General features: G+C 54.7%; 51 protein-coding genes and 5 pseudogenes. 26 read left to right on the forward strand and 30 right to left on the reverse strand.

Annotated elements, in window-relative coordinates:
- The 15 genes and pseudogenes from ACT8X9_RS03075 to ACT8X9_RS03145 form a co-directional block, all read left to right on the forward strand.
- Nucleotides 1-194: pseudogene (locus ACT8X9_RS03075) on the forward strand (class I SAM-dependent methyltransferase); the annotation flags it as partial.
- Nucleotides 191-1,117 (forward strand): ketopantoate reductase family protein, encoded by a 927-nt coding sequence (locus tag ACT8X9_RS03080; RefSeq protein WP_444268089.1) that lies wholly within the window; start codon nucleotides 191-193, stop codon nucleotides 1,115-1,117. The pseudogene ACT8X9_RS03075 and the gene ACT8X9_RS03080, both read left to right, overlap by 4 nt.
- Entirely contained in the window at nucleotides 1,114-1,746 is a 633-nt protein-coding gene (locus ACT8X9_RS03085; protein WP_444268090.1) for an L-2-amino-thiazoline-4-carboxylic acid hydrolase, read from the forward strand. The genes ACT8X9_RS03080 and ACT8X9_RS03085 overlap by 4 nt, the downstream gene beginning before the upstream one ends.
- Before the next feature lie 6 nt (nucleotides 1,747-1,752).
- Nucleotides 1,753-2,355 carry an L-2-amino-thiazoline-4-carboxylic acid hydrolase gene (locus ACT8X9_RS03090; protein ID WP_444268091.1) on the forward strand — a complete coding sequence of 201 codons (603 nt, stop codon included), beginning with the start codon at nucleotides 1,753-1,755 and terminating at the stop codon, nucleotides 2,353-2,355.
- A gap of 20 nt (nucleotides 2,356-2,375) precedes the next feature.
- Nucleotides 2,376-3,158, forward strand: a complete 783-nt coding sequence (locus ACT8X9_RS03095; RefSeq protein WP_444268092.1) for an alpha/beta fold hydrolase — start codon at nucleotides 2,376-2,378, stop codon at nucleotides 3,156-3,158.
- 6 nt (nucleotides 3,159-3,164) lie between these two features.
- Nucleotides 3,165-3,608, forward strand: coding sequence for a hypothetical protein (locus ACT8X9_RS03100; RefSeq protein WP_444268093.1), 444 nt, complete (start codon nucleotides 3,165-3,167; stop codon nucleotides 3,606-3,608).
- Nucleotides 3,577-3,801 carry a hypothetical protein gene (locus ACT8X9_RS03105; RefSeq protein WP_444268094.1) on the forward strand — a complete coding sequence of 75 codons (225 nt, stop codon included), beginning with the start codon at nucleotides 3,577-3,579 and terminating at the stop codon, nucleotides 3,799-3,801. The genes ACT8X9_RS03100 and ACT8X9_RS03105 overlap by 32 nt, the downstream gene beginning before the upstream one ends.
- Nucleotides 3,798-4,289, forward strand: coding sequence for a hypothetical protein (locus ACT8X9_RS03110; RefSeq protein ID WP_156067042.1), 492 nt, complete (start codon nucleotides 3,798-3,800; stop codon nucleotides 4,287-4,289). The genes ACT8X9_RS03105 and ACT8X9_RS03110 overlap by 4 nt, the downstream gene beginning before the upstream one ends.
- A 194-nt stretch (nucleotides 4,290-4,483) precedes the next feature.
- Nucleotides 4,484-4,963 (forward strand): hypothetical protein, encoded by a 480-nt coding sequence (locus ACT8X9_RS03115; RefSeq protein ID WP_444268095.1) that lies wholly within the window; start codon nucleotides 4,484-4,486, stop codon nucleotides 4,961-4,963.
- Nucleotides 4,964-5,023: 60 nt separating this feature from the next.
- The gene (locus tag ACT8X9_RS03120) at nucleotides 5,024-5,506 is read left to right on the forward strand and encodes a DUF6796 family protein (protein WP_444268096.1); all 483 of its coding nucleotides are present in this window, start codon (nucleotides 5,024-5,026) and stop codon (nucleotides 5,504-5,506) included.
- Nucleotides 5,507-5,557: 51 nt separating this feature from the next.
- Entirely contained in the window at nucleotides 5,558-6,514 is a 957-nt protein-coding gene (locus ACT8X9_RS03125) for a helix-turn-helix domain-containing protein (protein ID WP_444268097.1), read from the forward strand.
- A gap of 106 nt (nucleotides 6,515-6,620) precedes the next feature.
- Entirely contained in the window at nucleotides 6,621-7,397 is a 777-nt protein-coding gene (locus tag ACT8X9_RS03130; RefSeq protein WP_444268098.1) for a hypothetical protein, read from the forward strand.
- Between the two features lie 74 nt (nucleotides 7,398-7,471).
- Nucleotides 7,472-9,241 carry an ABC transporter ATP-binding protein gene (locus tag ACT8X9_RS03135; RefSeq protein ID WP_444268099.1) on the forward strand — a complete coding sequence of 590 codons (1,770 nt, stop codon included), beginning with the start codon at nucleotides 7,472-7,474 and terminating at the stop codon, nucleotides 9,239-9,241.
- Between the two features lie 3 nt (nucleotides 9,242-9,244).
- Nucleotides 9,245-10,972, forward strand: coding sequence for an ABC transporter ATP-binding protein (locus ACT8X9_RS03140; RefSeq protein WP_444268100.1), 1,728 nt, complete (start codon nucleotides 9,245-9,247; stop codon nucleotides 10,970-10,972).
- Nucleotides 10,973-11,017: 45 nt separating this feature from the next.
- A pseudogene (locus ACT8X9_RS03145) lies at nucleotides 11,018-12,484 on the forward strand (recombinase family protein); the annotation flags it as partial.
- 12 nt (nucleotides 12,485-12,496) lie between these two features.
- Here ACT8X9_RS03145 and ACT8X9_RS03150 read toward each other — a convergent pair.
- From ACT8X9_RS03150 to ACT8X9_RS03225, 16 genes and pseudogenes are all read right to left on the reverse strand, one after another.
- On the reverse strand, nucleotides 12,497-12,679 hold the full coding sequence (locus ACT8X9_RS03150) for a hypothetical protein (RefSeq protein WP_444268101.1): 183 nt from the start codon (nucleotides 12,677-12,679) through the stop codon (nucleotides 12,497-12,499).
- A complete protein-coding gene (locus tag ACT8X9_RS03155; protein ID WP_444268102.1) occupies nucleotides 12,670-13,122 on the reverse strand; it encodes a hypothetical protein in 453 nt (150 codons plus the stop codon). Before ACT8X9_RS03155 ends, ACT8X9_RS03150 begins: the two co-directional genes overlap by 10 nt.
- Before the next feature lie 12 nt (nucleotides 13,123-13,134).
- Nucleotides 13,135-13,449: a helix-turn-helix domain-containing protein gene (locus ACT8X9_RS03160; protein WP_371290891.1), complete on the reverse strand. Its 315-nt coding sequence runs from the start codon at nucleotides 13,447-13,449 to the stop codon at nucleotides 13,135-13,137.
- A gap of 211 nt (nucleotides 13,450-13,660) precedes the next feature.
- Nucleotides 13,661-14,510, reverse strand: a pseudogene (locus tag ACT8X9_RS03165) (VapE domain-containing protein); the annotation flags it as partial.
- Between the two features lie 464 nt (nucleotides 14,511-14,974).
- Nucleotides 14,975-15,367, reverse strand: coding sequence for a hypothetical protein (locus ACT8X9_RS03170; protein ID WP_444268103.1), 393 nt, complete (start codon nucleotides 15,365-15,367; stop codon nucleotides 14,975-14,977).
- Between the two features lie 404 nt (nucleotides 15,368-15,771).
- On the reverse strand, nucleotides 15,772-17,046 hold the full coding sequence (locus ACT8X9_RS03175) for an SLC13 family permease (RefSeq protein ID WP_207686026.1): 1,275 nt from the start codon (nucleotides 17,044-17,046) through the stop codon (nucleotides 15,772-15,774).
- Between the two features lie 411 nt (nucleotides 17,047-17,457).
- Entirely contained in the window at nucleotides 17,458-18,084 is a 627-nt protein-coding gene (gene ttdB / locus ACT8X9_RS03180) for a L(+)-tartrate dehydratase subunit beta (protein WP_097793052.1), read from the reverse strand.
- Nucleotides 18,084-18,983, reverse strand: coding sequence for a L(+)-tartrate dehydratase subunit alpha (gene ttdA / locus ACT8X9_RS03185; RefSeq protein ID WP_444268104.1), 900 nt, complete (start codon nucleotides 18,981-18,983; stop codon nucleotides 18,084-18,086). Before ttdA ends, ttdB begins: the two co-directional genes overlap by 1 nt.
- A gap of 74 nt (nucleotides 18,984-19,057) precedes the next feature.
- The gene (locus ACT8X9_RS03190) at nucleotides 19,058-20,326 is read right to left on the reverse strand and encodes an SLC13 family permease (protein ID WP_444268105.1); all 1,269 of its coding nucleotides are present in this window, start codon (nucleotides 20,324-20,326) and stop codon (nucleotides 19,058-19,060) included.
- 426 nt (nucleotides 20,327-20,752) lie between these two features.
- A complete protein-coding gene (locus ACT8X9_RS03195; RefSeq protein ID WP_444268106.1) occupies nucleotides 20,753-21,373 on the reverse strand; it encodes a DUF1847 domain-containing protein in 621 nt (206 codons plus the stop codon).
- Nucleotides 21,374-21,392: 19 nt separating this feature from the next.
- Complete coding sequence (locus ACT8X9_RS03200) at nucleotides 21,393-21,533, reverse strand: FCD domain-containing protein (RefSeq protein ID WP_444268107.1); 141 nt, start codon at nucleotides 21,531-21,533, stop codon at nucleotides 21,393-21,395.
- A gap of 383 nt (nucleotides 21,534-21,916) precedes the next feature.
- Nucleotides 21,917-22,537, reverse strand: coding sequence for a DUF1847 domain-containing protein (locus ACT8X9_RS03205; protein WP_444268106.1), 621 nt, complete (start codon nucleotides 22,535-22,537; stop codon nucleotides 21,917-21,919).
- A 19-nt stretch (nucleotides 22,538-22,556) separates the two neighbouring features.
- A complete protein-coding gene (locus tag ACT8X9_RS03210; RefSeq protein ID WP_117553810.1) occupies nucleotides 22,557-23,201 on the reverse strand; it encodes a GntR family transcriptional regulator in 645 nt (214 codons plus the stop codon).
- A complete protein-coding gene (locus ACT8X9_RS03215) occupies nucleotides 23,179-23,757 on the reverse strand; it encodes a GntR family transcriptional regulator (protein ID WP_444268108.1) in 579 nt (192 codons plus the stop codon). Before ACT8X9_RS03215 ends, ACT8X9_RS03210 begins: the two co-directional genes overlap by 23 nt.
- Before the next feature lie 202 nt (nucleotides 23,758-23,959).
- The gene (locus ACT8X9_RS03220; RefSeq protein ID WP_444268109.1) at nucleotides 23,960-24,208 is read right to left on the reverse strand and encodes a DUF6061 family protein; all 249 of its coding nucleotides are present in this window, start codon (nucleotides 24,206-24,208) and stop codon (nucleotides 23,960-23,962) included.
- A 558-nt stretch (nucleotides 24,209-24,766) separates the two neighbouring features.
- Nucleotides 24,767-25,072, reverse strand: coding sequence for a hypothetical protein (locus ACT8X9_RS03225; RefSeq protein WP_444268130.1), 306 nt, complete (start codon nucleotides 25,070-25,072; stop codon nucleotides 24,767-24,769).
- On the opposite strand from ACT8X9_RS03225, the pseudogene ACT8X9_RS03230 reads away from it, so the two are divergent.
- Nucleotides 25,035-25,208 (forward strand): annotated as a pseudogene (locus tag ACT8X9_RS03230) (P-type ATPase); the annotation flags it as partial. The gene ACT8X9_RS03225 and the pseudogene ACT8X9_RS03230 overlap by 38 nt on opposite strands.
- Nucleotides 25,209-25,372: 164 nt before the next feature.
- Here the strand turns inward: ACT8X9_RS03230 and ACT8X9_RS03235 are convergent.
- Both ACT8X9_RS03235 and ACT8X9_RS03240 read right to left on the reverse strand, forming a co-directional pair.
- On the reverse strand, nucleotides 25,373-27,424 hold the full coding sequence (locus ACT8X9_RS03235; RefSeq protein ID WP_444268110.1) for an alkyl/aryl-sulfatase: 2,052 nt from the start codon (nucleotides 27,422-27,424) through the stop codon (nucleotides 25,373-25,375).
- The gene (locus tag ACT8X9_RS03240; RefSeq protein WP_444268111.1) at nucleotides 27,327-27,731 is read right to left on the reverse strand and encodes a twin-arginine translocation signal domain-containing protein; all 405 of its coding nucleotides are present in this window, start codon (nucleotides 27,729-27,731) and stop codon (nucleotides 27,327-27,329) included. The genes ACT8X9_RS03235 and ACT8X9_RS03240 overlap by 98 nt, the downstream gene beginning before the upstream one ends.
- Before the next feature lie 268 nt (nucleotides 27,732-27,999).
- Here ACT8X9_RS03240 and ACT8X9_RS03245 point away from each other — a divergent pair, with 268 nt between their 5' ends.
- On the forward strand, nucleotides 28,000-28,698 hold the full coding sequence (locus ACT8X9_RS03245; protein ID WP_444268112.1) for a LytTR family transcriptional regulator DNA-binding domain-containing protein: 699 nt from the start codon (nucleotides 28,000-28,002) through the stop codon (nucleotides 28,696-28,698).
- 73 nt (nucleotides 28,699-28,771) lie between these two features.
- Here the strand turns inward: ACT8X9_RS03245 and ACT8X9_RS03250 are convergent, their stop codons facing one another.
- From ACT8X9_RS03250 to ACT8X9_RS03270, 5 genes are read right to left on the reverse strand one after another with little or no spacing between them, the layout of a single operon-like run.
- Nucleotides 28,772-30,601: an amylosucrase gene (locus ACT8X9_RS03250; protein ID WP_444268113.1), complete on the reverse strand. Its 1,830-nt coding sequence runs from the start codon at nucleotides 30,599-30,601 to the stop codon at nucleotides 28,772-28,774.
- 3 nt (nucleotides 30,602-30,604) lie between these two features.
- Entirely contained in the window at nucleotides 30,605-31,537 is a 933-nt protein-coding gene (locus ACT8X9_RS03255) for a carbohydrate kinase family protein (RefSeq protein WP_444268114.1), read from the reverse strand.
- 36 nt (nucleotides 31,538-31,573) lie between these two features.
- Nucleotides 31,574-32,191 (reverse strand): hypothetical protein, encoded by a 618-nt coding sequence (locus tag ACT8X9_RS03260; protein ID WP_444268115.1) that lies wholly within the window; start codon nucleotides 32,189-32,191, stop codon nucleotides 31,574-31,576.
- Entirely contained in the window at nucleotides 32,178-32,828 is a 651-nt protein-coding gene (locus tag ACT8X9_RS03265) for a YesL family protein (protein WP_444268116.1), read from the reverse strand. The genes ACT8X9_RS03260 and ACT8X9_RS03265 overlap by 14 nt, the downstream gene beginning before the upstream one ends.
- A gap of 17 nt (nucleotides 32,829-32,845) precedes the next feature.
- Nucleotides 32,846-33,901, reverse strand: coding sequence for a LacI family DNA-binding transcriptional regulator (locus ACT8X9_RS03270; RefSeq protein WP_444268117.1), 1,056 nt, complete (start codon nucleotides 33,899-33,901; stop codon nucleotides 32,846-32,848).
- Nucleotides 33,902-34,257: 356 nt separating this feature from the next.
- On the opposite strand from ACT8X9_RS03270, the gene ACT8X9_RS03275 reads away from it, so the two are divergent.
- The 4 genes from ACT8X9_RS03275 (at nucleotide 34,258) to ACT8X9_RS03290 (ending at nucleotide 39,373) form a co-directional block, all read left to right on the forward strand.
- The gene (locus ACT8X9_RS03275; protein ID WP_112114530.1) at nucleotides 34,258-35,205 is read left to right on the forward strand and encodes an ABC transporter permease; all 948 of its coding nucleotides are present in this window, start codon (nucleotides 34,258-34,260) and stop codon (nucleotides 35,203-35,205) included.
- Entirely contained in the window at nucleotides 35,189-36,124 is a 936-nt protein-coding gene (locus ACT8X9_RS03280) for a carbohydrate ABC transporter permease (RefSeq protein ID WP_444268118.1), read from the forward strand. Before ACT8X9_RS03275 ends, ACT8X9_RS03280 begins: the two co-directional genes overlap by 17 nt.
- Before the next feature lie 75 nt (nucleotides 36,125-36,199).
- A complete protein-coding gene (locus ACT8X9_RS03285) occupies nucleotides 36,200-37,873 on the forward strand; it encodes an extracellular solute-binding protein (protein WP_444268119.1) in 1,674 nt (557 codons plus the stop codon).
- Nucleotides 37,874-37,897: 24 nt separating this feature from the next.
- Nucleotides 37,898-39,373, forward strand: a complete 1,476-nt coding sequence (locus tag ACT8X9_RS03290; protein ID WP_444268120.1) for a glycoside hydrolase family 32 protein — start codon at nucleotides 37,898-37,900, stop codon at nucleotides 39,371-39,373.
- Between the two features lie 135 nt (nucleotides 39,374-39,508).
- On the opposite strand, the gene glgP is transcribed toward ACT8X9_RS03290, so the two are convergent.
- A complete protein-coding gene (gene glgP / locus ACT8X9_RS03295; protein WP_444268121.1) occupies nucleotides 39,509-41,770 on the reverse strand; it encodes a glycogen/starch/alpha-glucan family phosphorylase in 2,262 nt (753 codons plus the stop codon).
- A gap of 129 nt (nucleotides 41,771-41,899) precedes the next feature.
- On the opposite strand from glgP, the gene ACT8X9_RS03300 reads away from it, so the two are divergent.
- On the forward strand, nucleotides 41,900-42,757 hold the full coding sequence (locus ACT8X9_RS03300; protein ID WP_444268122.1) for an AraC family transcriptional regulator: 858 nt from the start codon (nucleotides 41,900-41,902) through the stop codon (nucleotides 42,755-42,757).
- A gap of 101 nt (nucleotides 42,758-42,858) precedes the next feature.
- On the opposite strand, the gene ACT8X9_RS03305 is transcribed toward ACT8X9_RS03300, so the two are convergent.
- Nucleotides 42,859-43,884 (reverse strand): LacI family DNA-binding transcriptional regulator, encoded by a 1,026-nt coding sequence (locus ACT8X9_RS03305; protein WP_444268123.1) that lies wholly within the window; start codon nucleotides 43,882-43,884, stop codon nucleotides 42,859-42,861.
- Nucleotides 43,885-44,171: 287 nt separating this feature from the next.
- On the opposite strand from ACT8X9_RS03305, the gene ACT8X9_RS03310 reads away from it, so the two are divergent.
- Genes ACT8X9_RS03310 through malQ form a run of 3 tightly spaced genes read left to right on the forward strand, consistent with a single transcriptional unit; the run spans nucleotide 44,172 to nucleotide 48,692 of the window.
- Nucleotides 44,172-46,349: a PTS transporter subunit IIBC gene (locus ACT8X9_RS03310; RefSeq protein ID WP_444268124.1), complete on the forward strand. Its 2,178-nt coding sequence runs from the start codon at nucleotides 44,172-44,174 to the stop codon at nucleotides 46,347-46,349.
- Nucleotides 46,350-46,354: 5 nt separating this feature from the next.
- A complete protein-coding gene (locus ACT8X9_RS03315) occupies nucleotides 46,355-47,173 on the forward strand; it encodes an endonuclease/exonuclease/phosphatase family protein (RefSeq protein WP_444268125.1) in 819 nt (272 codons plus the stop codon).
- Nucleotides 47,174-47,189: 16 nt separating this feature from the next.
- Complete coding sequence (gene malQ / locus ACT8X9_RS03320; RefSeq protein WP_444268126.1) at nucleotides 47,190-48,692, forward strand: 4-alpha-glucanotransferase; 1,503 nt, start codon at nucleotides 47,190-47,192, stop codon at nucleotides 48,690-48,692.
- A 396-nt stretch (nucleotides 48,693-49,088) separates the two neighbouring features.
- On the opposite strand, the gene ACT8X9_RS03325 is transcribed toward malQ, so the two are convergent.
- The 5 genes from ACT8X9_RS03325 to ACT8X9_RS03345 form a co-directional block, all read right to left on the reverse strand.
- A complete protein-coding gene (locus ACT8X9_RS03325; protein WP_444268127.1) occupies nucleotides 49,089-50,567 on the reverse strand; it encodes a recombinase family protein in 1,479 nt (492 codons plus the stop codon).
- 13 nt (nucleotides 50,568-50,580) lie between these two features.
- A complete protein-coding gene (locus ACT8X9_RS03330; RefSeq protein WP_444268128.1) occupies nucleotides 50,581-50,901 on the reverse strand; it encodes a type II toxin-antitoxin system RelE/ParE family toxin in 321 nt (106 codons plus the stop codon).
- Nucleotides 50,898-51,191: a type II toxin-antitoxin system RelB/DinJ family antitoxin gene (locus ACT8X9_RS03335; RefSeq protein WP_120120645.1), complete on the reverse strand. Its 294-nt coding sequence runs from the start codon at nucleotides 51,189-51,191 to the stop codon at nucleotides 50,898-50,900. Before ACT8X9_RS03335 ends, ACT8X9_RS03330 begins: the two co-directional genes overlap by 4 nt.
- Nucleotides 51,192-51,314: 123 nt before the next feature.
- Nucleotides 51,315-51,746 (reverse strand): hypothetical protein, encoded by a 432-nt coding sequence (locus ACT8X9_RS03340; protein WP_444268129.1) that lies wholly within the window; start codon nucleotides 51,744-51,746, stop codon nucleotides 51,315-51,317.
- A gap of 58 nt (nucleotides 51,747-51,804) precedes the next feature.
- Complete coding sequence (locus ACT8X9_RS03345; protein ID WP_097791371.1) at nucleotides 51,805-52,053, reverse strand: hypothetical protein; 249 nt, start codon at nucleotides 52,051-52,053, stop codon at nucleotides 51,805-51,807.
- A gap of 149 nt (nucleotides 52,054-52,202) precedes the next feature.
- Here ACT8X9_RS03345 and ACT8X9_RS03350 point away from each other — a divergent pair.
- Nucleotides 52,203-52,391, forward strand: a pseudogene (locus ACT8X9_RS03350) (DUF6061 family protein); the annotation flags it as partial.
- Nucleotides 52,392-52,586 lie beyond the last annotated feature (195 nt).

Genomic DNA, 52,586 nt, shown 5'->3' on the forward strand with positions numbered 1-52,586 from the left:
TCGCGGTTTCGGATGCGAAAAGCGAGCTTTCCCCATGGGACAGCCGTTTGCAAGTATCCAGCCGGGGCTATATGCTGGGGTACAACGATTTGAAAGATCCTTCTGTCAGCGGCTTTTTCCGGTTTCTCGCCAAGGTCGGGGACAACGGGATGAAAATGCAGATCGTGAAGATCGGATTTGGAGGCAAGAAATGAAAATTCTGGTATATGGTGCAGGCGTTCTGGGGTGCAATCTGGCAAGAAATCTGCTGCGCGCCGGAAAGGATGTCACCCTGCTTGCGCGAGGAAACTGGGCAGCGGAGATCAGGCGGAACGGCCTGCGGATCAAGGATAAGTTTTCGCTTTGCACTTCGGTCAGCCGCATTCCGGTGGTGACGGAGCTTGCGCCGGATGCAAAGTACGATGTGATCTTTGTGGTCCTGCGTTATACACAGCTGGATTCCGCTCTGGACACGCTGCGGGCGAATCGGACGAAAAACATCGTAGTTGTGGGCAACAACGTACAGACAAAAGCATTGGCGGCGGCACTGCCGGAAAAGAACGTCCTGTTTGCCTTTGCGCTTTCTGCCGGGCATCGGGAGGCTGACCGGGTGGTCTCCATCGACCTGAAGAAGATCACCATCGGACAGCTGCCGGGTGCAATCTCCAATAAACAGCTGATCGGGCGCATCTTCCACGGCACAAAATATAAGGTCGTTTACGAGCCGAACATGGAGGACTATCTGCTCTGCCATGCCGCGTTTGTGATGCCTGCGGCCTTCGCCTGCTATAAGACAGACGGCGACCTGAAAAAGCTCAGGGGAGATACCGCGTACCTGAACCGTGTGCTGGATGCCAACATCGAGGGATACCGCGCCATCAGAAATGCCGGGCACGCCATTCTGCCCAAGGAGGATGCGGACTTTGAAGGGGAAAAGTACCGCAAGACATGCCTGCGCTTTTTCAAGCTGATGTGTGCCACTTCGCTGGGCAAGCTCTGCGCCTCCGACCATGCTATGAACGCCATCGACGAAATGAGCGCGCTGAACCGGGACCTCAAGAAATTTTTCGATGAACATGGCGCAGCCTACCCGGTATGGCATGCACTGGAAACGGAAGCCGGGAGGTATCTGCAATGAAGTATGCCGGAATGCCTTTCGGCATGTGGACGCTGTTTGCGCCGTCCTTCCGAAACCAGCTGACAGCGGTGTTCGGCTACGGTACGAATACGGCAAAAGCCATCACGAAAAAAGCAAAGCCGAAATACAGGGAGATCATCTCCGAGCTGCCCGAATTTGAAAAAGGCGACCGGTTCAAGATGAACCTCGTCAACTGCGCGATGATCGGTGCGTTTATTCTCTCCATGCCGGAGCGTCCGGATGTGGAGCGGCTGACGGAGTATTATGCAAAATCCATGATGACAAAGCCGATGAAATGGTTTTGCCGCAAGAGCGGAAAAAACAAGTTTACCCCCAAAGATATTTCCGGCATGAAGGCGACCGCCACCTTGAAAGCCGCCGACCGTAACCCATATTCGTGGAACATGGAGTTTTACGAATATCCCGACGGCAGCGGCTACGAGGGACGCTTCACCAAATGCGGCATCTGTGTGCTGATGAAAAAGCTGGGGCTATATGACCTCACTCCCGCGCTGTGCCGTCTGGACTACACCATGAGCGAGTCGGGCGGCGCGACTGATTTTGTGCGGCAGTACACTCTCGCCTCCGGCGGACCCTACTGCGACTGCGGGTACAAAAAGAAAGGGTAACGGACGATGAAGAGGAAGGAAACCTATCTTTCCCGTGATTTCCGGGAGACTGCGGCACTGCGCTTTCCCGCGCAGGCAAAGGAACTGAACACCGCTTTCGATATGCGCCTGAGTGCGCTGCTGGCTGAAAATGCGGGTGCAAGCAAGGAAAAGCAATACCACCTCAAGCGGCAGATATTGCCGGGCATTGCGGCCTACGAGACCTTGCAGCGGGTCATGCCGAAAGAGGAGGCACTGCAAACCGTTCACGGCTATGTGGAGCACTTGGCGAGAACGAGCCACAAACAGCTTGCCGCCCTGCTGCACATACCGGGGCTTTACCGCCTTGTTCCCGGCGTTTTCGTCAAATCCACCCGGAGCGTTTTCGGCCCGGCGGCGGGCTTTGCCCCAAAAGAACTGCAGACCGGTAACGGCGTCTGGCGTGTGGATATGATGAAGTGTCCCTATCACGACACCTGCACAGAATACGGCTGCCCAGAGCTGTGTCGCAGCTTTTGCGACAGCGATGACATCAGCTATACCGGGCTGCATCCGAAGCTGATCTGGGAGAGAACCATGACGCTGGGGCGTGGAAATGACCGCTGCGATTTTTGCATGAAGGTCAGATAATAGCGGGGAGGCAGATTGGTATGGAAATCAAACGATTCGGCAATATAGAGGGAAAGACCATGATGCTGCTGCACGGAAATCTTATGTGCTGGCAGCAGTTTGAGGATTTGATCCCGCTGCTGGAAAGGAAATTCTGCGTGTATGCCGTCAGCTTCGATGGCTTTGACGGAACAGGCAAAACAACCTACACGATCGCCCAGAATCGGGCGGACAAGTTGGCCGGTTATATTGAGAAAGAACTTGACGGACAGTTGGATCTGCTTTTTGCAGAGTCGCTGGGCTGCGGACCGGCTGTTTTTCTGAAGGCTTCCCCAGCCGTTCAGATCGATCGGATGATACTCAGCGGGCCGGAGTATCTGGATTTCGGAGTGCTGAATCGACTGATTTTGAAGGTCATGCCGCAAATGCAATATCGAACGGCACACGAAAAGTACATGCCTGCATGGGCGCTGCGCTTTATGGGGCAGACGGAGCAGGGAATGCAGACTATGCTCCGCCGTATCCCGGATCATATCAGCTTTGAATCCGTCCGAGCCACTTGGGAGGCAGGACTTTATCTCTATCGAACGGACTTTTTGGTACAGCCCGATGCAAAGGTCGCCTGTTGGTACGGAGAAAAAGAAGGACACATGAAAAAGGCCATCCAGCGGCTGCGGACGGCATATCCGAGCCTGATCGTCCGCTGTTTCCCCGGTTTCGGCCATGGCGAGATCATCAATCATCCGGCACTGCTTGTGTCGGAGATGGAGCACTTTCTGACGGATGGCGGGACAGAGAGATGTGCTGAAGGATCAGGAAAGTGAAATACAATGAAAGTTACAACATTAGACGAGAAATCCATCCGTGATATCGGCCATGCCTTCGGCTATTATGACTATGAAGAGGAAACAGGAATGTCCGCTGCCTTTTCCGGGAAAGAAGCCACGGCAAACTATATCTGCGCTTATGTGCGCGGGGTGCTGCGGGGCGGCTTTCTGCACACCACCAGCGAGCGGGGCGAGGGATATATCGCCTACAAGCTGCCAAAGGAGAAGATGGGACTCAAGACGATGTGGCCCATCGCCTGCGGAATGCTGCACAACTCCACCCTGAAGCGCCTTTTGCAATTTGGTATTGCCATCAAGCGGGGCTTCCCTGCAAGACCGCATGGACAAGGAAAAGAAACCCTACATTTTCGTTGGACTTGTCTGTGTGCGGGAACAGTATCAGGGGCAGGGCTATATGCGAAAGGTGCTGGACCTTGCCTTTGCTGAGGGCGACCGGCTGGGCGTGCCGGTGATCCTGGAAACGGATGCAAAAAGCAAGTGCGACAAATATGTCCATCTGGGCATGGAACTTGCCGGAGTGCGGGACATCGGCGAATTTGGAAAGCTGTATGACCTGATCAAAAAACCGGACGCGGAAAAGCAGCAGTCTGTCAGTACGGAGGCATCAACATCAAAATGAAAATCACGGTTCTTGTAACGCTCATGGTATTTCTGGCATACTTTCTTGTTTTATACGGCGGGGTGGGTTTCATTCAGGACAAGCGTTTTTTCTCATCCGCACCAAAGGAAAATCTGGACGCAATCCCCGATACAAAGGAACGATTTCCCGGCGCACATAGTATCGGCTGGGTGATTGAGATCATTGCCATCCTGCTTTTTCTCGCTGCGGCGGCACTAAGCGTATGGGACGGCGTCAGAAACGGCTTCGGCTTCCTGGACTTCTTTGTGCGGTTTCTCGCCGTGCTCTACGCCATGGAGATCTACGACATCATTTTCTTTGACTGGGTGCTGCTGTGTCACTCCAATTTCTTTCCGCATTTCTATCCGGAGCTGAAGGGCGTGGTCGGTCCGCATATGTTCGGCTATAACAAGCGAACACATATCCGGCACTTTGTGATCTACATCCCCGCCTCCGCTGTGGCAGCGTGGCTTTGCGCACTGCTTTGAGGACGTGTGACAGGAGCAATAAATTTTTGGAGGCAGAGATTTTCTATGCGTGTGATAAAAAAAGTCCTGCATGAAAAAAGAAAAACAACAGAAGCCCATATCCAGTAGCTTCAGCAGGCGGGGAAACAGGGTGTCCGATATACAGCGATGATGCCAGATGCCCGATTCGCACGCAGACTGAGAGGAGAAAAACAATGATCGTACTGCAACTGCTGCTTTATTGTCTGCTGTTTACCGCAATGGTAAAAATCGCTGTGATCGGCGGTGCTGTCAATGGACTGTACTTTTATCCCAAGGAGGTGCAGGATCGCACCATCGAACTGGGACTGATCGACCGCAATACGATGAACCGGAAACGAAAATGCTTTATGATACCGTTCTTTATCGTGATGCTTGCTGCTCTTGTGCTGATCATCGGCTTATGGAACGGGGCTTCCTCCTTTGGTGAGGCCTATTGGCAGGCGCTGCTGTTTCTTGAGGTCATGAATATCTATGACGGCGTTGTAATCGACAAGCTATGGGTCGGGCACAGCCAGTTTTGGGTGCTGCCAGGGCTTGAAGATGCGCCGTTCGTGCAGACCTGGAGGCAGGTGCTGAAAAAGCGAAGCATACTGGCGCTGATCTGGGTTGCGGGAGCGGCAATTGTCGGCGGTATTGTCCATTTGATTTTCTAAGAAGTTGGAAATTGCCCAAATGAAAAGCAGAGTCATGAACTGCAATCGGAGACAAAAAAGATGAAGACGGAGAAACCGAAAAAGCTGATTCGCTGGTGCATTCTTGGCGCAGTCGGATGCGGATTTATGGCTGCCGGGGACTGGCTGCTGGGCTGCATTCCGCTTCGGGAAACGGACACTGGTCTTTTCAACAGAGCCTATTATCTGTCCGGCTCCTACGGGCTGTGGAAGCCTGTGCTTACCGTTGGGCTGGGAGCGGTCGGCGGCTTTCTCTATTACTTTGTGATAAAAGCATTCAACGCGGACATCGATGAAAAATGCAGAAAAATCAAATATGTCCAGTTTCTGTGTGGGATATTCACCGTTGCGATCGCTCTGACTATCCATACATGGGTGGCCACCATGGCATGGTTTGCCACCTATCTGGGGCCGCGGATCGGAGCAGAGATCCGCACGGTTCCGGGCGGTCATGTGAGCTTCATTGTTCAGGCGGAACGGTATCTTGATTTGATGGAAACATTTTTGCAGAGAAATGGAATTTGACAGTTCACGTCTGCGAATCAGTAAGAAAAATCGAATCTTCAGGAAAAGAGAATGGCTATGTATAAATCATTTTTTGATTTTCCCCCGGAGCAAACTGCTTCCACGGCGATGCCCCGCACCGTCGTGTTCTCCAACGGAACGGGGAGCGGGAGTATGACCATCTGTCCACTGTTTTCGGGGGCAGAACTGTACTACAACGATATGCATCTTGTTTCCTTTGACGAGACTCCCGCACCAGCGCGGAATGTGATCGAGATCAACCACTGCCGCGTGGGGCGTTACGAGTGCAGTTTTGGGGCAAATAGCTGCTGCTATCTGGCGGCAGGGGACTTTGCCGTCTGTGCAGCAGCGCGCAAAAAGTCGTCCTCCTGCTTTCCGCTGCGGCACTACCACGGCATCACCATCCTACTGGATCTGGATGCGATTTCGCCGGAAATGCGGAAACAAATGGAATGGTACGGCGTAGACCTTGATGTCATACGGCGGTACATCTGCACGGAAAACCGCTGCTGTATCCTGCGGTCAGAACCGACCATTGCCCATATTTTTTCAGAGCTTTACACAGCGCATTCTGTGCCGGACACCGGCTATCTTCGGCTGAAAGTGCTGGAGTTGCTGCATATTCTGACCCGGCTGAAAAACAGGGAAGATGTGCAGCAGACAGAGTATTTCAATCAGCATCAGGTGGAGTGTGTGAAGCAGGCTGCGGCTCTTCTCACGCAGGAACTGACAGTTCGCCGTACAATCGAACAGCTTGCACAGGAGGTCGGCCTTTCGCCTACGGCATTAAAAAGCTGTTTCAAAGGCATTTACGGAAGCTCGGTCTATGCGTATCAGAAAGAGTACCGGCTGCAGCTGGCACAGAAACTACTACTCGAAACCGATTGCACGGTTGCTGAAATCGCCCATCGGGTCGGGTACGAAAATCCGAATAAGTTTTCTTCTGCATTTCGGGAAGCAGCCGGCATGACGCCTACGGAGTATCGGAAGATGCGTCCGATTGGATAGATTCTGTCGATTTGGTTCTTGCGCAGAAAGTCCGGTTCCAGTAAAATCAGTATCGCGATTAGTTGAAACTAACGCCGATATTCTGATTTTGTGGAGGAAATTGATAATGCGTTTGATGAAAAGAATTCTGAGTGCAGCTGCTGTGCTAGCTCTGTCTGCTTCTCTTCTGGTTGGCTGCAGCAGCGGCACGGCGAGCTCTGTTCCCGTTTCTGCAAGTTCTGCCGCAGAAAGCACTGTTTCTTCCGTAGAAGAGACCGCCTCTTCTGCTGTGGATGAAAACGAAGCTGCCGCTGCACAGTTGCTGAACGACCTAACGGGCAGCTATCAGGAACTGTGGCCGGTGATTCTGGCGGACGAATATAAGCAGACATGGCTGGATGATTGTACCGCCCTTGTGGGAGAGGAAAATGCGGAAGCTGCCTTTGAAAAGCTCTCTTCAATGGTTACGAGCGATGTCTACGGCGAGGATGCCGTCGAGGCCTATGCCAACGGCGGCGGAGCCTATTTCTGCGGCTTTACCAATAGCCTTGCGACCTTGACCTTCGATGGTGAAACTTCTACCATTTCCGGCACCGATAAGGACGGCAATGTGCTGTTCTCCCATACCTATCACTACATTGGCATGGAGCCTGTGCATGGACTGTATGAGTTTGAAAGTGATGATGCCGATTCCGGCGAGTTCACCTACTTTTTCCTCGCGCCAGACACCAGTGCGGAAACCTACCACATTGAGTTTCGCTATGGTTCGGATGCAGAAGCTCTGAGCCAGTACGATGCAGGCGAATATGCTTACTGGGTGGCATCTGGCATTTCTACGGATTGCGACCAGACTATGATCGACAACTGCATTGAGCTGTTCTGTACTGAAAATCTAGCAGGTTAATACGCAGAATGTGCTGTGGAGCAAAAACGCCACGGCACATTTTTGCATAAAAATTATTTGAAGGAGGTCTTTCCGTGAAAAAACAGTCCGATCTTTCCCGGCTGATGGGCTACGCCGGGAACTACCGATATTTCACCTACGCTTCGTGGGTGCTGTCTGCGGTCAGTGCGCTGGTGGCGCTGGTGCCTTTTGTGTACATCTGGAAGATCCTGCGAGATGTGTTGAACGCCGCGCCGGACTATGCGCAGGCGGTGAACATCCCCCATTACGGCTGGATGGCAGTGCTGTTTGCGGTGCTGGCTTACCTCATTTACATTGCGGCACTGATGTGCTCCCATCTGTCGGCGTTCCGAGTGGCGACCAATCTGCGGCTGGAGGTTTCCGAACACCTTGCCACACTGCCGCTGGGCTTTACGGAGACTTTCGGCAGCGGCAAGCTGCGTAAGATCATCCACGAGAGCACCGGAGCCGCCGAGACCTATCTGGCCCACCAGTTGCCCGACCAGTACAACGCCATCGCCACCCCGGTGGGGCTGCTGGTGCTGCTGCTGGCGTTCGACTGGCGGCTGGGTCTGCTGAGCCTTGCGCCGGTGGTGCTGGCTTTTCTCATTATGACGACCATGACTGGCAAGCGGATGGCTGAAAAAATGCGGCAGTACGGCAACGCCTTGGAGGCTATGTCCAACGAGGCAGTGGAATACGTCCGGGGTATCCCGGTGGTCAAGACCTTCGGGCAGTCGGTATTTTCCTTCAAAAAGTTCAAGACCACCATTGATGAGTATGAAAAGTGGGTTATCTCCTACACCAAAGACCTGCGCCTACCCATGATGTTCTACACCGCCGCCGTCAACGGCGTGTTCGCCTTTTTGATCGCGGGCGGGCTGCTGTTCACGACCCACGGCGTCACCCCGGAGTTTCTGCTGAACCTGCTGTTCTATATCATCATCACGCCGGTGATCTCCCTGACCCTGACCCGTATAATGTACATGAGTGAGAACAAGATGGTGGTGGCGGATGCGCTGGCACGCATCGACTCGGTGCTGGAGACGGCGCCCATGCAGGTGCAGGCTGTTCCGCAGTACCCGAAGGATTCCTCTGTCACGTTGCAGGATGTGCATTTCAGCTATGACGGAAAAACCGAGGTCATCAAGGGTGTTTCGCTGGAGATTCAGCCGGGGCAGACCGTGGCTTTTGTAGGCCCCTCCGGCGGCGGCAAATCCACGCTGGCAAACATTGTCTGCCGGTTCTTTGATGTGCAGAGCGGCAGCGTCCGGGTGGGCGGAGCGGATGTGCGGGATATCCCAAAGGAAGAGTTGATGGACACCATCTCCTTTGTGTTCCAGAATAGCCGCCTGCTCAAGGGCAGCATTCTGGACAACGTCCGTCTGGGTAGGCCGCAGGCCACCGAAGCCGAGGTGCTGGCAGCACTGAAAGCTGCACAGTGCATGGATATCGTGGAGAAGTTCCCGGCGGGCATCCATACGGTCATCGGCACCAAGGGCGTGTATCTTTCCGGCGGCGAGCAGCAGCGCATCGCTATTGCCCGTGCCATGCTGAAAAATGCCCCCATCCTGATCCTGGACGAGGCCACCGCCTTTGCTGACCCGGATAACGAAGCTAAGGTGCAGGCAGCCTTTGCACAGCTTGCCAAGGGCAAAACGGTGCTGATGATCGCACACCGCCTGTCCACCGTCGCCAACGCCGACTGCATCTATGTGGTGCAGGATGGGCAGATTGTGGAATCCGGCACAAAGGACGCACTGTGCGCGCAGAACGGCCTGTTTGCCCGGATGTGGCAGGAGTATCAGGCTTCGGTGCAGTGGAAGGTCGCAAAGGAGGGGTAAGGAATGATCGAAAAAATTCAACACGCCACAGCCAGCTCCCCGGAGGGCGCAAAGGGGCTTGTAAAGGGCGTTCTGGCCTGTGCGTTCCAGAACATGGCGTTCATGCTGCCCACCGGGCTGCTGTATCTTCTGGTAAAAGACCTGCTGGCAGGTTCTACGAGCGAGAGAAGTACCTTTTATCTGCTGGGATGCGTTGCTTGCTTTGCACTGATTTTACTGACCACATGGTTCCAGTACAACGGCACCTATTTTACCACTTATAAAGAGAGCGGCACCCGCCGCCTGACCCTTGCGGAGCGGCTGCGGAAGCTGCCTCTGTCCTTTTTCGGCAAGCGAGACCTTGCCGACCTGACCAGCACCATCATGGCAGATTGCGAGGTACTGGAAAAGGACTGCTCCCACTTCATCCCCGGTCTGTTCGGCTCCCTCATCTCCACGGTACTCATTGCCCTGAGCCTATTTGCCTTTGAGTGGCGGATGGCACTGGCGGCTCTGTGGGTCATTCCGGTATCCGCTGCCATCGTGGTGGGCAGCTATCGGGTGCAGGACAAGGTGCAGGCTAGGACCATGGCTGCGAAAATGGCCTGTGCGGACGGCATTCAGGAGTACATCGAGACCCTCCGAGACCTGAAAGCCAGCAATGCGGAGCAGCGGTATCTGTCTGGCCTTTCCGGCAAAATTCGGGCAGTGGAAAAGCAGTCTATTGTGGCAGAACTGGAAACAGCGCTGTTTGTGTCCTCCGCCGGCATGGTGCTCAAGCTGGGTATTGCCTCGGTGGCGCTCACCGGTTCGGTGCTGCTGGTGCAGGGCAGCATCGACGTACTGACCCTGTTTCTGTTCCTGATGGCGGCATCCCGGATGTACGACCCCATGCAGGGGGCTTTGCAGAATCTGGCGGCGGTCATCGCCATGCGTACCAATGTGGGGCGGATGAATGAGATTCTGGACGCTCCCCTGCAGACCGGCAGCGAGCAGCTGACCAATCAGGGCTGCGATATCGTGTTCGACCATGTGGGCTTTGCCTATAACTCCGGTGAAGCGGTGCTGCGGGATGTCTCCTTTGCCGCAAAGCAGGGGGAGGTTACGGCGCTGGTGGGCCCCTCCGGCGGCGGCAAGACCACTGTTTCCCGGCTGGCAGCACGGTTCTGGGATTACCAGAAGGGCAGTATCACCGTGGGCGGCATGGATGTCTCCCGAATCGACCCGGAAAAACTCATGAGCCTGTATTCCATCGTCTTTCAGGATGTGACCCTGTTTGACAACACAATCCTCGAAAACATCCGTCTGGGGCGCAAAGGTGCCACCGACGAGGAGGTCCTTACGGCGGCAAAGCTGGCAAACTGCGAGGAATTTGCCGAGAAGCTGCCGGACAAGTGGAACACCAATATCGGCGAGAATGGCTGCGCTCTTTCCGGCGGTGAGCGTCAGCGCATTTCCATCGCCCGCGCCTTCCTGAAAGATGCGCCCATCATCCTGCTGGATGAGGCCACCGCCAGCTTGGATGTGGAAAATGAAACTGCCATTCAGGAGGCTCTATCCCGGCTCATCAAAAACAAGACCGTTCTCATCATCGCTCACCGGATGCGTACCGTAGCCGGTGCGGATCAGGTGGTGGTGCTGTCGGGTGGCATCGTGGCCGAGCAGGGCAGCCCGGCAGAGCTGTACGCCCGGAAGGGACTGTACACCCACATGGTGGATCTGCAGTCGGCAAGCCAAAACTGGACGATCTGAGAATGAGGGCGGCTTTTATTTGGAAAAAGTATTGCATTCGGTTAAAAAACGGATAATCGCCCGCAGTTCCAGCAGATGATCAAGGACAGTGAGCGTGGCATCTTTGACATCATCATTGTCTGGAAGCTCGACCGCTTTGCCCGAAACCGCTACGACAGTGCCCGGTACAAGACTCAGCTGAAGCGAAACGGCGTGAAACTGGTATCGGCAACGGAAGTCATTTCGGCTGGCCCGGAGGGCATTATTCTGGAATCGGTGCTGGAAGGCTACGCCGAATACTACTCGGCTGACCTGTCTGAAAAGGTCGTGCGCGGCATGACCGAGAACGCTCTCAAGGGCATTTATAATGGCGGCACGATTCCGTTCGGCTACATGATCGATGAGACCCGGCATTACCAGCCCGACCCGTTGTTGGCTCCGTATGTGGAGCAGATGTTCCAGAAGTATGTGGACGGTGCGACCATGACTGACCTGCGGGATTGGTTAAAGGCACACAACATCAAAAATTCGATGGGCGGGGAGATGTCCTACAATACGATTCAGCGGATGCTGAGTAATCGCCGGTACATCGGCGAATTGCGTTTGCGGGATGTGGTACAGCCCAATGCAATCCCGGCATTGGTATCGGAAGAGCTGTTCAACAAGGTGCAGGAAAAGCTGGCGAAAAACAAAAAAGCCCCTGCCCGTCATAAGGCAGAGGAAAGCTATCTGCTCACCACCAAGCTGTACTGCGGCAAGTGCGGTGCACTGATGTTCGGAGAAAGCGGTGTCAGCCACACCGGGAAAATGTATACCTACTACAAGTGTGCCGCTGCCAAGAAGAAAAAGACCTGCGATAAAAAGGCCGTGCGGAAACAGTGGCTGGAAGATCTGGTGGTCAACGAAACCATGAAGCTGGTGGAAGATGACGCTTCCATGAATGCCATCATTGCCAAAGTCATGGAATTGCAAAATCAGGAAAGCACGGATTTGCCCATCTATGAAAAGCAGTTGAAGGAAACGGAAGTCGGCATCACCAATATGCTGAACGCTATCCAGATGGGCATTCTGACTAGCTCCACCAAGGAGCGGCTGGAAGCTCTGGAAGAGCAGAGGAAGGAACTGCAAGCCCGCATTGCAGAGGAACGGCTGGCCAAGCCGAAGATGAAAGAAGAGTTCGTCCGGTTCTGGCTGCTCCGTTTCCGTAAGCTGGATATGACCCAGCCGGAGCAGCGGCAGGCACTGGTGGATACTTTCATCAATGCCATCTATCTCTATGATGATAAGGTGCTTATTACCTTTAACTATAAGGAAGGTACAGAAACGGTCGCTTTCGGGGAAGCTGTGAAAGCGGAGAAAAGTTCGGATATGAGTGCGCGAGGTGCACCAGATATTGAACGTCAAGTCGTAAGATTTGGCGTTCTTTCTTTATATAAGAAAGCAGCTGCACACTTTCTGCACACCGTTTGCACATTTGCCCGAATCAGGGGCTTTTCTGCGCAAGGTTTGCACAGCCTGCTTTCCTTTGCATAAAAAGAAGAAATTTTAGGCGAACAAGGCTCTCGTCAATTCTCTGCGTTCGTCTGCGTCCATCAGCCGGATGGCTTCAAGGATCTCCTTACCAGAGATTTTTGTTGCCACCGGCTTTTCATTTTGCCGGGGCTGGGGTGCTGCCGGGGCCAGGTCTTGGGAATAAAAATTTGCTTCGATCTTCTCGGTCAGCTCCAACCGGGGCTTGTCCTGTGTGTGGGCGTAGGTGTCCATTCGGAAAGCTTTTGCTTCACACCGTGCACATACTGCCCGCAGGGGGTCTTGGCAAGGGTGGCATAGAACTTCTCAATGTCGTAGGTGCGCAGCTCCTGCACTTTCCGCTTCCCGATATACGGCACGATAAGGTTTTGCACCATCGCCACGGACTGGGTGTAGGTCTTAGGGGACCACTTGTGCTTTGTGGACTGGATCGGGATCCATTTGTACAACATCTTCTCCACCGTCATGGTGTCGGGGACGAGGAATGTGCCGTCCAGCAGTTCTTTCTCGACCGTGATCTTTCGCTCCTGCGCCTCCTTCCTGGTCTTGAAACTTTCCCATCCCTCGCAGGGCTTGCCGGAATGGTCTTTGTACTTGTAACGGACGGAGTAGGAATCTCCGCGCTTCAGAATAGATGCCATAGATTACCTCCCTCAGACCGCCGCAAACCAGTTGTCGAAACTCTGCTTGTTCACCCGGATGCTGGTGCCGATGCGCAGCACCCGGAAATCCTTCGTGGTGTTGCACAGGTTGTACGCCGCACGGGGAGAGATCGCCAAAAGTTGGGCAATCTCCTCCACCCGGTAAACAAGAGGTTCGTGCTTGGCTGCTTTGGTCTGGTCAGAAGATCCAATGGCAGGGGTTTTGGACGCTTTCATTGTAACCGGGTTCGAGTCCATTTGCAAGGATTTATTCGTATAATCTTTATATTTCACACCTTCGGTCATGTCGGGCCGATTCATATTCATAGGCAGACCTCCAATTCCTTGTAACCGAACGCCTGTAACCGGGCAGGAAAACTTTTTTTTCTGTACGCAGGACATTCGGTGGACTTTATACTTTTTCTTATCTTTTTAAGGTTACATGGTTACAGAAAGCGGAAAACGCAGCAATCATGAGGTTTTTGCGCTGTAACTGCAGCGTAACCAAACCTGTAACTGACCGTGTAACCGCTGTCCATCAGAAGGGAAAGCCCAGCTGCTTGGCTTCCGCATCCGTTATTTCGGAGAAATCTTCAGCCCCGGTTTCGGGGCTGGTTACGCGTTCCCAGCCTTTCTGAACGCCGTACTTCGGGTAACGCTTGGCGGTCTTGTGAGCCTGCCAGCCTTGGATGTCGCCGCGCGAAATGCCTGTGTTCATGATCTCGCAGATAGCGCGGGTCTCCCACTCTGCCGGGATGTTGGTGTTGCCCAGTGTCTCCGCATAGAGCTGCTTGGAACACACCCGGTCACCTGCGTAGTCCTCCAGAAAGGCGTAGATCATGCCCGCCTGTGCATCCTCCTGCATGAAGTCCTTGCAGCGTTTCCTGCATGGCAGGGCTGAACGCCAGCTTATAGTCCCCGCTGTTGTAGATAGTCATGGCTTCTGCCCGAAGCTGGTCGATATAAGCACGGGATTCAGCTTCATTGTCCAGAATGTGAACTTCGGCCAGTTCCGCATCCACAGGGACGGGAATAAAGCGGCGGTTGCCCGTGCGGTCACGGGGCAAAAAATCCTGCCGGTTGGTCGTGCCAGCAAAGACGCACTGGCGCAGACGGTCGGCAGGATGGGTCTCGTAGGGGACTTTATAGGTCTCCTTCTGCTTGCTGAGAAAGCTCTTGATCTCCTCGATGCTCTTGGCGTTGGCGGTGGCGATCATCTCCGACATTTCGATGATCCAGTGACCTTGCAGCTTGCGGTACACGTTGTCATCGTCCAGCCGCCGCAGGTCATCCGAGAACCACTCATCCTTGACCGCCAGCAGTCGGAAGAAGGTGGACTTCCCCGCACCTTGCCCGCCCACCAGACAGAGCATGGTTTCAAATTTACATAGACATCCCTCCGTTTCATCAGTTTGGCGGGGGAGAACGCAGCAGCGAAGCTGCTGGATCTGCCGTCATTTTGCGCCAGATAATACCCAGTAGGATATGACGCACAGCATCATATCACTGGGCAAGGCGTTCCCCCTTGACTCCCTTCAAAGGGCTGCGGTCTCGCCTGTCGGCTCGGTCGGTGCTTCAAAATGCCTGCGGCCTTTTGAGGTCGCCACTGGCGACCCGCACCTCTGCACTCTTGCTCCGGGCAAGCTGTCCAGAAAAACAGCTCGTCCGGCTTTTTCAGTGGGCCATTTTGACCCACTGATTCTGTTACGGTCAGAATCAGGTTGTCATCTTGGCAACCTGATTTTCAACAGGCCTTGAGGCGTTACGGAAAAACGATGTGCTCATTTTGACCACTTGGTTTTCCGTAACAGGTCGATAAATTTCCGTTCCCTCATTCGTGAGGAACTGGGTTTCATTTGGCAGATGCGTTACGCTTAACCAAGTGCTCATTTTGAGCACTTGCAGCATCTGTAACACGTTTTCGATAGTCTTTTTGCCGACAGGCATTGCTGCAATAGCGGGCATCTGCACGTTTGGGTGTGAATTTTTCACCGCAGCACTGGCAGACCAAATCCTGACGGCGCATTTGGCGATACTCTCGCTGCCGCCGATTATTGGCCTGATTGCCGCACCAGTAGCTATGACAGTATTTCTTGGTGTAGATGGTGGTGTAGAACACCCGACCGCAGCCGCCGCAGATGAGTTTGCGGATAGCGTATCCTCCGGTGGTAAAACCCGTTTCCTCATACGATTCTTTCAAATAATCCTGATTGTTCTGCTCCCATTCTTCGTTTGTCATATACATGGAGATGACCCTCCTTTCACTGGCGTTACAGAAAAACAATGTGGTCAATTTGACCACATTGTTTTCTGGTAACTGAGGAATCAACGTTTAGCCGTTCTCCCTGCATGGATTTCCTGCCCCCTTCCGGCGGCGTTTTCCGGCTCTCCCTTGCGGGGTCATCGCCGGGTATCCCATGCAGACGGTCATGCGGTTTTCAAGGTTCGTTGCTGATTTGGTAATAAAAAATCGCCACACAACAACCTGAACCTGACCATCCCTTCCGGGATGACCTTGGTTCGGGTTTGCTATGTAGCGATAAGAAAGTCAAAAACTTGCTCCGGCTCCTTCGGGAGCCGAGCTGGAACTCTAAGTAAATATGTTATATTATAGCAGTTTGCGGATACTACTGCGGTGGGAAAATAGAATCAGGCAAAAGGATAAAGTGTCGGCAGGAAAAATACGGACACGACAATGAGGATGAGCGCCAGCGGGGTACCACACTTGAGATAATCCTTCAAGGTGTATCCACCCGGCTCGATGATCATGATCTGGCAGGGAGCTGCCATGGGGGTCATGATGGACACACAGCTGGCTGTGATCACGCCGACCACGGCAGCACGGGGGTCTACGCCCATGCGGATACAGGCGGAAGTGACCAGTGGGATGAAGATGGTCAGGGTAGCCAGATTGGACATGACCTGTGTCAGAATGAAGGGAACAAGGAAGAACACCAGCATAATGATGTACGGATTGGTAGTATCGCCCAGCAGGCGGATCATCCAGTCTGCCACCACATCGCCTGCACCGGTGGTCTGGATGGCGTCCGACAGAGCCAGCACACCGGCAAACAGGAAAATGGTCGGCTGGTGGATGGAGTTGAGGGCTTCCTTCTCGGTCAGCACACCCGTCAGCACCAGAGCGGCAGCGCCGATGCAGGAAGTGAGATACATCTTGACACCAATGACATTTTCCAGCAGCATCATTGCAATGGAGACCAGAACGATCAGGACAGCCAGTTTGCGCTTGAAGGGGCTGAGTTTTTCGCTCTCAGAAGCCGTATGTGCTGCATCTGAAAACTGCTCGTTGGGAATATCCGGCATCAGCTTATAGCCAACAAAGGTCATGTACAGGATGGCAATGGTCAGCATCGGGATGCGCGCAATGGTGAAATCCCAGATGTGCAGCGGTGTCGGTGCGCCGGCCTGCATCATGACATCGTTCCATGCCATGTTGGAAGCACCCTGACCGAGAAAGGTCATCTGGGTGGCAATGTTGGCACAGGCCATAGAAGGATACAGCAGCTTGCTGCGGCTCACGCCGATGTCGTTCGCAATGCCTACCAGCAGCGGGATCATGATAGCGGCAGTTGCGGTGGCACTGGTGATGGCGCCCAGAAACGCACCTGCCACGCAGGAAAGAAAGATCAGCATCCGCATATTGTCCTTGTAGCGGATGACCAGACTCTGGGCTTTGTCAATCAGGGGCGTTTTGGTCAGCCCTGCACCGATGACGAACATGGCTACGAACATGACCACATTCGTGTTGATGAAGCCGCCAAAGGCCTCGGCAGGGGTCTTGATGCCGGTGAGGATCAGCGCCAGAATGATGCCGGTAGAAATGACCGAGAACGGGACTTTACCGGATACAAAGGCGATGATCGTTACAAGCAGGATGACCAGTGTGATCTCCAATGGGCTCATTTGGGTTGTCCTCCTGTGGATTACTTCCACCTTGCAGATGCAAAGCAGTGGCACTTGAATGTTTATATTTGATAATGTATCCAATAAACAAGAAAAGAATACACCGAAAGACCACGCTTGTCAAGGGATTTGTTATACTTTTGTCGAAAAATACAATTTTCCAAAGGAGCTTTATATAAGGTGTGTAGAACAAAAAGAACGGCCAAGATCTTCTTTGTCTGCATTTCCTTCCAGGAACAAATAACGCCCCGGAACCCTTTGCGCGGAAAAGGGTTCCGGGGCAAATTGCGGAGAACAAATACGTGGCAAATTAAGCTGAGCAAGAAACTTAGGGTAAGAAAAACGATTTAGGAGAATCGTATGAAAGGAAATAATGAGTGAAGTCTGTCCCCCGCTGAGAGGATATCCGGATTACTTAATAAAGCCAACGTGCTTGCAGATCTCTTCGATGGCCTTTTCCTTGCGCTCATTGAAGATGACCTTGTTCTCTTCGAACAGGTTGCGGCCCTCAGCGTCGATGGAAACGATCAGGGGGCCAAACTCGTTAACGTGGCAGTGCCACAGAGTTTCCGGCATACCGAGGTCACGCCACTGGGCCTCGACGATCTCCTCCACCTCGGTGGCAGCCACAACGGCGTTACCGGCAGGGAAGACACAGTGGATGGCACCGAACTCCTTGCAGGCGCGCTCGGTGTTGGGGCCCATGCCGCCCTTGCCCACGATGACGCGGACACCGGACTTCTGCACGAACTCATACTCGAACTTCTCCATGCGCATGGAGGTGGTGGGGCCCACAGACACCATCTCGAACTTGTCGTTCTCCAGCGGGCGGATGATGGGGCCGGCGTGGAAGATGGCTGCGTCCTTGACGTCCACAGGCAGCGGGCGGCCCTCTTCCACGAGGCGGCGGTGCGCCACGTCACGGCAGGTGGTCAGGTCGCCGTTCAGGTAAACGACATCACCGATATGGATGTCCTTCAGGTCCTCTGCGGAAACCGGAGTAGTAAGGATCTTCTTTCCGTCTTTAATGGTCAGCATTACAAAGTCACCCCCGAATGAGTATCAATGGTGTAGTTCAGGTCTTTATCAAAAATGATGTGGCCGCGGCGATGGCTCCAGCAGCCCACGTTGACGGCAACGCCAATGGCAGAAGGATGGCGGGCAGTGTTCTCAATGTGCACGCCCATGACGGAGTACTTGCCGCCCATGCCCTGAGGGCCAAGGCCGATGGAGTTGATGCCGTCCTCCAGCAGCTTCTCCATATAGGCTGCGCGCTCGTTCTCGTTGTGGCTGCCCAGAGGACGCATCAGAGCCTTCTTGGACAGCAGAGCGGCGGTCTCAACAGAGGTGGCAACGCCCACGCCCACCAGCAGCGGAGGGCAGGCATTGATGCCGTAGCTGGTCATGACATCCATGACGAACTTAGTCACACCTTCGTAACCTGCACCGGGCATCAGAACCATGGCCTTGCCCGGCAGGGTGCAGCCGCCGCCTGCCATATAAGCGTAGATCTCACACTTGTCGCTGTTCGGGATGATATCCCACCACACGGTGGGAGTGCCTTTGCCGACGTTGCGGCCGGTGTTGAACTCATCGAAGGTTTCAACGCTGTTGTGGCGCAGGGGTGCTTCGAAGGTGGACTTGACCACAGCCTCCTTCAGCAGACCCTCCACCTCGCCGATGAGGGGGAAGTTCACACCGCACTTTACCCAGAACTGCAGCACACCGGTATCCTGGCAGCTGGGACGGTTCAGCTCCTTGGCCAGCTTCTGGTTCCGCTTCATGGTCTCATAAATGACCTTGGACAGCGGTGCGTCCTCCTGTGCGCCCAGCTCATCGAGCTTGGCAATGATGTCGTCCGGCAGCACCTTGGCGATATGGCTCACAAAGTTGGCCATATAGGTCGTCATCTGCTGCACCTGTTCCTGTTTGTTCATTCCATTTCCTCCTTGAATGATTTGGCTTTGGTACATTTGTGTGTTTGCTTCACTTATTCAACGCTCTGCCCGTATTACTGCGGGAAGAACGGAAATGCGATGGGAAGGATCACCATGCTGACAACCGTTGCGATGAGGATGAGGGGCAGGCCAGCCTTGGCATAATCCTTGAAGGTGTAACCGCCGGCAGAAACCACCATTGTGTTGGCGGGCATACCGATGGGCGTTGCGTAAGCGCAGGAGCCGCCGATGACACAAGCCATCAGGACTGCGCGGGGGTCGGCACCCATGCCCTGTGCGATGCTCAGGCAGATGGGGACCATCAGAGCGGTGGTTGCGGTGTTGGACATGAAGTTGGTCATGACGCAGCAGAGCAGGAAGACCACCAGAGTCAGGACGTAGGGAGAGGGATTCTCGCCCAGAGCACCAATGACGATGTTTGCGATCTCTGCGCCTGCCCCGGTCTTATCCAGTGCAGAGGCCAGAGACAGTGTGCCGCCGAAGAGGAAGATGGTCTTGAGGTCGATGGACTTCAGGGCGTCTTTCTCGGAGATGACACCGGTGAGGATCAGAGCCAGCGCACCGATACAGCCGGTGATGCAGAGTTTGATGCCGATCTGCTTTTCAAAAATCATGCCCAACAGGGTGAGCACGAGGATAACGAGGGAGAGCACCTGTTTCCACTTGGGAACATTGCTGAAGTCCTGCTCGCCGCTGAAGGAGTCATCATCGGAGACGGGGTGGTTGGGCAGCAGCTTCATGCCAAGGGTGGCGTAGAAGAGGATGCCGGCGGCGAGGATGGGCAGGCCCACGATGGCGTACTCGAAGAAGCCGAAGGACATCCCGATCTCACCCAGAGCGCTCTGGGCGATGAGGTTGCCCGGTGCGCCGATGAGGGAAAGGTTGCCGCCCATGGCCGCTGCAAATACCAGCGGCATCAACAGCTTGGAGCGGGCATAGCCGGACTTTGCCGCAATGCCGATGACCACGGGGATCAGGACGGCGGCGGTGCCGGTGTTGGAGAGCACACCGCTCATCAGGCCAACGATGACCATGATAGCCACGATGAGGCTGCGTTCGGATCTGGCAAAGTGGGTAACAATGCCGCCGATCTTGTTGGCCATACCTGTTTCAAACAGGGCACCGCCGACGATGAACATGGCGACAAAGAGGATGACGTTGCTGTCGATGAAGCCTGCAAAAGCAGTCTTGATGTCCAGAACGCCGGTGACGACCAGACCGATACAGACGATCATGGACGTTACGCCGAGGGGGATCTTCTCAAACACGAACATGACGACCGCGAAGAGAAGAAAGAGTAGGGTGATGGTTGCTGCTGACATACTGGGGGTCCTCCTTTGATGAAATATAATGTATCCATTTTATCAGAGCAAAACAGCCCTGACTTTCGGAACGCCCCAGCTGCACCTCATTGTGCAGAGTCTTTGCCACCGTGCTGTGCCCTCACAGCCCTTCTTTGTTCTGGAAGGATCTGCCCGGAACCTTAGAATTCCGAGAGTCTCGGCAGCGTCTTTTTAAATTTTTATATCTAATCTGTGATAATGTATCCACTTGACGACACGAGAATACACCCGAAACAGAGATTTGTCAATCCCTTTTTTCGAGTTTTGTCGCATTGCACGGATTGTGTACCAATTTTTGTGCACGCCAGACAAACAGTAGGATACAAGAAGACCCCACGCTACCGCTTTCTGCAAAAAAACGTGCGATCTCCAAAGCAGATGGAGATCGCACGTTTTTTCCTTCTTTTATTCCAGCCGCTTTTTGAAATATCCCTCGGCACAGTAAATGGCACCGCAGGGATTATGCGCCAGAACGCGATCCTTGGCAACCAGCGTTGTGACCATGGCGTCCGAATACTTATAAAACATCGAGTCGTGTCCCACACAAAGTCCGACCTCAATGTTGAAATCGGTGTGCTGTTCGTTCAGAAGCTTTGCCTGTGCGATGGGGTTGCACATGGCCTCAAATTCGCCGGGGTGGATCTTGACCTCTTCTGGGATGCCCACTTCTTCCTTGGAGATGCCACCGGTCTTGCAGATGACCGACACCACCTCAAACCCCTGCGCACGGAGCAGGTCGGCCACGATGCGGGCTTCTTTCCGCAGACCTTTGCAGAATGCAAGACCCAGCTTGTGGTAGCCCATCCGCTTGCAGAACTCCACCGTCTCCTTCAGGCGGGGCCATTGACAGTAGCCCAGCCCCTCAATGGCCGAACAGTTGACGTAGAAATCGTGATTCTCAGGCAGATCATAGCCGGCGCGGGCGGCCTCCATCACCGAAGCATTCCGCATAGGGCAGTTTCTGGGCATCTTTTCCGGCGCGTTGTTGGCGCAGGCCAGAACCGTACAGTTCGCACAGGTATACATTGTCTTGTCCTCCTTGATCTTATAAATAATAGGTCAGCGCATCGTCCATGCTGCGCAGGATGTGCTTTTCCATTTCAGCCCGTGCGGCCAGCGCATCCCGTGCTTCCAGCGCTGCATAGATCTTTTTATGCTCGCTCTGGGAGTTGAGGGCATAGTCCAAAGAGCAAAACAGCCCTGACTTTCGGAACGCCCCAGCTGCACCTCGTTGTGCAGAGTCTTTGCCGCCGTGCTGTGCCCTCACAGCCCTTTTTCGTTCTGGAAGGATCTGCCCGGAACCTTAGAATTCCGGGAATCTCGGCAGCGTCTTTTTAAAATTTTTATATCTAATCCGTGATAATGTATCCACTTGACGACGCGAGAATACACCCGAAACAGAGATTTGTCAATCCCTTTTTTCGAGTTTTGTCGCATTGCACGGATTGTGTACCAATTTTTGTGCACGCCAGACAAACAGTAGGATACAAGAAGACCCCACGCTACCGCTTTCTGCAAAAAAACGTGCGATCTCCAAAGCAGATGGAGATCGCACGTTTTTTCCTTCTTTTATTCCAGCCGCTTTTTGAAATATCCCTCGGCACAGTAAATGGCACCGCAGGGATTATGCGCCAGAACGCGATCCTTGGCAACCAGCGTTGTGACCATGGCGTCCGAATACTTATAAAACATCGAGTCGTGTCCCACACAAAGTCCGACCTCAATGTTGAAATCGGTGTGCTGTTCGTTCAGAAGCTTTGCCTGTGCGATGGGGTTGCACATGGCCTCAAATTCGCCGGGGTGGATCTTGACCTCTTCTGGGATGCCCACTTCTTCCTTGGAGATGCCACCGGTCTTGCAGATGACCGACACCACCTCAAACCCCTGCGCACGGAGCAGGTCGGCCACGATGCGGGCTTCTTTCCGCAGACCTTTGCAGAATGCAAGACCCAGCTTGTGGTAGCCCATCCGCTTGCAGAACTCCACCGTCTCCTTCAGGCGGGGCCATTGACAGTAGCCCAGCCCCTCAATGGCCGAACAGTTGACGTAGAAATCGTGATTCTCAGGCAGATCATAGCCGGCGCGGGCGGCCTCCATCACCGAAGCATTCCGCATAGGGCAGTTTCTGGGCATCTTTTCCGGCGCGTTGTTGGCGCAGGCCAGAACCGTACAGTTCGCACAGGTATACACTGTCTTGTCCTCCCTAATCTTATAAATAATAGGTCAGCGCATCGTCCATACTGCGGTAGATGTGTTTTTCCATTTCAGCCCGTGCGGCCAGCGCATCCCGTGCTTCCAGCGCCGCATAGATCTTTTTATGCTCGCTCTGGGAGTTGAGGGCATAGTCCAACTCGCTCATTTCCACACCAACGGACAGACCGTTCCACAGCTCCGAGAGAAGATTGCGCATTTTTTCATTGCCGGAAGCTTCCCAGATCTCAAAATGGAAGGACTGGTTGTAGTCAGTATAATTTCCGGCCTGCTGATGAGAAAGAGCCTCCTCTGCAGTATCCACGCAGTTTTTGATTTTGGACAGGTCGGCATTGTTCTGGCAGCAGAGCATACAGGCGGTGCCTTCCAGCGCAGCGCGCAGCTGGTAGTGCTCCCGAATCGTTTTTTCCGTCACGCCCAGCACAATGGCACACTTGTTTTGCTTGACTTCCAGCAGACCGTCACGGGCAAGGATCTGAAAGGCCTCCCGCACCGGCGTGACCGACACGCCCAGTTCCTGTGCGGTGTTTTCCAGCGTGAGTTCTGCGCCCTCCGGGATGCTTTTTGAGATAATGGCTTTCCGCAAAGCGGAAGCTACCCGCTCGCGGGCGGGCAGCAGCTTAATGGGTTTCAGTCCCAGCATATTGACTCCTTATCGTTAAAATCAGATGCAGCAGTTCTTCTTCATAGGTGTTCCATGCATCCAGCACATCAGGGGAACCCTGACGGTCCAGCATCAGCAGGCGGGACAGCCGGTCGTTCACCGGCGCAGGACGTGCGCTCACGGCAAAGGCAATGTAGGTCTCCTGAATGCTCTCCAGCAGCTTGCGGTGCAGCGGATAGGGCAGGACGGTCCGCAGGGTACGGTGCTGCAGCATCTCGCCGCCTGCCAACATCGCATCCTGCGGCAGCGTACGCATGGCCTGCCGTTCCAACTGAGCCCCCAATGCCAGAATTTGGCGCAGGGCATCTTCGTTCAAATCAGCAGCTTTTACATGGTTGTTGGGCAGGCGGATGATAAGACCCTGATATTCAAGGATCATCAAGGCCTCCCGCACCGGCATCCGAGAGACACCGAGACTCTCTGCCAGTTCGTTCTGGGTCATTTCAGTGCCCGCCGGGATCTGCCCAGATAAAATGGCCTGCTGCAGGGCTTCCACCACACCGCCGTTTTTCTTCTGGATGCCGATATATTCCATAGAGTCCTCCGTGCAAATGTCTTTTTTATATTGTATCCAATTTTACAATAAAAAGCAAGACTTCCTTTATGACAAACAAAAATACTCGGCAGATTCCTTATGAAAAATCTGCCGGATATAGACCGGATGCCCTTGGAGCGTTCCATTCTGAAAAATTGCAGGGCAAATGCAAGCTGTGTTAGCTGTTATGTAACCTTGTCAATCAATCTTCCATTCTTCCATGGTCACAGCCAAGTGACAGGTAGTGCTCAATCTCCCCATCCAGCACAAGCTGTGCATACTCCAGCGGCTTATTGTACAGCAGCCAGTCCAGTTCTGCCCGTTGTGCCGGGGTGTTGCCGTATTCGTCCTCCACGGCGATGCAGTCGATGGCAAGGGTAGTGCCACCCTCGAACCGAGCTTCCACCCGGTTGGTGTCCATGTTGTAGCGGCAGGAAAGCAGTTTGTTCATAAGGAAACCTCTTTCTATATAAAGTAGTGTCTGTTCGATTGTCCAAATCCCTGCCATGAATCGTAGTTGTTGACGTACATTTGATGCTTAGTCTGAACAGGCAAGATTTCAGCTGCTGTTTTGGGCTCGAACCTGACCGGTTTCCCGGCTTTGCATAAAAACTCAATGCCTGTTTAAGGGGCTGATTTTGGCTCTGCACATTTTTGCACACCGGAACGGCTGGATAACGGATGCAAGAGGGAATAACAGGTGCAAAGGGTGCAGCAGATGCAAAACACAAATTTACGGCAAAACGATAAAAACGACGAATCTACGCAATTCTGAAAATTGACGATTGTTGCACGTTGGTTTCTCTTAATCAGTGGGCCCAGGGTTCGAGTCCCTGGAGGTGTACTGGATATTTAACGTCAAATCGTAAGATTCGGCGTTCTTTTTTGTTATGTAACCCCGAAAAATCGGGGTCTGCACGGTCAACGCACGGTTTTTGCACGGTTGGTGTTTTCATAGGAATCCTCTGCATGGGCTGGAATTACTTTGAAATGCGTGGTAAATTTTGCATCAAGTCAACAGAGCCAGACGGAGCTGCGCCTTTACTTCGGGGTCTGCATTCTTCAGAAGTTCCAGCAGAGCCGTCATGGAGATGGTCGGTTCGCCTGCGGCGGGCACAGCCTGCGGGCTGGTCGTGCCGGAAAGAAACCGCTGCTTCTGCTTTTTGGTCAGTTCCTGCTTTTTTCCCTCGATATACGAACCGCAGGGCGTTTTGCTCAGGGTCGTGTAGAGGTTCTCCATGTGGTAGGGCTTGAGTTTTTGCATCTCCATGCTGCCGATACCGCTGGACGGCATGGTACTGGAGAGCGAAGCCATGGTGAAACAAGCCGCCCTCACCGGAGAATCTATGCCAGTATGCAAGACCACCGGTGCCACCGTCTACGCCGGAACAGTGGTGGAAGAGGGCGAATGCGTTCTTGTGGCCAAGGCAGAGGGCAGTGCCAACCGCTATGCCGCCCTTTCCTGTATACTGTTCATGCTGTAGTTGGTTCATTGCAGTTTCAGCTTACAATAAAAATGAGATAGGCAACCCCTTTCGGGGAAGTCTATCTCATTTTTTCGTTTGGGCTATTTTCCAACAGCCCTCTTGACATATCCCGAGATCAGAAGCCGTTTTTACGGTTCAATGACATTGAAGGTCTTTTCAAATTTGGAGGCATACGCCAGCAGGCGTTTCAGGACTGTGGCATCGCCGCTGATCTGGACTTGACCTGCCTGCTGACCGGTCATCAGAGCAAACAACTGAAGCCGCCGACAAGTAACGGACGCCTGCGCATCCGGGCGATTCTCGCCAGGATAGGTCAGCAGCACGCCGTTCTTGCGGGTGACATAGAACTGCTCATTCTCATCCGTTACGGTCAGATTCAGGGTTAGGTCATCGTTCTGTGCAGCGTTGGCATCCGTCAGGATGGCGATATAATCCAACAGCATGGAAACCGTCATTGCTCGCATACTGTTGGTGAGACCATTTGCCGTGCGGGCCCGCCCAGACAGATTGCCGTTCCGCAGTTCCGCCGCACCCATCAGGTAGGCGTTGCGCCACGCACCGGATTCCGCCTGATAACCCAACTGCTCCAGCGCATCGGCGCACAGGTTGCGTGCCTTCTGGTTGGACGGGTCTGCAAAGACCAGCTCCTTGGTGATCTGTGCCACCCACTGATATTCGCCCTTTGCATAGTCCTTTTTTGCCTTGCAGAGCACCAGCTCCGTGCTGCCCAGATATTCTACAAGCTTCTTAGCGGCATCGCTGGGCGGGAGCGGGTCCAGGTTGACCGGGTTCGCATCGTACCAGCCCAGATACTTCTGGTAGATGGCTTTGGCGTTATGCGGCAGCGTGCCGTAATACTGGCGGGTATACCAGACTTTTTCGAGGGCATCCGGCAGCGAGATCATGGCGGCGATCTCGTTGGAGGTATAGCCCTGATTCATGTAATGCAGGGTCTGGTCGTGGATAAACTTATAGATGGCTGCCGTATTCAGCAGATATTCATGGATCTCCTCGCCCCAGTGCGGCCAGTTGTGGCTCTGGAACACCACGTCGGTCTTGTCACAGAAGCGCTGGTCAGCCTCGATGATGTACTTCGCCCAATCGTTGGCATCCCGCACCTGTGCGCCACGCAGGGTGTAGAGGTTGTGCAGGGTGCCGGTGCAGTTTTCGGCCATCCAGAGGGCACGGTACTTCGGGAAATAGGCGTTCATTTCGGCAGGGGCTTCGGTGCCGGGGGTTAGTTGAAATTCGATCTCCAGCCCGTCGATGGTCAGCTTTGGAACATCTTCCCTGATCTCATAGGTCGGTGCAATAAGGCTCACCTGACCGGTAGACTGTCCCATGCCGATGCCGATGGAGAGTGCTCCTTTCTCCCCTTTTTCCAGCACCGTACCATACTGATACTGCGCACGCCGGGCCATTGCGATGCCGGCATAGACGTTTTCGCTGATGGCGTGTTTCAAAAATCCTTCCGGTGCGAGGATGACCGTTTTGCCCGAGGCAAGCTGTTTGTCGATGGAAAGGCTGGGGTCCGCTACATCGTTCCGGTCGATCGCACCCTCTGCGCCGCCAAAGTGATCCACATGGCTATGACTGTACAGCACAGCTTTGACATCCAGCGGTCCGAACCGGTTTTCCATCAGCGCTTTTGCTGCCTGCATATTTTCTTTGCACATCAGGACATCAAAAATAATCCAGCCGTTGTTGGTGCGGATGAAGGTCGCATTGGCCATATCAAAGCCACGCACCTGATAGATGCCGTCACATACTTCAAACAGACCGGCTTTGGCATTGAGCTGGGTATTCCGCCACAGGCTCGGGTTGACCGTATCCGGCGCATCACGGTCCAGATCCCCATAGCCTTGCAGATCCCATGCCGTTGTTCCGTCATCGTTGTAGATGACCCTGCCTTCCTGATTGTCCAGCAGGCCACGTGCTGCATTGTCAAGTTCCCGCCGGTCTGAAAAATCCAGCTTTTCATACCATTCGGCGTTCTTTTCTGCCGTGATAGCAGTTGCCTCTTCGATCTCGCCCGGCTGGGTGGAGTCCTTGAAAATGTCTGTGATAAAGTTCAGACTGTTTTCATCGGTACTGCCTGCTGCGTGCGCGGTCAGGGATGCGCCGCAGGCTAACGCCGCAACCGCTGAAGTGGAAAGAAAGTTTCTGCGGGTCATCTTCATGGTGGTTTGCCTCCTTTATATCTGGATTTATTTTACACAGACCGTGGGCGTCTGCCGGCTTTTCCGCGTGGCAGAACTGGTTGATTGGCGCACGGGTACTGTTCGGTGTTTCTGTGTGGGTTGAAACCTTTCGGGTCGCATCAATCAGAGCCAGTGGAAAGGCGTACAGATACGTCTGTTCCAGAAGTTCCTGCGCCGCCATCGTTTGTTGTACTGCTGCGGCTTTCTCCACAGGAAGAAGCGCGGTTGCGCATACCACCGCAGCCGCAGTGGAAACATTCAGAAAATCTCGGCGAGTCATTTTCATAGCGGAAGCTCTCCTGTCAGACCTCTCGTTTGATGTGCTTCATACATCTTGCGAAAAACCATTTGACCTTCTATGTTACAGAATACACAGAAAATGCCTGAAAGTCAACGGTTTCCGCACTTTCGACATTAAAAACGTGAATATTGACAAAAACGCTCGATGTAAATTGGCGAAAACTCCGTTGAAATGAATTTTAATCAAGCCGTTCTTGTGCTCTGCACGGAGGTATGCTATACTAAACATATCCAACTGACAAAGGAGTATGGCGATGAATGATCTGCATGAGTGGTTTCAGAAAAATGACCTTTGCCCAGAAAACATCTTGTATCTTTACCGTAACGACCGCAAAACGGTCGTTCACCGCATGGATGGGGAAGAAGCTGCGCTGTATGCTCCGCTGCACAGCGTCTTGTCTGTTTTGCCGGAAGACCGGTTTCTGAACATCAGCAAAGGGATCGCAGTGTGCCGCAGCCAGATCGTAAATATCAGCAACGATGGGGTCTATACCATGTCCGACGGGCGCACCTTTCAGGGACGCAAGCGTGGGATGAGCGACCATCGCCGCCTGCGTGCGGAGATTGGGGTGGCAGACACACAGCCCCACTCCATGAACATGAGCCTGCTGGAAAAATGCAGCCTGCTGGACGATATGCCGCTGGCGTTCTGCGTCATTGAGCTGGTCTTTAATGAGGACGGGCATGGCGTGGATTTCATCTTCCGCTACTGCAACGCAGAAATGGCAAATATCGAGGGTGTGCCAGTGGAAGAAATGCTGGATCGCTCTTTTTACAAGGTGTTCCCCAATGGCGATAAAAAGTGGCTGGTATCGTATGCAGATGTGGCGTTGAACGGCACAAAGCACACGCTTCACGATTACAGCCCGGAGGCGGATAAATACCTGACCATCCATTGTTACCAGCCGGAGCCGGGGTATTGTGCCTGCGTGCTGCAAGCAACAGATCCGTGACGGTGACACATTAAAAAGAACCACAAAAAACCAGAACTGCATCGCTGATTCAGCCCGCAGTTCTGGTTTTTGCTTATTTGTTTTTTACCAGCAGCGCCTGATACGGCTCCAGCTCCACATCAGCCAGCCAGACGGAAGCGCCCTCCGGGGTGTGATACTTACCGCCCAGCGCGTCCAGACTTGCCCCTGCCGGGTACTCGGTAAAGTTGAACAGTCCCACCAGCGTTTCCTCGCCGCGCTTGCGTACCAGCGCCAGCACGCCGGGGTTGTGGCTGTCCCATGTGGTCACCCACGCATCCGGGGCAAAGCAGGGGTCTGCCCGCATCTGGCGCAGCTGCTCCATGCCCTGCCACAGCTGGTTTTGCAGCGTGCCCTTTTGGGTGCGCTGTTTGGCATCTTCCCAGTTGAATTTGCTGCGATGCAGATTGCGGCTGTCCTCCACACGGTCAGGGTCGTTTTTGTAATCCCAGCCGTTGAGCTGCGCAATCTCATCGCCGCAGTTCAGCATGGGGAAGCCCTGCAAAAACGCCATGGCGGTGTGCAGCAAAAGGTCACGCTTCACGGCGTAGTCCAGTGCGGTTTTATCGTCCTTTTCCAGTGCCTGCTCCACGCCGCACAGGCTGGCGGTGGTGCCGCAGCTCCGGGCATCGCCGGTGGCGGGGTCGTAGTTGTACAGCTCGCCCTTTGCCCAGCTGCCGGGGAAATTGCCCTCATAGAAGTGGTACAGATATTCTTTATGCTTCTGCGGGTCGATGCCAAGCCGGTTTTCCACCGCCTCGTCCAGACCCCAGCCGATATCATCGTGGCAGCGCAGATAGTTTACAAACCAGCAGTTGTCCGGCAGGGCGTGCAGGGCATCCAGCTGCGCCTTCAGCAGCCGGGTGTCCCGGCTGGCAAGGGCACCCCACAGGTTGACCATGGTGGACACGTTGTAGAGCATATGGCATTCCGGCTTTTCCGGGGTGCCGAAGTACGCCGCCAGCTCCTTGGGAGCCATGACCACCTCGCCCTTGAGGATGACCGCCGGGCAGACGCATTCCAGCACCATGCGCAGCATCCGCACGATGGTGTGCACCTGCGGCAGGTTGCGGCAGGTGGTGCCCAGCTGCTTCCAGATGTAGGGCACGGCATCAATGCGGAACACCTCCACGCCAAGGTTGGCGAGGTGCAGGATGCTCTTGGTCATGTCTACGAACACCGCCGGGTTTCCGTAGTTCAGATCCCACTGGTAGTCGTGGAAGGTGGTCAGCACCCACTTGTGCATCTCCTCACACCATGTAAAGTTGCCGGGGGCAGTGTTGGGGAACACCTGCGGCACCGTCTGCTCGTACTGGTCGGGGATGGTGCGGTCGTCATAGAGATGGTAATAGGCCTGAAACCACGGGTCTCCGGCTTTTGCCGCCATCGCCCAGCGGTGGGTGCTGGCGGTGTGGTTCATGACAAAATCCAGACACAGGCTGATGCCCGCCTTGCGCAGTTCACGGGTCAGGTTTTCCAGATCCTTGTTGGTGCCAAGTGCCGGGTCTACGGTATCGAAATCCTCCACCGCATAGCCGCCATCGTTGTGGGGGTGGGGCATCTGCAAAAGGGGCATCAGGTGCAGATAGGTCAGCTTCTGCTCCTTGAGGTAGGGCAGCTTCTTTGCCAGTTCTTTCAAATTTCCGGCAAAGAGGTCGGTGTACATGGTCATGCCGAACATATTGCCCCGCTTGTACCACTCCGGGTCGGCAGAGCGTGCCTTGTCCAGTGCTTTCAGCTCGGCGCTGCGGGCGTTGTAGGCTTCTGCCATCTCCCGCTCCAGAACCTCCAGCCCTTCCCGGTTGTGGTACAGTTCCATGAACAGCCATTCCAGCTCGTCCTTGTGCTTGGCAAACCGAGACTCAAATTCCTGTTTTGCTGCCATGGTTCAGCCCTCCACTTCCGCAAGGGTGGGCATGGCGGGGATGGCACCATGGCGGCTGGTGGTGATGCTGGCCGCTTTGTTGGCAAAGGCCAGAATGCTTTCCAACTTGTCCACCGTCAGGGTGTCCAGCTCCTCCTTGCAGAGCTTGGACAGGGCAGCCCCAAAGAAGGTATCGCCTGCGCCGTTGGTGTCGCCCACCTTGCAGGGAACGCCAGCCACATGGCCGGTCTTGTCTCCAAAGCGGTAGAACACGCCGTTTGCACCCAAGGTGACAAAAATCAGCCGGATGCCGTTCTGTGCCAGTTGTGCCGTGCCGCTTTCGCAGTCGGTGGTGCCGGTGAGCAGGGGCAGCTCCTCATCGGAAACTTTCAGAATATCCACCAGCGGCAGGGGAGCCTTCATCTGGGCAATGGCCTCCTCTTTGTTCTTCCAGAGGTTGGCACGGTAATTGGGGTCATAAGTAATGACAGCGCCCAGCTTTTTAGCGCGGGCAGCGGCATCCAGCGTGGCAGTGCGGGAGGGGTCAGCGGTCAGGCTGACAGAGCCGAAGTGGACGATTTTCGCGGCTTTCAGAGCCTCGTCCGAAATGTCCTCTTTGCTCAGCATCACGTCAGCGTTGGCGCTGCGGTAGAAGCTGAAATCCCGCTCGCCGGTGGCATCCACCGAGACCACCGCCATGGTGGTGGGGTGGTCTGCATCCACCGCCATGCCGGAAACATCCACCTTGTTTTCTGCCAGAACCTCTTTCAGGTAGCGGCCAAAGGCATCCGCACCCACCTTGCCGATAAAGGCAGTCTGTGCGCCCAGTTTAGAAGCAGCCACGGCCAGATTTGCCGGGGCACCGCCGGGGTTTGCGGCAAACTGAGGAATGCCGCGCGCATCCTTGCCGGTCTGGGTCAGGTCGATCAAAACTTCACCAATCGTTACAATGTCCATGATAATTCTCCTTATTCTTGATGTGAAACCCAACGATCACCGTTGGAACAGATAATGAATGTAAGCGGCTGCACGCTCCGGGTGCGGTGCATTCTGCACCACCCCAAGATAGACTCTGCCAGAAAAACCTGCCTGCCTGACAAACGGCGTATCCGAAATATCCAGCACGGTCCCACCGGCGTTCAGACCCGACAGGGCATGGAAAGACGGATCCAGCGTCCGCAGATCGAGAAAATAATCATCTGCCAACAGTCGGTCCCGTGCATATTCGTCCATCAGAACAACATCTAACCGCTGGGCACTGACTGCACCGAGCAGCTTCATCTCCGAAGCATATACATACTGCTCCTCTGCGCGTTCGCTCTCGCTGAGCAGCAAGCCGGACAGCAGATCGACCTGTTGCTTTTTGGTCAGACCCTGCGCCTCGGCAAAGCCGGTGGTAAGCTGTTCCGTCAGATCAGACCCGGCAGTGATATTTACCAGACCAAGGTAAAGCACATCCTCTTTTTTCGTCACATGGCGGTAGGCTGCATAGCCAAGGATATAGACGACGATGAGCACGATCGCAATGGGCAGCTTGTAATATGCCCAGATGTGCTCCCACTTTTTGTACCCATGGAGGGAGCGGAGCGTATCCCGGTCAGTTTTTGTCATGGTCGTATTCCTCGTGTACTGCGTCAGGGTCTCCACCGATCAGATAGAGGATCCGAAGCATCAGAAAGGAGCAGATCATGGCGCAGAAGCCCATGCCCAGCAGGAATGCAGGCGTGAACACAAACACGATGACGTACCCCATGATGCCATAGATCGCCGCCATCAGCAGGGTACAAAACAAATACCGGACACCCACGAGAAATGCTGTTTTCAGAATGCCGAAGGTGGTGTTTTCAAAGCGTGCCAGCAGGGGAAAGGTATACAGCAGAACGATGCCGTACAGAACTGCCGCACCAATAAGCACTGCAGTGAGCAGCGTCCAGAAAATGTTTTCGCTCCACATTCGGCGCAGCACAAAGCCATCCGCAGCCAGGAAACTGCCGACTGCCAGCAGGATAAGCCAGAGTTTTGTGGCAGGCTTAAAATTTTCCCGGAACGCCTTAAAAAACATCCGGGTCAGACCATCGTCCCGATCTTCCGCCATTTTGAGCGTGACGTAGAACAGTGCGGTCGTAGAAGCCCCTATGGTAACGATGGGCAGGCTGCACACGAGCCATAAGATGTTCAGGTAAGCACTGTAAGTCAATTTCGTCAGCACAGCAAACAGCGGCTTGTCCGTATTGCACAGGTCACGCATGGGGGTTCTCCTTTCGCTCAATCTCCTGTGGATTCGCGCAGGATCAGGTTGGTTTCCGTATAGACGGTGCGATAGTTCAGCGATGGCTCTTCGATGCGGGTCATAAGCAGATTGGCAGCGGTGTAGCCCATGATCTGTTCATGGATATGGATCGAAGTCAGACGGGGGACAAAGTAGGAAGCCTCCTGACTGTCATCGAAGCCGCAGACCCAGATATCATCGGGAACCGAATACCCCAGCTCATTCAATGCCTTGACCAGATCCATGGCAACAAAGTCATTGGCGCAGACAAAGGCATCCGGCATCGTTTTGAACCGACGTATGGTTTCGTACAGGGATGCCGGATAGTTCTGCTGTCCAGATGGCATCGCACAGGTGCTCAGGCCTTCTGTCAGACCAAAGTGCTCCATTGCATCCTTATAAGCCATATAACGCTCAAAGAAGGACTGACAGTGGTTTTTATCCCCCGCAAAGCTGATGTGTTTTTTGCCGCGCTGGACCATGTGGGCCACCGCATTCTGGATCTCAATGCGGTTTTCCATATAAAGGCGGTCAGCTTTAAGAGGAGGACGCATATCCATCACAGGGGTGTCTACAAACAGCAGCGGAACATCCAGATCGCACAGCATCTGTGCGTAGTCATAGTCGAATACTTCAAAGCAGATGATGCCGGCTGTGCGCTGGATGTTAAGAGAAGATGGAAGTTTTTTCTCTTTCAGCTCTATGGGAGAAATGCGATGGATGGTCATGCCGCTGTGAAGATGGTCGATTTCCGCCTGGAAACGATCCAGCATCATGGAGGAAAAGTGAGAGCTGCTCAGAAACTGGGTCGTCAGCATGGCGATCTCCCGTTTGTCACTCGGCAGAATGAAAGGCTCTGCTGCTTTTGCAGCGTTTTCCTGAAACAGCGGCAGATAGGCAAACTGCTTATAGCCCATTTCGGCGGCTTTGCGCAGGATCTTTTCCCGTGTGGCATCTGCCAGCACACCGGTGTTGTTGATGGCCTTTGAAACTGTGTTGCGGGAAAGCTGCAGTTCGTCGGCAATATCCTGAATGGTGACTTTGGTTGCCATAAGTCATCCTCTTTCTTTATAATATAGGGGCAGATATCCTTTTATAGATAAAGTCTGGTGACGGTTCGTATTCTTTATGACTCCAGTATAGTGCAAATGCACAAATTAGTCAAATGTAAAAATGCAAATCATCATTTTGCATATTTACGCACTTTCGAATTTGTGCACCTGTACGAATGCACAGTATTTCTTTATGTATCCCATGAATTATCATTGACATTCGCTTGTTTGCGTGGTATAAATGAATTAGAGAATTTTACATTTGCACAATCGAAATGAAAAAAACGTAAAATTCAAAGGTGCAAATGTAAAACACTGATCAAGCGGCAAACAAATCAAAAGGAGGAGAATGATTCATGAAAGCAAAGACAGCCTCGCCGGAAACGGCTGTGTTGACGGCAGAACGCAAGCTGCACAACACATGGGTCTACATCAAACGGCATTGGCAGCTTTACCTGTTGTTCCTGCTGCCTGCCGTGGTGCTGACGCTGGTGTTCAAGTACGCTCCCATGGGCGGTGTGCTGATCGCATTCCAGAAGTACAATCCCTTCAAGGGCATCTGGGGCAGCGAGTGGGTAGGCTTCAAAAACTTTACCCGCTTCATGTCCTCGCCGGACTTCCAGCGCTATCTGATCAACACCCTGAAGCTGAGCGTCTACGGTCTGCTGTGGGGCTTCCCGATCCCTATCCTGCTGGCATTCCTGCTCAACCGTATCGAGAGCAAGAAGATCAAGCAGAAGGTGCAGCTGGTGCTGTATATGCCCAACTTCATCTCGGTCATCGTGCTGTGCGGTATCGTCCGGGTGCTGCTGAGTGTCACCGGTCCGGTGAACGGCCTGCTTCACACCAGCATCAACTTCATGACGCTGCCGGAAGCGTTCCGCCCCATCTACATCATCAGCGGCATCTGGCAGGGTGCCGGCTGGGCATCCATCATGTACACCGCATCCCTTTCTAACGCCAGCAAAGATCTGAAGGAAGCTGCGATGATCGACGGCGCAAACCTGATCCAGCAGATCATGACGGTGGAGTGGCCCGCCATTAAGGATATGGTCGTTATTCAGTTTATCCTGCAGGCAGGCAACATCATGAGCATCGGTTTTGAAAAAGCCTATGCCCTGCAAACTGACCTGAACCTGAACACGGCCGAGATCATTGCAACGTATGTTTATAAAAAGGGCCTGTTGGACGGCGATTACAGCTTTTCCACGGCAGTCGGTCTGTTCAACACCGTTGTCAACGTCATCCTGCTGATCGCAGTGAACAAGGTCGTTGCCAAAATGAACGATGGCAAGGGCTTGTAAGGAGGGGTTTACCATGGCAAAACAGAAAAAATCAAAAATGGCCCTCTACACCAGACAAGATAAGATCATCCTGTACTGCGGCTACGCACTTCTGGGCGTGTTCCTGCTGGCGATCATCATTCCGATGATCTACATCGTCATCGCGTCCTTTATGGACCCGGTCACTCTGCAAAACAAGGGCATCTCCTTTGATTTCAGCAAGTGGAGTCTGGATGCTTACCAGCGTGTCGTTTCGGACAAGCAGATCTGGGTCGGCTTCAAGAACGCAGTACTTTACTCGATCATCTTCACCATCATCTCGGTAGCTGTGACGATGCTTGCCGCTTATCCCATGTCGCTGCCGGACTTCAAAGGCAAAAGTATCTTCAACACCTTGTTTGTGATCACGATGTTTTTCAGCGGCGGTCTGATCCCCACCTACCTGCTCATCAACAATCTGGGTCTGCTGGATTCCATGTGGGCGGTCATTCTGCCGGGAGCATTCAGCGTGTGGAACATGATCATTGCCCGTACCTATTATCAAGGCATCCCGCGTGAGCTGCGTGAAGCTGCGGATGTGGATGGAGCCAGCGAGATGCTTTACTTCTTCAAGATCCTGCTGCCCGTCTGTATGCCGGTGGTGGCAGTTCTGGCTCTGTGGCAGTTCGTGGCAATGTGGAACAGCTACTTTGACGCCATGATCTACCTGAACAGCGCATCGAAGCAGCCGCTGCAGCTGGTGCTGCGTTCCATCCTGATCCAGAGCCAGCCGGAATCCGGTATGATCGCAGATATCCAGAGCACTGCCGAACGTGCGAAGATGGCAGAGCTGCTCAAATATGCAACCATTATTATTTCCAGTCTGCCGCTGCTGGTGATGTATCCCTTCTTCCAGAAGTATTTTGATGCCGGCATCATGGCTGGTTCCATTAAAGGCTGAGGATATTCCAGAATTTTATGAGCCGGTACGCTCATCTGTCACACGAAAAAGAAACATGAAAAAGGAGAAAATACCATGAAAAAGCTGATCTCTCGCCGCAACTTCCTCAAGGTCTGCGCTCTGGCGGGCTCTGCCGCTGCTCTGTCTGCCTGTGGCGGCGGCAAATCCAACGGCGGCAACAATTCTGCTGCCGCAGCTGTGGACGTAACCGGTGCCGTTGAATTTCCGCTGTCCGAAAAGGTCACCTTTACCGGTATGACCAGCTTCCCTGTGGGCAGTGAACCCGAGCCGAACAACCGCACCATCTTCAAGCGTCTGGAAGAGCAGACCAATGTGCACATCGACTGGACCGCCATCCAGTCCGACCAGTGGAGCGATAAGATCACCCTGAATATGTCCAACCCCAACACCCTGACGGATTTTGTTTTTACTGCTGATTTTACCGACAGCAATCTGCTGCGCTACGCAGATCAGGGTGTCATCCTCAATCTGGAAGACTACATTGACAACAATATGCCGAATCTCCAGAAGGTCTTTGAGAAGTACCCGGAGTACCGCACCATGTGCACCGACAGCGATGGCCACATCTGGGCACTGCCCTGGATCGAGCAGCTCGGCGCAGAAAAGACCGCCATCCAGACCGTTGGCAACATGAGCTTCATCAATACCAAGTGGCTGAACTTCCTCGGTCTGTCGATGCCCACCACAGTGGACGAGTTTGAACAGGTGCTGATGGCATTCCGTGATAACGCCGCTTCTATCAAGGCAGAGTATGGCATTGACGGCGACATCATCCCCATGTCCTGCATCGTCAACAACGGCGATCAGGATCCCAGCATCCTCATCAATGGCTTTGGCGAAGGCTACGGCGATGCAGACAAAGACCGCCATATCGCCGTTACCAACGACCGGAAAGTCATCTGTGCCGCCACCCAGCAGGGCTACCGTGATGGTCTGGACTGGCTGCACAAGCTGTATGCCGAGAAGCTCATTGACCCGGAGTGCTTCACGCAGGAGTGGTCCACCTATGTTTCCAAGGGCAAGGCTGGCCGCTATGGTGTCTGCTTCAGCTGGGATGTTGCCAACATTGACAACCTGACCGACTGGGAGCCGCTGCCTGCCCTGACCGCCGATACCCGCAATATCACCCCGCAGAACGGCTCTTTCACCAGCGGCTTTGCCCGCGGCAGATGCGTTGTCACCGCAAAGGCAACTAACCCCGCATTGGTTTGCGCATGGCTGGATCAGATGTACGCTCCCCTCCAGTCTCCGCAGAACAACTGGGGTACTTACGGCGATGCGGAAGGCTTTAATATTTTTGAACTGTCCACCAACGATAAGGGCGAGCCCATGCTGAAGCACGCTCCTCTGGGCGATGCTTCTCCCGTGGAAGTCCGTGAAGCGCAGTGTGTCAGTGGGCCTCTGGCGGTTCTGGATGATTACTATGGTGTATACGTTACCTGCCCGGACGATGCACAGTACCGTCTGGACTGGATCAAGGAGATCTACACCCCGGATATGAACAACGATTATGTCTATCCCAATGTCTTTATGAGCAACGAGGACACCGAGCAGGTCTCTAACCTGCAGGCAGATCTGCAGACCTACATGAATACTCAGAAGGCGGACTGGATCATGAACGGCACTACGGATGCAGAGTGGAACGAATATCTGAGTAAGCTGGAAGCCTACGGCCTGTCCGACTATCTGGGCATTATGCAGAAATATCTGGATGCTTACTACGCATAAGAATTCTTTCCTTTGGAGGATTCCATGAACGATTTGACTTTACAAAAAGCCCGCGCCTACGAGGCCGAGCACGGCGCGGCCATTTCCCCGGCGGAACGCCCTGCCTACCACCTGACCCCCTATGTGGGCTGGCTGAACGACCCCAACGGCTTCTCTTATTATAAAGGGAAGTATCACCAGTTCTATCAGTATAACCCCTACGATGTGCGGTGGGCACCCATGCACTGGGGTCACGCCGTCAGCACCGACCTGCTGCACTGGGAGTATCTGCCCTGTGCACTGGCCCCGGATTCTCCGGTGGACAACGGCCCCGGCTGCTTCTCCGGCTCTGCCACCGAGATGGATGACGGCAAGCAGCTGCTGATGTACACCAGCGTGGTGGCAGAAAAGCAGCCCAATGGGGAGATGCGGGACATCCAGACCCAGAGCATTGCCATCGGTGACGGTCTCGACTACGAAAAGCCTGCCTGCAATCCCGTCCTGACCCAGAAAGACCTGCCGGAAGGCTTCAGCAAGTTCGACTTCCGGGACCCCAAGATCTGGCGTGAGGCCGACGGCACCTACTCCGCCGTCACTGTCTGCCTCGCCGAGGACGGCAGCGGCGCAGCGGCACTGTTCCAGAGCAAGGACGGCTTCGACTGGCACTTTGTCACGGTGCTGGAACGCTGCAACAATCAGTACGGCAAAATGTGGGAGTGCCCGGACTTCTTCCCACTGGACGGCAAGCAGATCTTGATGCTCGGCCCCATGGAGATGCTGCCCAAGGGCGAGTTCCACAACGGTCACAACGTGATTGCCTTCATCGGCAGCTACGACGAAGTGACCCACACCTTCATCAAGGAAAACGTGCAGCTGATGGACGGCGGCATCGACTTCTACGCCACCCAGACCACCCTTGCCCCGGATGGCCGCCGCATCATGACCGCATGGCTGCAGACCTGGTCGGACACCGAGGATAAGCCCCGGGGCTGCAAGTGGTTCGGGCAGACCATCTGCCCGCGCGAACTGCACATCAAGGATGGGCGCATTATTCAGACCCCGGTGCGGGAGCTGGATGCCGTCCACGGTAAGCGCACCTTCCACGAAAATGTGACGGTGCAGGGCGAAACTTCTCTGGAAGGCATCAAGGGCCGTGTGGCCGACCTGACCGTCACGGTGCAGCCCGGCGAATACCGCTCCTTTACCCTCAAGCTGGCTGCTGACGCAGACCATCACACCAGCCTGACCTACGACCCCTACACTTCCGAGCTGGCGCTGGACCGCAGCTATGCCGGTTCCCGTGCCGACATCGTGCACCGCCGCAGCTGCAAGGTCCGCAGCCAGAACGGTGCGCTCAAACTCCGTATCCTGCTGGACAAAAACAGCATCGAAGTTTTCGCTAACGATGGCGAGCAGACCATGACCGCATGGATCTACACTCCCCAGTCTGCCGACGGCATCACCTTTGCTGCCGATGGCAAGGCAACTGTTACGGCGGAACAGTTTGAGCTGAATCTGTAACCTGATATTCCCTTCATTTCTCCTTCATCAATACAGCCCCGTTCTGGATTCCTTCACCAGAACGGGGCTGTGCTTTTTGTATCGGTTCTATGCGCTCTATTTTGATGACGGAGCTTTTTGTTGGGGTAATTCAGCTCACTTGCCCAGATGCCAGATGTCGCGGTCATACTCGGCGATGGTACGGTCGGAGGAGAACATCCCCGCTTTGGCAATGTTCACCAGACACTTGCGCCGCCAGCCCATGGGGTCGCAGGCGTAATCGCTGAGGGCCTGCCCCTTCCGCACGACGTAGGCGTTGAAGTCCGGCAGGGTCTGGAACCAGTCCTTGTGGATCAGCTCGTCGTGGAGACGGGTCAGGTTTTCGGCGTGACCGGTGGCCAGCATCTCGGGGCCGGTCAGGAAGTCGATGGCCCGGCGGATGTTGGCATCGCCCTCCACCCACTGGGCCGGGTCGTAATCGCCCACGGCATAGCGGTGGATGACCTGATCGGAGGTCTGGCCGAAGATATAGATGTTTTCATCGCCCACCTGCTGGCTGATCTCCACGTTGGCACCGTCCATGGTGCCCAGCGTCAGCGCACCGTTCAGCATGAACTTCATGTTGCCGGTGCCGGAGGCCTCCTTGGAGGCAAGACTGATCTGCTCGGACAGGTCACAGGCCGGGATGAGCTTTTCGGCGGCAGTGACGTTGTAATTCTCCACAAAGACCACCTGCAGCCACTTGGACACCTCCGGGTCGGCGGCGATGACCTTGGAGAGGGTCAGCAGGGCGTGGATGATGTCCTTGGCAATGGTGTAGGCCGGAGCGGCTTTGGCTCCGAAGATGCTCACCAGCGGGACAGCAGGCAGGTGCCCGGCCTTGATCTCGTGGTACTGATGGATGAGGTACAGCAGATTCAGCTGCTGACGCTTGTACTCATGCAGGCGCTTGGACTGAATATCGAACAGGGCAGAGGGGTTCATCTGCACCTTCTGGGTGCGCAGCAGCCAGTCCGCCAGCGCTTCCTTGTTGGCCTTCTTCACGGCGGTCAGCTCGCCGAGCACGGTCTCGTCGTCGGCAAAGGCCAGCAGTTTTTCCAGCTCAGCTGCGTCCTTGCGGAAACCGGAGCCGATGCGCTGTTCCAGCACAGCGGTCAGGCGAGGGTCGCATTCCAGCAGCCAGCGGCGGAAGGTGATGCCGTTGGTCTTGTTGTTGAACTTTTCCGGGTACAGCTCGTAGAAGCCGTGCAGCTCCGAATTTTTCAGGATCTCGGTGTGGAGCGCCGCCACGCCGTTGGTGGAGTGGGTGAAGTGGATGTCCATGTGGGCCATATGCACCCGGTCGTCCTTGTCGATGATGGCAAGGCTCTCGTCCTTGGTGCGGGTGCGGGCCAGAGCATCCAGCTTTTCAATAATGGGCATCAGCTGGGGCACAACGGCATCCAGATAGGCGCGGGGCCACTTTTCCAGTGCCTCGGCCAGAATGGTGTGGTTGGTGTAGGCGCAGGTCTTGGTGACGATCGCCACGGCCTCCTCAAACTCGATGCCCTTCTCGCCCAGCAGCCGGATCAGCTCCGGGATGACCATGCTGGGATGGGTGTCGTTGATCTGGATGGCGGCGTAGTCGGCCAGATCATGATAGCAGCAGCCCCGGGCGGCGCACTCGGCCAGAATGAGCTGGGCACCGGCGGAGACCATCAGGTACTGCTGGTACACCCGCAGACGGCGGCCTGCCTCGTCGGAGTCGTCCGGGTAGAGGAAGAGGGTCAGGTTCTTGTCGATGGCGGTCTTGTCGAACGCGATGCCGTCGTGGACGATGCTCTCGTCGATGGTGTCCAGATCGAACAGGTTCAGGGTGTTGGTGCGGCCCTCGTAGCCGGTGACGGCCAGCTTATACAGCCGGGCGGTGTACTCTTTGCCCGCCAGCTCCACCGGATAGGTGACGTCGGTCTTTTCGGCCCAGCTGTGGGCGGTCAGCCACGGGTCGGGCTTTTCGTTCTGGACGCCGTCCTCAAAGGACTGGCGGAACAGGCCGAAGTGATACCGCAGGCCCACGCCGTCGCCGGGCAGGCCCAGCGTTGCGAGCGAGTCCAGAAAACAGGCCGCCAGGCGGCCCAGACCGCCATTGCCCAGAGAAGGTTCCGGCTCCACTTCTTCGATGTCCGACAGGCGCTTTCCGGCAGCAGCCAGTGCATCGCGGGCTTCCTCGTACAGCCCCAGATTGATGAGGTTGTTGGACAGCAGCTTGCCGATGAGAAATTCGGCACTGATATAGTACAGCTTGCGGCCGGTGACGGGCTGCACACGGTCTGCGCTCTTCTGCCGGACAAGCTCCAGCAGAGCGAGGTACAGCTCCTGATCCGTGCAGTCGGCCAGCGGCTTGCCCGTGAGATTCTGTAAGGTCTCGGTGAAGTTCATAAATGGATCCTCCTTTGCTACGGAAAACAGGTTTGACATCTGCAATTCAAGATATACCACATAAAACAATCAAAATCTTGCCTTAAAAGTGCAGACTATGGTACAATCCTATCATCAGGAGGTGAGACGATGCAAAATCAGGCTTCTTTGCAGGAAACCAAGCAGCACGGTGCCGTGCGGTTCCCGTTTAATCTGTATCCCTGCACCATCCCGGGGGATTTCCCGCAGGTGGCGCTCCACTGGCAGGAGAGCATGGAGCTGGTCTTTGTCAAGCGCGGCGCGGGGCTGGTGCAGGTGGGCGCTGTGCCTTACCCGGCCCGCATGGGGGACATCTTCGTTTTTACGCCCGGCACCCTCCACGCCCTGCGGCAGACGGAGGGACAGTCCATGGAATACGAGAATCTTATTTTTGAGCTGGAGCTTCTGGGTGGTGCGGAGGACCTTTGCGCCGAGAAATATCTGCTTCCGCTCCAGAGCGGGCGGCTGTCGCTGCCTGCCCGTCTGACCCCAAACGATTTGTGCTATCTTCAGGCTGCCGCCTGTCTGCGGGAGGTGGAGGAGGCCAACCGCTCGAAGCTCCCCGGCTATGAGCTGCTGGTCAAGGGGGCGCTGCTGCGCTTTCTGGCCCTGCTCCTTGCACAGGGAAAGCAGCAGCTCCCTGCAGAGACCGCCGACACCCAGCGGCTGAAAGCCGTCCTGCAATGGCTCTCGGCCCATTATGCTGAGGCGCTTCGGGTCGCCGATGCTGCCGGGGTCTGCTCCTTCAGCGCCAGCCACTTCATGCGATGGTTCCGGCAGATGACGGGGCAGAGCTTCATCGCCTTTCTGAACGAATACCGCCTGAACGCCGCCGCCGAAGCGCTGCAAACTACGGATGAGACCATCCTGACCATCGCCTCCCGGTGCGGGTTTGAAACTCTCTCCTATTTCAACCGGGCCTTCAAGGCACACTTCGGCATGACGCCGCGGGAATACCGGAAAAAATAGGAGAGGGCAGGCCACCTGAAAAGAAAAATCATCCGCGATAAGATCTCACGAGGTTCAGACCGTTTATGAGAAATGATCGCGGATGATTTTTTGTTTTGAACTCAGACCTCCGGCGGCGGGCAGCAGCTCTCCCGTGGGATGAGCTGGTGCGGCACGATGATCTTTGTGGCCAGAAGGTTCGGATTTTCGATGTGGTTGATGGTCTGGCTGGCGGCTTCCATGCCCAGCTGGTAGGGGTTGACGTCCACGGTGGTCAGCTGGGGGCTGGTGATGCGGGAGAACAGTGAGTTGTTGAAGGACACGATGGAGAGGTCTTTGGGGATGTGCAGCCCCAGCTTGCCGCAGAACTGCTCCAGCACCACGGCAAGGATGTCGTCGCTGACCAGCATGGCGGTGGGACGGTCCGGGGCGGTGAGAAGGGCTTTCAGCGGTTCCTCGTAAGCATCGTTCAGGGTGTTGACCTCCACGCAGTCCTCTTCGCGGGGGGTGATGCCGTGCTTGAGCAGGGACATCTGGTAGCCCCGCCTGCGCTCTGCCGAAAACAGCATCGCATTGCTGACCCCGAAGTAGGCGATGCGGCGGTGGCCCAGCTCGTAGAGGTAATCGGCGGCTTCCTCTCCCGCAAGGGCGTTGTCATTGTCGATGTAGATGGTCTGGTTGGCTGACTGTGCCGCCTTGCCCACAATGACATGGAGCAGCCCTTCGCTGCGCAGATAGGCCGCCACCGGGCAGTCCTTTTTGGAATAGAGCAGGATGAAGCCGTCCGCCTGTGCGTTGGCCACCATGCTCTGGATGGCGTCCAAGATCTCGGCATCGTCCTGCCCGGTGATGACCGTGTTCACATACCGCCGCTGGTTGCAGAACTGCCCGATGCCGCGGATGATCTCCAGATGGAATGCGTTTTCGTAGACATCCCGCTGGGAGGAGGGCAGAATGATGCCGATGGTCTTGGAAAATGCCTCCACCGGCTCGGCCTCAAAGTTCGGCTCATAGCCCAGCTGTGCCATGACGCGGCGCACCCGCTCCTTGGTGTCCCGGCTGATGGAGGGGCTGTCCTTGCAGGTGCGGGACACGGTGGAGGGGGAGACCCCCGCCGCCGCCGCGACATCTTTGATGGTAACTGCCATAGTCTGTTCCTCCCTGATGTAATAGCTCTATTGTAAAGCGGTTCCCACGCGATGTCAATGTTTGCGCAAGGAATTGCGCAAACGGTGCAATCCTGCCCTCTGCGTACCCTCGACAATTTCCACAAAGAATCTCGCAAGCGGTTGTGCGAAACGTAGAAAGTTTATTTTAACTCCAAAAAACTCTTGTAAAAGTTGCGGATTTGGATTATTCTTGTTGCACAAAACTACGCAACTTGAATGCAATAGTTGCACAGAATGATGCAAGAGGAAGAATAAGGAGGAACATCATGACCACAACGACACGTTCTATTGTCGTGACAGCACCCTTCAGCGGAACACTCGTCCCGCTGAGCGAAGTCCCGGATGAGACCTTTGCCAGCGGCGTTCTGGGCGAAGGCATCGCCATCGAGCCGTCCGATGGGCTGTTCTGCAGCCCGGTGGATGGCACGGTGGAGACCATCGCCGAAACGAAACACGCCATTGGCTTTGCGGCAGACAATGGGCTGGAGATCCTGGTCCATGTGGGTCTGGAGACCGTCAGCCTGAACGGCGAGGGCTTCGAAATCCTGGTGAAAGAGGGCGACCGGGTCAAGGCCGGTCAGCCTGTGGCCAAGGCAGACCTTGCGCTCATCCGGGAGCGGGGCCTGAAAACCATCACTTCCATTGTTCTGACCGGCGGCGCAGACGATATGGAGCTGCACTGTGCCGAGGGCATTGCGGCGGCAGGCAAGACGCCGGTGCTGACCCTGACGGCAAAAGAGGCACAGCCTGCCGAGGCAGCGGAAGCAGCACCTGCGGCCAAAGAGGCCAGCGCAGAGAAGCCGAAAAAGAAGGGCTTCATCAACTTCGACTTTTTGCAGAAGCTGGGCAAGGTGCTGATGACCGTCATCGCCGTCATGCCCGCTGCCGGTCTGATGATCAGTCTGGGCAAGCTGGTGCAGATGGGCGGCGGCGACATTGCAGCGGTCATGACCATCGGCACCACCATGGAGAACATCGGCTGGGCGGTCATCAACAATCTGCACATCCTGTTCGCCGTGGCCATCGGCGGCAGCTGGGCGAAGGAGCGTGCCGGCGGTGCCTTTGCGGCCGTGCTGGCGTTTGCCCTCATCAACGTCATCACCGGCAACATCTTCGGCGTCACCAGCGCCATGCTGGAAGACCCCAACGCTGTGACCCACACCCTGTTCGGGCAGGAGATCGCCGTCAACGGCTACTTTACCTCTGTGCTGGGTGCTCCGGCGCTGAACATGGGCGTGTTTGTGGGCATCATCGCTGGTTTCGTGGGCGGCGTGGCATACAATAAATACTACAATTTCCGCAAGCTGCCGGATGCACTGGCCTTCTTCAACGGCAAGCGCTTCGTGCCCATGGTGGTCATCGGCTACTCGGTGGTCATCTCCATCGTTCTGTCGCTGTTCTGGCCTGTGGTTCAGACCGGCATCAACAACTTCGGCATCTGGATCGCCAACTCTTCCGAGACCTCTCCGATTCTGGCTCCGTTCATCTATGGCACGCTGGAACGTCTGCTGCTGCCCTTCGGCCTGCACCACATGCTGACCATCCCCATGAACTACACCTCCTTCGGCGGCACCTACACCATCGCTACCGGCGTCAACGCAGGCAGTCAGGTGTTCGGTCAGGACCCGCTGTGGCTGGCATGGGCCAACGACCTCATCAACTTCAAGAAGGCTGGTGACATGGCCGCTTACAATAACCTGCTGGCTACCGTTACCCCCGCCCGATTCAAGGTGGGCCAGATGATCGGTGCTACCGGTCTGCTGCTGGGCATTGCACTGGCCATGTTCCGCCGGGTGGATGCCGACAAGCGCGCAAACTATAAGTCCATGTTCATCTCCACCGCGCTGGCTGTCTTCCTCACCGGCGTCACCGAGCCGCTGGAATTCATGTTCATGTTCTGCGCCATGCCGCTGTACATCGTGTACGCCCTGCTGCAGGGCTGCGCCTTCGCCATGGCAGGCATCATCCATCTGCGCCTGCACTCCTTCGGCAATCTGGAATTCATCACCCGCATCCCCATGTCCCTGCAGGCCGGTCTGGGCGGTGACATCATCAACTTTGTGCTCTGCGTCGCCGCATTCTTTGTCATCGGTTACTTTGTGGCCTACTTCATGATCGGCAAGCTCAAGCTGGCAACGCCGGGCCGTCTGGGCAACTATACCGACGATAACGCGGACGATACCGCCGCCAAGACCGAGAAAAAGTCGGATAACGGTCAGGCCGAGCGCATCATCGCTCTGCTGGGCGGCCGGGAGAACATCGTGCTGGTGGACGCCTGCATGACCCGTCTGCGCGTTACCGTGAAGGACCCCGCCAAGGTCGCCGACCTCGCCGCATGGAAGGCCGAGGGCGCTCTGAGCCTGCTGGTCAAGGGCGACGGCATTCAGGCCGTGTACGGCCCCAAGGCAGACGTCCTGAAATCTGACATCAACGATATTTTGTAAAGACCATGAAACTGTTGACTTTGAATACCCACAGCCTCATTGAGCCGGACTATGAGGCAAAGCGGGACACTTTTGTAGATTTCATCGCAGAGGAGCAGCCGGATGTGTTCGCCCTGCAGGAGGTGAACCAGACGGCCGCCGCTCCGCTGCTGGGGGATGTCCCGGCGGGATACTACCCCTGCCCCGGCAATATGGTGCTGCTGAAAGCGGACAACCACGCCGCAGCAGTGGCCCGGATGCTGGAAGAGCGGGGCGTGCATTACCATTGGAGCTGGCTCCCGGCAAAGATCGGCTACGACAGGTACGATGAGGGGATGGCGGTGTTCAGCCGTGCCCCCATCACCGCCGCCGAAAACCTTCTGCTGAGCAAAAGCAGTGATTATAAATACTGGAAGACCCGCCGTGCACTGGGCATCTGTGCAGGAGATGTCTGGTATTATGCGGTGCATCTGGGCTGGTGGAAGGACGAAGAAGAACCCTTCTCGGCCCAGTGGGAAAAGCTGTCGCAGGCGGCAGGTGCAAAGCAGAACGCCTTCCTGATGGGAGATTTCAACAGCGAAGCCGATGTGCGGGGGGAGGGCTACGACCTCATCCTCCGCAGCGGCTGGCAGGATACCTATCGTCTGGCACAGCAGCGGGACGAGGGCTACACCGTCGTGCAGGCCATTGATGGCTGGCGGGATGCCCCGGATGCAGCGGCCAAAAAGCGCATCGATCAGATCTGGTGCTCCAAGGCGCTCGCCGTAAAAAGCAGCCGGGTCGTGTTCAACGGCCTGCGGGAGCCGCAGGTGTCCGACCATGCCGGTATTTTGATCGAGTTATAAAGGAAGGTAAACGAAGATGCAGAGAAGTGCAGGCATTTTGCTGCCCATCAGCAGTCTGCCGTCCCCTTACGGCATCGGCTGCTTCTCGCAGGAAGCATACGACTTTGTGGACTGGCTCAAGGAAGCCGGGCAGACCTACTGGCAGATCCTGCCGCTGGGCGTGACCAGCTACGGCGACAGCCCCTATCAGAGCTTTTCCGCCTTTGCGGGCAATCCGTATTTCATCAGTCTGGATGCTCTGGTGGAGGAAGGGGCGCTGACCGCCGCCGAGTGCAAAAAGGCAAACTTTGGCCGCAAGGCAGATGACATCGACTACAGCCGCCTCTACACAGAGCGGGGCCGCCTGCTGCGGCTGGCCTACTCCCGCAGCGACATCGGCCACAACGAGGCATTTGCGGCGTTCTGTGAGAAAAACAAGTGGTGGCTGGACGATTTTGCCCTGTTCATGGCGGTCAAGGGCCGCTTTGAGGGCAAGCCGTGGATCGAGTGGGCCGAGGACATCCGTCTGCGCTGGCAGCCCGCCATGGACTACTACCGCCGGGAGCTGTACTTTGAGGTGGAATACCACAAGTATCTCCAGTTCAAATTTGAGGAGCAGTGGCGCAGACTGAAGGCTTATGCCAACAGCAAGGGCATCCAGATCATTGGCGACATCCCCATCTATGTGGCGCTGGATTCGGCGGACGCATGGGCAAACCCGGGCCTCTTTCAGCTGGACAAGGAGAACCTCCCCACAGCAGTGGCGGGTGTCCCCCCGGATGGCTTTTCGCCCACCGGCCAGCTCTGGGGCAACCCGCTCTACCGCTGGGAAGCGCACCGCGAGACCGGCTACCAGTGGTGGATCACCCGCCTGTGGTACTGCTTTGAGCTGTACGACGTGGTGCGCATCGACCACTTCCGCGGCTTCGACGAGTATTTCTCCATCCCCTACGGCAGCGAGACCGCCGCGCCGGGCCACTGGGAGAAAGGCCCCGGCATCGAGCTGTTCCGCGCTGTGGAGCAGGCACTGGGCAAGCGGAACATCATCGCGGAAGACCTTGGCTACATGAGCGACACCGTGCGTCAGCTGGTGCGGGACAGCGGCTTCCCCGGCATGAAGGTGCTGGAATTTGCTTTTGACTCCCGGGATACCGGCAGTGCCAGCGACTATCTGCCCCACAACTACCCTGTGAACAGTGTGGCCTATACCGGAACCCACGACAACGAAACGCTGGTATCGTGGCACAAGACCATCACTGCCGCCGAGCGTACCATGGTGCGGGACTATCTGTACGACTACGCCACCCCAGAGGAGCAGCTCTATAAAAGCATGATCGCACCGATCCTGCGCAGCGCAGCGGCGACCTGCATCATCCCTATGCAGGACTGGTTGGGGCTGGACAACTCCGCCCGCATCAATCAGCCCTCCACCGTGGGCCAGAACTGGCGCTGGCGGCTGAAAAAGACCCAGCTGACCAAGAAGCTCCAAAAGGAGATCTGCCAGATGACCACCCGCTACGGGCGGAAGAACTGGACCTGACCGCAAATGCGGCCCATAACTGCATAAGCATGACAACGCCCCCGCTTCGGATGTTCTCCGAGGCGGGGGCGCTTTTTCGTATGGGGTCATTCTACCGATGCAAGAATAGAACGCATTTCTTCTGTTATGTGCTGGAGGTCTGTGCAGAGCAGTGCGATTTCCAAGGCGGGCGCGGGTGGATTGCGCAAGCCGCGCTTATGATAAGGAACCCGGGTTGCGGCTCCCAGCGTCTGCTTCTCTGCCGCTCGCATCCTGCTGGCCGCAGCCCCAGCCTCGCCTCCCTGTTTCCGCCACAGGCGGCGGTCGGCTCCGCTGCTGTTCGAATCCACCCGCCATTGTGAGTCTGACGCTTATACAAAAGAAAACTGCCAGTGTATCTCTACACTAGCAGTTTTTTCATGGAGCGAAGCAACCCAAATCCGAACCATTGCCCTCTGGGGCATCTTTGGCGGCGATTTCATCGAAAGTGATGGTTTTTGTGCCGTCTTTGTAGTTGAATGTAATCAAAACTTTTTCATCATAGAGATAAACAGCATTCACGAATGTATTGATAAGCGTTTCCCGGTGGCTTTTCACGTTCGGGTCGATCTTGCGGAACCGGGTCAGCCAGAACCGAACCTGATTTTCGCTCAACCGAGGCCGAGCGATTTTTTCTTCGGCGATCCGAACCTCAAGTTCTTTCTGCTGGGCTTCCAGCTTTTCCAAACGCGATTTGGTGGAATTGGTCAGCACACCCGCCTGGATAGCGTTCAGCATATTCTCAATGCCGTTCTCTACCTCGCGCATCTGCTTTTCCAGCAAAGGGAGAGTGGTGTTTTCCTGATCCTGCAACTCCATGACTTCTGCAACGATGGCATCAATCACGGCATCATCCTGAATCAGCTTCATGGTTTCAGCTATGACCAAATCTTCCAGCCACTCTTTACGGACGGTCTTTTTCTTGCAGGTCTTGAAACGCTTCGCGGTGGCGCACTTATAATAATGATGAACGACTTTGTTCCGACCCGTACCGCACTCGCCGAACATCATCGCGCCGCACATTCCACAGAACAGCTTGGTGGTGAGCAGATAATCATCCTCGGCCTTGTGGCGGGCAGGAGCACGGCTGTTCTTTTTGATTTTCAGCTGCACTTCCTCAAACAAATCCTTGTCCACGATGGCCGGGATGCTGTCGGGCATCACAATGTCCTTGAAGTGGTTTTCACCGATGTACCGTTTGTTCGTCAGCAGCTTCTGAACACTGTTGTAGGTGAACTTCTGGTTGCGGTTGGTGGTCACACCGCTGTCGTTCAGCCAGTTCATCAGCTCCTTCATGGTCACACCATCGTTGTACCGCTGAAAGGCTTCTACCACAAAGGGAGCTTTCAGCGGGTCGACTTGAAAGAACTTCTCCTCATCCACCTTAAAACCAATGGGAATCGTGCCGCCGTTGTACTTCCCCTTCAGAACATTCTCGGTCATGCCACGCACGACCTTTTCAGAAAGTTCTGCGGAATAGTATTCAGCCATGCCGGTCAGCATACTCTTGACCATGATACCCGCAGGGCTGTCCGAAATAGGCTCCGTGGCAGATACCAGCTTGACATGATTTCGCTCCAACTGGTACTCATAATGGGCCGAATCATAGCGGTTTCGGGCAAAACGGTCAAGCTTCCAGACCAGCACAATGTCAAACAACCGTTTCTCGCTGTCCTTGATCATCTGCTGGAAGTCCGGGCGGTTATCGGTTTTGGCGGAAAGGGCGCGGTCAATGTAGTGCTTGACCACGGTAATGCCGTTCTTTTCGGCGTAGGCCGTACACTCGCGAATCTGACCTTCAATGGATTCTTCGCGCTGGTTATCGCTGGAATAGCGGGCGTAAATCACGGCGGTCATGCAAACACCCCTTTCACTTCATTCTCCGCAGGCGGCGCACAAGGTCGGATGCACTGTACAGCACACGGGCCACCGACACGGCATCCTCGCCCACAATGTAGAACACCGAGTAGTTGTCCACCAGCATCTGCCGCAGCCCTTGGGTGCGCTCCAGCTCGCTTTCCACTAGCGCACAGCGTTCCGGCAGGATGTTCAGCGACTGGATTGCTTCTGCAATGCGGTTATACTGCCCCATAGCCGTGTCAGGCTCCAGCAGACGGTCAGCAATATAGCTGTAAATCTGCTCCATATCGCTGAGGGCCGCATGGGAAATTTTCACGTCATACTGCTTCATCTGTGCTGTTCCCTGAACTGTGCGAATGCGCTTGCAGCATCCACGGTATCACCGTTCTGAATCTCCTTGATGCCTACCTGCAAGGCTGCATGGAGCTGGTCATCGGTCATGGTGTCAGCGTTCAGAGCCGCAGGAGCCTTCGGCAGGGACAGCGAGAAGGGGATGCCGCCAGTCAGGGTGATCTGGCGCAGGTACATATCAATGGCTGTTGCCATCGGGATGCCGAGCTGCTTCAACACATCCTCGGCTTGCTGCTTAACGGTGGGGTTGACACGAAGATTGAGTGTCATCGTTTTTTCCATGGTTATCACCTCGACCTTATTGTAACGTATTTTGCGTTGCAAATCAACAACTCCCAAACTTATAATTAAATTTCTCCATATTGCACAACATAACTTCAGGTTCTCCGACTTCTAAAATTTTGCTTCATACCAATACCAATGTGCTGCAATTCGTTCAGTATATTGTGTATTATCACCTTCTGATTCTGCCCACGACCATCCATTTTCACTTTTTACAAACTCAACCGGAACATCTTGAAAGCCATGTGGTTCATCATCTTCAGAATAGTAAAAGCCCTTATATGTAGTACTCGGAATGAGCCCGAAAGAGCCTGTACAAAATTCCACCATATCATCTGCGTAATAATATACTTTCCATCCATTCCACTCTAGCGGTCCCATTGGATGTTCTTCTATCACTTTCCGCGCATAGTTTGTCAGCTCATCCTGATTTCGCAGTACATAAGACTGGATGGATTTTTTGCTAAATGGCCGAACAATCAACGCCGTAGCTACAGCAATACACCCTAGTGCGGTCAAAAGTCCAATGCAAATTCTTTTCATGTTTTTCTCCAGTCAACTGAAAACATATCACGCTGTAAGAACTATGATATCGCAGACTTTACTTTAGCGTGTGTACAATATGCAGTGCCATATCTGCATTTTCTTTGTCTACAAATATCTCTGTGATATACTTTGGTTTTATACCTAGAGTTCCAATTCTTGCCTGATCGAACGTATTACGCCGATTGACATCTTTAGTTTTGCAATAGAACTTGATTCCCGCAGCCGCCAACGCATCCGTGATGCGGCTGCCTTGGTAGGGATCAGAAACGGTTGCGACTTGCGATTTGAAAAACTGCTCTAGCATAAAAGGATCTCCTATATACACTCTAAAAGAAATCTCTTGCGTTTCTTACTGGAATAACGAAATTTAAGCCCAATTTATTTCGTTTGTCTACAAAATTTTTCAAAATCGTATAGCTGCACATAAATTCATGGAAAATTTGTTGCATAATCACAGTTTTGTTTATCTGCATCGCTATTGAGGACGAATACGGCAATACTCCAACGCAGCGGGCGGAACTGGACTGGCTGCTCTACAACAAGCCCTTGGAGTATGCTCAGCTTGTGCTGGGTGGTGAGATTGAGCATTATCTCTCACTCAGCTGTGACCATGGCAGATTTAGAGGATTGACCTTTAATTAGAATATACAGATAAAACCGACAGCCATCTACTTGCGACTTGCAAATAGATGGCTGTCTATTATTAACTACGCATTTTAACAATGATTTTTCTTTTCAACAAGCATTCCGATAATAAACGAAAGTAGGAAAACGAGCAGCCAAATCAAAACTCCGTAGTGTGCCTTGAGCTGCCATACTTTTCCTATATACATATCC

The sequence above is a fragment of the Faecalibacterium sp. genome (genome assembly GCF_052358865.1).
Taxonomy (GTDB): domain Bacteria; phylum Bacillota; class Clostridia; order Oscillospirales; family Ruminococcaceae; genus Faecalibacterium; species Faecalibacterium butyricigenerans.

Bases quoted from the DNA above. Each gene is read 5' to 3' on its own strand.
- ACT8X9_RS03195 (WP_444268106.1), bottom strand. From the start codon at position 21,373: ATGTATACCTGTGCGAACTGTACGGTTCTGGCCTGCGCCAACAACGCG.
- ACT8X9_RS03130 (WP_444268098.1), top strand. From the start codon at position 6,621: ATGCGTTTGATGAAAAGAATTCTGAGTGCAGCTGCTGTGCTAGCTCTG.
- ttdB (WP_097793052.1), bottom strand. From the start codon at position 18,084: ATGCTGACCATTAAAGACGGAAAGAAGATCCTTACTACTCCGGTTTCC.
- ACT8X9_RS03265 (WP_444268116.1), bottom strand. From the start codon at position 32,828: ATGCGTGACCTGTGCAATACGGACAAGCCGCTGTTTGCTGTGCTGACG.
- ACT8X9_RS03095 (WP_444268092.1), top strand. From the start codon at position 2,376: ATGGAAATCAAACGATTCGGCAATATAGAGGGAAAGACCATGATGCTG.
- glgP (WP_444268121.1), bottom strand. From the start codon at position 41,770: ATGAACTTCACCGAGACCTTACAGAATCTCACGGGCAAGCCGCTGGCC.
- ACT8X9_RS03240 (WP_444268111.1), bottom strand. From the start codon at position 27,731: ATGAAAATGACTCGCCGAGATTTTCTGAATGTTTCCACTGCGGCTGCG.
- ACT8X9_RS03175 (WP_207686026.1), bottom strand. From the start codon at position 17,046: ATGAGCCCATTGGAGATCACACTGGTCATCCTGCTTGTAACGATCATC.
- ACT8X9_RS03090 (WP_444268091.1), top strand. From the start codon at position 1,753: ATGAAGAGGAAGGAAACCTATCTTTCCCGTGATTTCCGGGAGACTGCG.
- ACT8X9_RS03260 (WP_444268115.1), bottom strand. From the start codon at position 32,191: ATGACAAAAACTGACCGGGATACGCTCCGCTCCCTCCATGGGTACAAA.
- ACT8X9_RS03115 (WP_444268095.1), top strand. From the start codon at position 4,484: ATGATCGTACTGCAACTGCTGCTTTATTGTCTGCTGTTTACCGCAATG.
- ACT8X9_RS03290 (WP_444268120.1), top strand. From the start codon at position 37,898: ATGAACGATTTGACTTTACAAAAAGCCCGCGCCTACGAGGCCGAGCAC.
- ACT8X9_RS03275 (WP_112114530.1), top strand. From the start codon at position 34,258: ATGAAAGCAAAGACAGCCTCGCCGGAAACGGCTGTGTTGACGGCAGAA.
- ACT8X9_RS03235 (WP_444268110.1), bottom strand. From the start codon at position 27,424: ATGAAGATGACCCGCAGAAACTTTCTTTCCACTTCAGCGGTTGCGGCG.
- ACT8X9_RS03085 (WP_444268090.1), top strand. From the start codon at position 1,114: ATGAAGTATGCCGGAATGCCTTTCGGCATGTGGACGCTGTTTGCGCCG.
- ACT8X9_RS03345 (WP_097791371.1), bottom strand. From the start codon at position 52,053: ATGCTAGAGCAGTTTTTCAAATCGCAAGTCGCAACCGTTTCTGATCCC.
- ACT8X9_RS03250 (WP_444268113.1), bottom strand. From the start codon at position 30,601: ATGGCAGCAAAACAGGAATTTGAGTCTCGGTTTGCCAAGCACAAGGAC.
- ACT8X9_RS03125 (WP_444268097.1), top strand. From the start codon at position 5,558: ATGGCTATGTATAAATCATTTTTTGATTTTCCCCCGGAGCAAACTGCT.
- ACT8X9_RS03340 (WP_444268129.1), bottom strand. From the start codon at position 51,746: ATGAAAAGAATTTGCATTGGACTTTTGACCGCACTAGGGTGTATTGCT.
- ACT8X9_RS03255 (WP_444268114.1), bottom strand. From the start codon at position 31,537: ATGGACATTGTAACGATTGGTGAAGTTTTGATCGACCTGACCCAGACC.
- ACT8X9_RS03210 (WP_117553810.1), bottom strand. From the start codon at position 23,201: ATGCTGGGACTGAAACCCATTAAGCTGCTGCCCGCCCGCGAGCGGGTA.
- ACT8X9_RS03245 (WP_444268112.1), top strand. From the start codon at position 28,000: ATGAATGATCTGCATGAGTGGTTTCAGAAAAATGACCTTTGCCCAGAA.
- ACT8X9_RS03225 (WP_444268130.1), bottom strand. From the start codon at position 25,072: ATGGCTTCGCTCTCCAGTACCATGCCGTCCAGCGGTATCGGCAGCATG.
- malQ (WP_444268126.1), top strand. From the start codon at position 47,190: ATGCAGAGAAGTGCAGGCATTTTGCTGCCCATCAGCAGTCTGCCGTCC.
- ACT8X9_RS03190 (WP_444268105.1), bottom strand. From the start codon at position 20,326: ATGTCAGCAGCAACCATCACCCTACTCTTTCTTCTCTTCGCGGTCGTC.
- ttdA (WP_444268104.1), bottom strand. From the start codon at position 18,983: ATGAACAAACAGGAACAGGTGCAGCAGATGACGACCTATATGGCCAAC.
- ACT8X9_RS03215 (WP_444268108.1), bottom strand. From the start codon at position 23,757: ATGGAATATATCGGCATCCAGAAGAAAAACGGCGGTGTGGTGGAAGCC.
- ACT8X9_RS03330 (WP_444268128.1), bottom strand. From the start codon at position 50,901: ATGAAGCAGTATGACGTGAAAATTTCCCATGCGGCCCTCAGCGATATG.
- ACT8X9_RS03140 (WP_444268100.1), top strand. From the start codon at position 9,245: ATGATCGAAAAAATTCAACACGCCACAGCCAGCTCCCCGGAGGGCGCA.
- ACT8X9_RS03310 (WP_444268124.1), top strand. From the start codon at position 44,172: ATGACCACAACGACACGTTCTATTGTCGTGACAGCACCCTTCAGCGGA.
- ACT8X9_RS03300 (WP_444268122.1), top strand. From the start codon at position 41,900: ATGCAAAATCAGGCTTCTTTGCAGGAAACCAAGCAGCACGGTGCCGTG.
- ACT8X9_RS03305 (WP_444268123.1), bottom strand. From the start codon at position 43,884: ATGGCAGTTACCATCAAAGATGTCGCGGCGGCGGCGGGGGTCTCCCCC.
- ACT8X9_RS03170 (WP_444268103.1), bottom strand. From the start codon at position 15,367: ATGTATATGACAAACGAAGAATGGGAGCAGAACAATCAGGATTATTTG.
- ACT8X9_RS03280 (WP_444268118.1), top strand. From the start codon at position 35,189: ATGGCAAGGGCTTGTAAGGAGGGGTTTACCATGGCAAAACAGAAAAAA.
- ACT8X9_RS03160 (WP_371290891.1), bottom strand. From the start codon at position 13,449: ATGAATATGAATCGGCCCGACATGACCGAAGGTGTGAAATATAAAGAT.
- ACT8X9_RS03335 (WP_120120645.1), bottom strand. From the start codon at position 51,191: ATGACACTCAATCTTCGTGTCAACCCCACCGTTAAGCAGCAAGCCGAG.
- ACT8X9_RS03100 (WP_444268093.1), top strand. From the start codon at position 3,165: ATGAAAGTTACAACATTAGACGAGAAATCCATCCGTGATATCGGCCAT.
- ACT8X9_RS03285 (WP_444268119.1), top strand. From the start codon at position 36,200: ATGAAAAAGCTGATCTCTCGCCGCAACTTCCTCAAGGTCTGCGCTCTG.
- ACT8X9_RS03325 (WP_444268127.1), bottom strand. From the start codon at position 50,567: ATGACCGCCGTGATTTACGCCCGCTATTCCAGCGATAACCAGCGCGAA.
- ACT8X9_RS03120 (WP_444268096.1), top strand. From the start codon at position 5,024: ATGAAGACGGAGAAACCGAAAAAGCTGATTCGCTGGTGCATTCTTGGC.
- ACT8X9_RS03220 (WP_444268109.1), bottom strand. From the start codon at position 24,208: ATGAACAAACTGCTTTCCTGCCGCTACAACATGGACACCAACCGGGTG.
- ACT8X9_RS03110 (WP_156067042.1), top strand. From the start codon at position 3,798: ATGAAAATCACGGTTCTTGTAACGCTCATGGTATTTCTGGCATACTTT.
- ACT8X9_RS03315 (WP_444268125.1), top strand. From the start codon at position 46,355: ATGAAACTGTTGACTTTGAATACCCACAGCCTCATTGAGCCGGACTAT.
- ACT8X9_RS03105 (WP_444268094.1), top strand. From the start codon at position 3,577: ATGCGAAAGGTGCTGGACCTTGCCTTTGCTGAGGGCGACCGGCTGGGC.
- ACT8X9_RS03080 (WP_444268089.1), top strand. From the start codon at position 191: ATGAAAATTCTGGTATATGGTGCAGGCGTTCTGGGGTGCAATCTGGCA.
- ACT8X9_RS03270 (WP_444268117.1), bottom strand. From the start codon at position 33,901: ATGGCAACCAAAGTCACCATTCAGGATATTGCCGACGAACTGCAGCTT.
- ACT8X9_RS03155 (WP_444268102.1), bottom strand. From the start codon at position 13,122: ATGGCATCTATTCTGAAGCGCGGAGATTCCTACTCCGTCCGTTACAAG.